General features: G+C 71.5%; 55 protein-coding genes (2 of these 55 running past the window's edge). 27 read left to right on the top strand and 28 right to left on the bottom strand.

Translation table 11 applies throughout. The annotated features are described in order from the left end of the window. A protein-coding gene (locus ACNYS0_RS37410) for a hypothetical protein (protein ID WP_422480387.1) crosses the window boundary here: on the bottom strand, positions 1-1,508 show its 5' portion. It extends 46 nt beyond the left edge of the window; only the first 1,508 of its 1,554 coding nucleotides appear in the window; it begins with the start codon at positions 1,506-1,508; its stop codon lies beyond the left edge, outside the window. Positions 1,509-1,793: 285 nt separating this feature from the next. Here ACNYS0_RS37410 and ACNYS0_RS37405 point away from each other — a divergent pair, with 285 nt between their 5' ends. Beyond that, positions 1,794-3,218: an MFS transporter gene (locus tag ACNYS0_RS37405; RefSeq protein WP_422480385.1), complete on the top strand. Its 1,425-nt coding sequence runs from the start codon at positions 1,794-1,796 to the stop codon at positions 3,216-3,218. Here ACNYS0_RS37405 and ACNYS0_RS37400 read toward each other — a convergent pair. Further along, positions 3,136-4,848, bottom strand: coding sequence for a PucR family transcriptional regulator (locus ACNYS0_RS37400; protein WP_422480383.1), 1,713 nt, complete (start codon positions 4,846-4,848; stop codon positions 3,136-3,138). The genes ACNYS0_RS37405 and ACNYS0_RS37400 overlap by 83 nt on opposite strands. A gap of 136 nt (positions 4,849-4,984) precedes the next feature. On the opposite strand from ACNYS0_RS37400, the gene ACNYS0_RS37395 reads away from it, so the two are divergent. The 4 genes from ACNYS0_RS37395 to ACNYS0_RS37380 all read left to right on the top strand — a co-directional run bounded on the left by ACNYS0_RS37395 (position 4,985) and on the right by ACNYS0_RS37380 (position 7,687). Then, entirely contained in the window at positions 4,985-6,439 is a 1,455-nt protein-coding gene (locus ACNYS0_RS37395; RefSeq protein ID WP_422480381.1) for an aldehyde dehydrogenase family protein, read from the top strand. Between the two features lie 35 nt (positions 6,440-6,474). Further along, complete coding sequence (locus tag ACNYS0_RS37390; RefSeq protein ID WP_422480379.1) at positions 6,475-6,924, top strand: GlcG/HbpS family heme-binding protein; 450 nt, start codon at positions 6,475-6,477, stop codon at positions 6,922-6,924. Positions 6,925-6,992: 68 nt separating this feature from the next. After that, positions 6,993-7,301 (top strand): ArsR/SmtB family transcription factor, encoded by a 309-nt coding sequence (locus ACNYS0_RS37385; RefSeq protein ID WP_422480376.1) that lies wholly within the window; start codon positions 6,993-6,995, stop codon positions 7,299-7,301. After that, positions 7,298-7,687, top strand: a complete 390-nt coding sequence (locus tag ACNYS0_RS37380; RefSeq protein ID WP_399233593.1) for a VOC family protein — start codon at positions 7,298-7,300, stop codon at positions 7,685-7,687. Before ACNYS0_RS37385 ends, ACNYS0_RS37380 begins: the two co-directional genes overlap by 4 nt. 6 nt (positions 7,688-7,693) lie before the next feature. Here the strand turns inward: ACNYS0_RS37380 and ACNYS0_RS37375 are convergent, their stop codons facing one another. Both ACNYS0_RS37375 and ACNYS0_RS37370 read right to left on the bottom strand, forming a co-directional pair. Continuing rightward, a complete protein-coding gene (locus tag ACNYS0_RS37375) occupies positions 7,694-8,158 on the bottom strand; it encodes a DUF3592 domain-containing protein (protein ID WP_422480374.1) in 465 nt (154 codons plus the stop codon). 49 nt (positions 8,159-8,207) lie between these two features. Continuing rightward, positions 8,208-9,725, bottom strand: coding sequence for a SulP family inorganic anion transporter (locus tag ACNYS0_RS37370; RefSeq protein WP_422480372.1), 1,518 nt, complete (start codon positions 9,723-9,725; stop codon positions 8,208-8,210). A gap of 177 nt (positions 9,726-9,902) precedes the next feature. Between ACNYS0_RS37370 and ACNYS0_RS37365 the strand changes: the two genes are divergently transcribed. Next, positions 9,903-10,307, top strand: a complete 405-nt coding sequence (locus tag ACNYS0_RS37365; RefSeq protein WP_422480370.1) for a MerR family transcriptional regulator — start codon at positions 9,903-9,905, stop codon at positions 10,305-10,307. A 65-nt stretch (positions 10,308-10,372) separates the two neighbouring features. Beyond that, the gene (locus ACNYS0_RS37360) at positions 10,373-10,876 is read left to right on the top strand and encodes a DinB family protein (RefSeq protein ID WP_422480368.1); all 504 of its coding nucleotides are present in this window, start codon (positions 10,373-10,375) and stop codon (positions 10,874-10,876) included. 182 nt (positions 10,877-11,058) lie between these two features. Here ACNYS0_RS37360 and ACNYS0_RS37355 read toward each other — a convergent pair whose 3' ends face one another. From ACNYS0_RS37355 to ACNYS0_RS37320, 8 genes are all read right to left on the bottom strand, one after another. Then, the gene (locus ACNYS0_RS37355) at positions 11,059-11,937 is read right to left on the bottom strand and encodes a GNAT family N-acetyltransferase (RefSeq protein WP_422480366.1); all 879 of its coding nucleotides are present in this window, start codon (positions 11,935-11,937) and stop codon (positions 11,059-11,061) included. 57 nt (positions 11,938-11,994) lie between these two features. Then, entirely contained in the window at positions 11,995-12,690 is a 696-nt protein-coding gene (locus ACNYS0_RS37350; protein ID WP_422480364.1) for a GntR family transcriptional regulator, read from the bottom strand. A gap of 98 nt (positions 12,691-12,788) precedes the next feature. Next, complete coding sequence (locus ACNYS0_RS37345; protein WP_422480362.1) at positions 12,789-13,835, bottom strand: LLM class flavin-dependent oxidoreductase; 1,047 nt, start codon at positions 13,833-13,835, stop codon at positions 12,789-12,791. Next, entirely contained in the window at positions 13,832-14,062 is a 231-nt protein-coding gene (locus tag ACNYS0_RS37340; RefSeq protein WP_422480360.1) for a tautomerase family protein, read from the bottom strand. Before ACNYS0_RS37340 ends, ACNYS0_RS37345 begins: the two co-directional genes overlap by 4 nt. Positions 14,063-14,067: 5 nt before the next feature. Then, a complete protein-coding gene (locus tag ACNYS0_RS37335) occupies positions 14,068-15,564 on the bottom strand; it encodes an aldehyde dehydrogenase (RefSeq protein WP_422480358.1) in 1,497 nt (498 codons plus the stop codon). Further along, positions 15,557-16,324, bottom strand: coding sequence for an alpha/beta fold hydrolase (locus tag ACNYS0_RS37330; protein ID WP_422480356.1), 768 nt, complete (start codon positions 16,322-16,324; stop codon positions 15,557-15,559). Before ACNYS0_RS37330 ends, ACNYS0_RS37335 begins: the two co-directional genes overlap by 8 nt. Positions 16,325-16,332: 8 nt before the next feature. Continuing rightward, positions 16,333-16,884: an amino acid synthesis family protein gene (locus tag ACNYS0_RS37325; protein ID WP_422480354.1), complete on the bottom strand. Its 552-nt coding sequence runs from the start codon at positions 16,882-16,884 to the stop codon at positions 16,333-16,335. Next, the gene (locus tag ACNYS0_RS37320; RefSeq protein WP_422480352.1) at positions 16,881-17,522 is read right to left on the bottom strand and encodes an amino acid synthesis family protein; all 642 of its coding nucleotides are present in this window, start codon (positions 17,520-17,522) and stop codon (positions 16,881-16,883) included. The genes ACNYS0_RS37325 and ACNYS0_RS37320 overlap by 4 nt, the downstream gene beginning before the upstream one ends. Positions 17,523-17,728: 206 nt before the next feature. Here ACNYS0_RS37320 and ACNYS0_RS37315 point away from each other — a divergent pair, with 206 nt between their 5' ends. From ACNYS0_RS37315 to ACNYS0_RS37305, 3 genes are all read left to right on the top strand, one after another. Continuing rightward, positions 17,729-18,658: a flavin reductase gene (locus ACNYS0_RS37315; RefSeq protein ID WP_422480350.1), complete on the top strand. Its 930-nt coding sequence runs from the start codon at positions 17,729-17,731 to the stop codon at positions 18,656-18,658. A gap of 40 nt (positions 18,659-18,698) precedes the next feature. Then, entirely contained in the window at positions 18,699-20,162 is a 1,464-nt protein-coding gene (locus tag ACNYS0_RS37310; RefSeq protein WP_422480348.1) for a purine-cytosine permease family protein, read from the top strand. A 99-nt stretch (positions 20,163-20,261) separates the two neighbouring features. After that, positions 20,262-20,636, top strand: coding sequence for a VOC family protein (locus ACNYS0_RS37305; protein WP_422480346.1), 375 nt, complete (start codon positions 20,262-20,264; stop codon positions 20,634-20,636). Positions 20,637-20,651: 15 nt separating this feature from the next. On the opposite strand, the gene ACNYS0_RS37300 is transcribed toward ACNYS0_RS37305, so the two are convergent. Next, entirely contained in the window at positions 20,652-21,320 is a 669-nt protein-coding gene (locus ACNYS0_RS37300; RefSeq protein ID WP_422482874.1) for a CatB-related O-acetyltransferase, read from the bottom strand. 110 nt (positions 21,321-21,430) lie between these two features. Here ACNYS0_RS37300 and iolC point away from each other — a divergent pair, with 110 nt between their 5' ends. Both iolC and ACNYS0_RS37290 read left to right on the top strand, forming a co-directional pair. Then, positions 21,431-22,384 carry a 5-dehydro-2-deoxygluconokinase gene (iolC, locus tag ACNYS0_RS37295; RefSeq protein ID WP_422480344.1) on the top strand — a complete coding sequence of 318 codons (954 nt, stop codon included), beginning with the start codon at positions 21,431-21,433 and terminating at the stop codon, positions 22,382-22,384. Beyond that, a complete protein-coding gene (locus ACNYS0_RS37290) occupies positions 22,374-23,411 on the top strand; it encodes a Gfo/Idh/MocA family protein (protein WP_422480342.1) in 1,038 nt (345 codons plus the stop codon). Before iolC ends, ACNYS0_RS37290 begins: the two co-directional genes overlap by 11 nt. Before the next feature lie 36 nt (positions 23,412-23,447). Here ACNYS0_RS37290 and ACNYS0_RS37285 read toward each other — a convergent pair whose 3' ends face one another. Then, a complete protein-coding gene (locus ACNYS0_RS37285) occupies positions 23,448-23,786 on the bottom strand; it encodes a DoxX family protein (RefSeq protein ID WP_422480340.1) in 339 nt (112 codons plus the stop codon). A 165-nt stretch (positions 23,787-23,951) separates the two neighbouring features. Between ACNYS0_RS37285 and ACNYS0_RS37280 the strand changes: the two genes are divergently transcribed. After that, positions 23,952-24,845 carry a LysR family transcriptional regulator gene (locus ACNYS0_RS37280; RefSeq protein WP_422480338.1) on the top strand — a complete coding sequence of 298 codons (894 nt, stop codon included), beginning with the start codon at positions 23,952-23,954 and terminating at the stop codon, positions 24,843-24,845. Positions 24,846-24,972: 127 nt separating this feature from the next. After that, on the top strand, positions 24,973-26,097 hold the full coding sequence (locus ACNYS0_RS37275) for a quaternary amine ABC transporter ATP-binding protein (RefSeq protein ID WP_422480336.1): 1,125 nt from the start codon (positions 24,973-24,975) through the stop codon (positions 26,095-26,097). A 21-nt stretch (positions 26,098-26,118) separates the two neighbouring features. Here the strand turns inward: ACNYS0_RS37275 and ACNYS0_RS37270 are convergent, their stop codons facing one another. The 5 genes from ACNYS0_RS37270 to ACNYS0_RS37250 all read right to left on the bottom strand — a co-directional run bounded on the left by ACNYS0_RS37270 (position 26,119) and on the right by ACNYS0_RS37250 (position 31,040). Beyond that, complete coding sequence (locus tag ACNYS0_RS37270; RefSeq protein ID WP_422480334.1) at positions 26,119-26,571, bottom strand: TY-Chap domain-containing protein; 453 nt, start codon at positions 26,569-26,571, stop codon at positions 26,119-26,121. A 70-nt stretch (positions 26,572-26,641) separates the two neighbouring features. Then, a complete protein-coding gene (locus tag ACNYS0_RS37265; RefSeq protein ID WP_422480332.1) occupies positions 26,642-27,967 on the bottom strand; it encodes an MFS transporter in 1,326 nt (441 codons plus the stop codon). 119 nt (positions 27,968-28,086) lie between these two features. Continuing rightward, entirely contained in the window at positions 28,087-28,920 is an 834-nt protein-coding gene (locus ACNYS0_RS37260) for a sugar phosphate isomerase/epimerase family protein (RefSeq protein ID WP_422480330.1), read from the bottom strand. An 18-nt stretch (positions 28,921-28,938) separates the two neighbouring features. Beyond that, a complete protein-coding gene (locus ACNYS0_RS37255) occupies positions 28,939-29,886 on the bottom strand; it encodes a sugar phosphate isomerase/epimerase family protein (protein WP_422480328.1) in 948 nt (315 codons plus the stop codon). A 2-nt stretch (positions 29,887-29,888) separates the two neighbouring features. Beyond that, entirely contained in the window at positions 29,889-31,040 is a 1,152-nt protein-coding gene (locus ACNYS0_RS37250; protein ID WP_422480326.1) for a Gfo/Idh/MocA family protein, read from the bottom strand. A gap of 164 nt (positions 31,041-31,204) precedes the next feature. Between ACNYS0_RS37250 and ACNYS0_RS37245 the strand changes: the two genes are divergently transcribed. Both ACNYS0_RS37245 and ACNYS0_RS37240 read left to right on the top strand, forming a co-directional pair. Then, entirely contained in the window at positions 31,205-32,491 is a 1,287-nt protein-coding gene (locus tag ACNYS0_RS37245) for an ROK family transcriptional regulator (RefSeq protein WP_422480324.1), read from the top strand. A gap of 114 nt (positions 32,492-32,605) precedes the next feature. Then, entirely contained in the window at positions 32,606-33,697 is a 1,092-nt protein-coding gene (locus tag ACNYS0_RS37240; protein WP_422480322.1) for a Gfo/Idh/MocA family protein, read from the top strand. A 13-nt stretch (positions 33,698-33,710) separates the two neighbouring features. Here ACNYS0_RS37240 and ACNYS0_RS37235 read toward each other — a convergent pair whose 3' ends face one another. The 4 genes from ACNYS0_RS37235 to ACNYS0_RS37220 all read right to left on the bottom strand — a co-directional run bounded on the left by ACNYS0_RS37235 (position 33,711) and on the right by ACNYS0_RS37220 (position 37,866). After that, a complete protein-coding gene (locus ACNYS0_RS37235; RefSeq protein WP_422480320.1) occupies positions 33,711-34,169 on the bottom strand; it encodes a MaoC family dehydratase in 459 nt (152 codons plus the stop codon). Between the two features lie 2 nt (positions 34,170-34,171). Further along, positions 34,172-35,548: an MFS transporter gene (locus ACNYS0_RS37230; protein WP_422480318.1), complete on the bottom strand. Its 1,377-nt coding sequence runs from the start codon at positions 35,546-35,548 to the stop codon at positions 34,172-34,174. A gap of 72 nt (positions 35,549-35,620) precedes the next feature. Next, positions 35,621-36,847 carry an acetyl-CoA C-acetyltransferase gene (locus tag ACNYS0_RS37225; protein WP_422480316.1) on the bottom strand — a complete coding sequence of 409 codons (1,227 nt, stop codon included), beginning with the start codon at positions 36,845-36,847 and terminating at the stop codon, positions 35,621-35,623. Positions 36,848-36,975: 128 nt separating this feature from the next. Next, a complete protein-coding gene (locus tag ACNYS0_RS37220) occupies positions 36,976-37,866 on the bottom strand; it encodes a LysR family transcriptional regulator (protein ID WP_422405512.1) in 891 nt (296 codons plus the stop codon). A 146-nt stretch (positions 37,867-38,012) separates the two neighbouring features. Between ACNYS0_RS37220 and ACNYS0_RS37215 the strand changes: the two genes are divergently transcribed. The 3 genes from ACNYS0_RS37215 to ACNYS0_RS37205 are packed head-to-tail and all read left to right on the top strand — an operon-like array spanning position 38,013 to position 41,298. Further along, complete coding sequence (locus tag ACNYS0_RS37215) at positions 38,013-38,930, top strand: CoA transferase subunit A (protein WP_422482873.1); 918 nt, start codon at positions 38,013-38,015, stop codon at positions 38,928-38,930. A gap of 29 nt (positions 38,931-38,959) precedes the next feature. Then, positions 38,960-39,745 carry a CoA-transferase subunit beta gene (locus ACNYS0_RS37210; protein WP_422482872.1) on the top strand — a complete coding sequence of 262 codons (786 nt, stop codon included), beginning with the start codon at positions 38,960-38,962 and terminating at the stop codon, positions 39,743-39,745. A gap of 41 nt (positions 39,746-39,786) precedes the next feature. Next, positions 39,787-41,298 carry a 3-hydroxyacyl-CoA dehydrogenase gene (locus ACNYS0_RS37205; protein ID WP_422480314.1) on the top strand — a complete coding sequence of 504 codons (1,512 nt, stop codon included), beginning with the start codon at positions 39,787-39,789 and terminating at the stop codon, positions 41,296-41,298. Between the two features lie 2 nt (positions 41,299-41,300). On the opposite strand, the gene manD is transcribed toward ACNYS0_RS37205, so the two are convergent. The 4 genes from manD to ACNYS0_RS37185 are packed head-to-tail and all read right to left on the bottom strand — an operon-like array spanning position 41,301 to position 46,521. Further along, on the bottom strand, positions 41,301-42,518 hold the full coding sequence (gene manD, locus ACNYS0_RS37200; RefSeq protein ID WP_422480312.1) for a D-mannonate dehydratase ManD: 1,218 nt from the start codon (positions 42,516-42,518) through the stop codon (positions 41,301-41,303). 40 nt (positions 42,519-42,558) lie between these two features. Further along, positions 42,559-44,067 carry a mannitol dehydrogenase family protein gene (locus ACNYS0_RS37195; RefSeq protein WP_422480310.1) on the bottom strand — a complete coding sequence of 503 codons (1,509 nt, stop codon included), beginning with the start codon at positions 44,065-44,067 and terminating at the stop codon, positions 42,559-42,561. Continuing rightward, the gene (locus ACNYS0_RS37190; protein WP_422480308.1) at positions 44,064-45,122 is read right to left on the bottom strand and encodes an alcohol dehydrogenase catalytic domain-containing protein; all 1,059 of its coding nucleotides are present in this window, start codon (positions 45,120-45,122) and stop codon (positions 44,064-44,066) included. Before ACNYS0_RS37190 ends, ACNYS0_RS37195 begins: the two co-directional genes overlap by 4 nt. Before the next feature lie 43 nt (positions 45,123-45,165). Beyond that, entirely contained in the window at positions 45,166-46,521 is a 1,356-nt protein-coding gene (locus ACNYS0_RS37185; RefSeq protein WP_422480306.1) for an MFS transporter, read from the bottom strand. A 121-nt stretch (positions 46,522-46,642) separates the two neighbouring features. Between ACNYS0_RS37185 and ACNYS0_RS37180 the strand changes: the two genes are divergently transcribed. Beyond that, complete coding sequence (locus tag ACNYS0_RS37180) at positions 46,643-47,416, top strand: GntR family transcriptional regulator (protein ID WP_422480304.1); 774 nt, start codon at positions 46,643-46,645, stop codon at positions 47,414-47,416. Between the two features lie 4 nt (positions 47,417-47,420). On the opposite strand, the gene ACNYS0_RS37175 is transcribed toward ACNYS0_RS37180, so the two are convergent. Beyond that, entirely contained in the window at positions 47,421-47,993 is a 573-nt protein-coding gene (locus ACNYS0_RS37175) for a TetR/AcrR family transcriptional regulator (RefSeq protein WP_422480302.1), read from the bottom strand. A 142-nt stretch (positions 47,994-48,135) separates the two neighbouring features. On the opposite strand from ACNYS0_RS37175, the gene ACNYS0_RS37170 reads away from it, so the two are divergent. From ACNYS0_RS37170 to ACNYS0_RS37140, 7 genes are all read left to right on the top strand, one after another. Continuing rightward, the gene (locus ACNYS0_RS37170) at positions 48,136-48,870 is read left to right on the top strand and encodes an SDR family oxidoreductase (RefSeq protein WP_422480300.1); all 735 of its coding nucleotides are present in this window, start codon (positions 48,136-48,138) and stop codon (positions 48,868-48,870) included. 29 nt (positions 48,871-48,899) lie between these two features. Continuing rightward, positions 48,900-49,427 (top strand): GNAT family N-acetyltransferase, encoded by a 528-nt coding sequence (locus tag ACNYS0_RS37165; protein ID WP_422480298.1) that lies wholly within the window; start codon positions 48,900-48,902, stop codon positions 49,425-49,427. A gap of 117 nt (positions 49,428-49,544) precedes the next feature. Further along, on the top strand, positions 49,545-50,828 hold the full coding sequence (locus ACNYS0_RS37160) for an ABC transporter substrate-binding protein (protein ID WP_422480296.1): 1,284 nt from the start codon (positions 49,545-49,547) through the stop codon (positions 50,826-50,828). A 34-nt stretch (positions 50,829-50,862) separates the two neighbouring features. Further along, positions 50,863-51,795, top strand: coding sequence for a carbohydrate ABC transporter permease (locus tag ACNYS0_RS37155; RefSeq protein WP_422480293.1), 933 nt, complete (start codon positions 50,863-50,865; stop codon positions 51,793-51,795). A 36-nt stretch (positions 51,796-51,831) separates the two neighbouring features. After that, entirely contained in the window at positions 51,832-52,674 is an 843-nt protein-coding gene (locus tag ACNYS0_RS37150; protein ID WP_422480291.1) for a carbohydrate ABC transporter permease, read from the top strand. Further along, complete coding sequence (locus ACNYS0_RS37145) at positions 52,671-53,690, top strand: LacI family DNA-binding transcriptional regulator (RefSeq protein ID WP_422480289.1); 1,020 nt, start codon at positions 52,671-52,673, stop codon at positions 53,688-53,690. Before ACNYS0_RS37150 ends, ACNYS0_RS37145 begins: the two co-directional genes overlap by 4 nt. A 120-nt stretch (positions 53,691-53,810) precedes the next feature. Further along, positions 53,811-55,538 carry the 5' portion of a cellulase family glycosylhydrolase gene (locus ACNYS0_RS37140; RefSeq protein WP_422480287.1) on the top strand. The gene runs 201 nt beyond the window's last position, so 1,728 of the gene's 1,929 nt are visible here — the first part of the coding sequence; it begins with the start codon at positions 53,811-53,813; the stop codon falls past the right edge of the window.

The following is a 55,538-nucleotide window of genomic DNA, read 5'->3' as shown; positions in this document are numbered from 1 at the left end:
ACCACGGGCAGGAAGCAGTGGCGTACGAGTTCCTGCACCGGCACCCGTGCCACGCCGGCGACGGCGAGCAGCGAGGACCAGGCGATGAGGGTGCCGCCGCCGGTCCACACCGAGCCCATCTGGCCGACGGCGGCAAGTGTCGCCGGGTCGGTGTGCGCGGCCGGGCCGAGCGCGCCCGCGAGCGAGCCGGTGAGCGGCAGGCCCGCGAAGCCGGAGCCCTCCAGGCCGGTGATCATGCCGATGACCAGGATGGCGAACGACAGCATGAAGCCGTTGTCGGGGATGTGCTGGTCGACGGAGGCCACCAGGTCGAAGAGGAGCGCCGGGGGCTTGGTGTCGTGCACGCCCGTGATCCGCGAGATGAACTCGGCGTTCCCCAGGAAGAAGAAGCCCGCGATGGGCACCACGACCCCCATCGCCTTGAACGCGAACACCAGGCCGTCCACGACGTGGGACGCGGCCGTGGTCAGTCCGTGGCTGCCGTCGATGCTGAAGACCGCCGCGAACAGCAGCAGCATCGCGACACCGCCGACGAGCCCGGCCGCCTCGTCGCCCTGCACCTCGCCCACCACGTTCGTGAACTTGCCGAGGAGCATGTAGCCGACGCTGGCGGCGAAGGTGGCCGGGACCAGCACGGCGAACAGCCGTGAGCGGCGCACCGGTTCGGGCTTCGGCGGCGCCGCGGCCGCCTCCGGCGCGGGTTCGAGGACCTGCGTGGCGGTGTCCGCGTCGGTGGCGGCGCGGGTCGCGGCCGCGGCGGCCGCCCCCTTGCCGATGCCGCGCGCCCCGGGCGAGCCGCCGAGCTGCACCTCACCGCCCTCGTCGAGCCCGTTCTTCTGGGCGAGCCAGCGCAGTTCGTGCTCGTCGCCGGCCACCCGGAAGGAGCGCCGCCCGCGCAGGTACAGGTAGACCAGCGCCACCGCGCCCGTGATCAGCGAGAGCACCATGGCCCGGTCCGCGACCGCGCCGGTGCCCACCCCGGCCGCCTTCGCGGACAGCCCCGGCGCGACCTGGATGACGTAGTCGCTGGAGAGCGCCATGCCCTGCCCCGCGACGGCCATCACCGCGCCCGCCGTCATCGCGGGCAGCCCGGCCCGGATCGCGGCGGGCAGCAGGATCGCGCCGATGAGGGGCACGGCGGGCGTCGGCCAGAAGAAGAGACTGATGAAGTACGTGGCGGCGGCGATGGTCAGGAACGCGGCCCGCCCGCCCCGCATGAGCCCGCGGAACGGGCGCACCATGCGCTGCTCGGCGCCCATCGCGCGCAGGCCGCCGAGCAGCGCGGTGATGATGGCGATGATGAGGAAGATGGAGAAGAGTTCACCGGCGGCCGTCAGGCTCGCGGTGAAGATCGAGGCGAGTCCCTTGACGAGGTCGCCGCTGTAGGCCCAGGCCGTCAGGAAGGTGGCGAGGACGGCCGGAACGACGATGTTCCGGCGCGCGATCATCACGCCGATGATGACGACTACCCCCGCGAGATACGTCCAGTGCGCAGCAGTGAGTTCCACGTCCGCACTCCCTACCCGGCGCCCGGCGCTGCGGGGCCGAAGTCCGTTGGTTGTCGGGTGGTTGACGGGCATGCTGACGACCCCGGCTGCCAGGCCACAGGGGGACGATGCACATTGTCGGCGACATTATTTGTGCAGTGTGCGGGTCCGTGACACCTCCCGTTTCCGAGGGATTTCGGGCCGGTGACCCGCCTGCCGCGCATGTGCGAAGTGCCCTGCCGCGCACCGGAATCGGGGGCACCTTGCACGTGGCCCGCGGCGGGCGGCCGGGGCCATACTCCGGGCATGATCGCCACCCGCCCTGGTCTGCTCCCCCTGCTCACCGCGACGTTGACCACGACGATGGCGAACACCGTGGTGAACGTCCCCATGACGGCGATCCTGGCCGATCTGCACGCGCCGCTCGGCCGGGGTGTGCTGGTCGCGACGGCGTTCCCGGTGACACTCGCGGCGCTGATGCCGCTGTCCGGGTGGCTGGGCGACCGGTTCGGGCACCGGCGGGTGCTGTGCGCGTCGATGGCCTCGATGGTCCTCGGCGCGGCGGGTGCGGCGCTCGCCCCGAACCTGCCGCTGCTCGTGGCGTTCCGCATGCTCCAGGGCCTTTCGGCGGCTCCGGTGCTGCCGGTGGTGATGGTCCTCGTCGTGCAGGTGCTCGGCGAGGAACGGCGCGGCAGGGCGCTGTCGTTGTGGGCGGCGGCGAACGGGGCGGGGCAGGCACTGGGTCCGACCACCGGCGGCCTGCTGTCCGAACTCCTCGGCTGGCGTGCGGTGTTCTGGCAGATCGTGCCGCTGTCCGTGCTCGTCGTGGTCGGCGGATGGCTGCTGCTCCCCCGCGACGACCGCTCACGGACGCGGCCGCGTCTGGACGGGGCCGGAGCGCTGACGCTGACGTGCGGGGCGGGGCTGCTGCTCGTCGCGGCCTCGGCGCTGCCCTCGCAGGGTGCGGGCGCGCCCGTGGTGTGGGGCGCGGCGGCTGCCGGAGTGCTCGCGCTCGGGGCGTTCCCGCTGGTCGAGCGCGGCCGGCCCGAGCCCTTCCTGCGCCCGCGCCACCTGGCCGAACTCCGCTATGTGCGTGCGTCGTTCGCGGCGGCGGCGCAGATGTTCGTCCTGGGCGCGGTGCTCCTGGCCACCCCCGCGTACCTCGTCGGGACGCAGAGCCTGTCGCAGTCCCGTACGGGGCTTGCCGTCCTGGCGCTGCCGTTGGCAATGGCCTCGCTGGCGCCGGTGGCCGGGCGGTGCACGGAGCGGTACGGGGGCCGGGGTGTCATGCGGTGGGGGCTCGTGGCACTGCTCGGCGGGGCGGTGGTGCTCGCGGTCGGGGCCGGGGTGGGCGTGGGGGTGTGGCCGGTGGTGGGCGCGCTCGTGCTGACCGGGGCGGGCATCGCGTTCGTGCAGACCCCGGCGGCCACGGGCGCCTCGCGTTCGCGGGCCGGGCGGACGGGCGCGGGCCTCGGCCTGTTCAGCCTGATCCGCTTCGGCGCGACGTCGCTGGGTGCGGCGTCCGTGGCGCTGCTCGGCACCCGACCAGGGGGCCTGGTGCGGGTGTTCATGGTGTGTGCGGGGCTCGCGGCGGCCGGGGTCGTGGTGGCCTCGCTCGGGCGGGACACCGGCACGCGCGCGACGAGGGCTACGCCGGCGGCGCCAGCTCCGCCTGCAACACCCGCAGCGAGTCGTTCAGCGTCTCGATCCGATGGGCGAGCCACACCGTGAACTGCGTCTCCGCGATCCGTACGTCCATGCCGAGGGCCCGTGAGGCACGTTCCAGCTTGTAGAGCATGGTGTTGCGGTGCAGCTGGAGGCGGCGGGCCGCCGCGTTGAGGTTTCCGGACTCGGCTATGTAGGCGAGCACCACCTCCTCCAGGTTCCCGGTCTGTCCGTCGGCGCGGCGCAGCGGTTCGAGCACCTCGTGGGCGAACTCCCGGCCCTGTGCCGAGTTCGCCGCCGCCTCGACCGCCGCGAACACCTGAAGCTCGTCGTAGCCGCACACCTCCGACACCCGCACCCGCCCCGACAGCTCCAGGGCGATCCGCGCCTCCCGGTAGCTCGCCGCGACACCGGCCGCCCCGAGCGCGACCCGCCCGTACGTCACCTGCACCCCGCTCGACATCCGCTCCGAGACGAGCCGCTGGAGCTGGCGCCCGAACCGCGCCTGCGCCCCCGTGCCCGCATCGGCGCCGCACTCGGCCACCACGACGAGCAGTTGCCCCATCAGCGCCGCCATCGTGAAGCCGGAGCCGCCCCGCAGCGAGGCCACCGCGCGCGGCAGCGACTGCGCCCCGACCGGACCCGCGTACGGCACCGAGGCGACGAACACCGCGTGCTCCGCCTCCGTGTCGAAGCGGTAGTGCCGTGACCTGGCCTCGAGTTCGTGCACGTCGGTGAAGCGACCGTGCACGAGGGTGTCGAGGAAGTCGTCGCGCGCGCGTTCCTCCGCCTCGACGACCGAGCGCAGGCGCAGGATCTCGGAGGCGACGAGGGGCGCGCCCTGTTCGACGATCACCCGGTGCTGGGCGAGGTCGTGCGCGGCGGCCTCCGTACCGGGTTCGACGACGGCCACCGTCCCGTACGGCTCGCCCGCGACCCGCACCTGGGCGGTCACCACGTGCACCCGCCCTTCGCCCCAGGTCACGTCGAGGTCGGTGGCGCTGGCATGGCCGTGTCCCGGGGCCACCGCCGCGAACGGGCCCTGCTCGGTGTGCACGGCGGCCGCGAGCTCCCGCCACTGCGCGTCCGTGGCGGTCCGTTCCCGCTCGGCACGGGACAGCAACCCTCCCGTCTCGTCCATGATGAGCACGGAGGCACCCGCCAGGGTGGCCATGGACCGGGCGAGCGCGGGCAGCCCCGAGCCGGAGGCGAACACCTCGCCCAGCGTGCGGTGCACGCGCACGCCGTACTCAAGGACATGGGCACTGTCCGCGATCGTCTTCGTCGCCACGAGCCGCCCGATGCGGTGGTACGTGGCCTCGGGCGCGAGCCGCACCAGCGGCAGGTCGGCGGCGTCCGCCGCCCGCATCAGCGGCCCGAAGTCCGGTTCGGCGCGCGGCTGCGGGCGGGCGAGCACGGCGGCGACGCCGCGCGCGGCGAGCCCGGCGAGCAGCCGCCGGCAGTCCGGCGCGCAGGTCAGCTCGGCCACCGGCGCGAACACCACGATCCCGGCCAGGTCCACACCCGCAGCGGGGCGCTCGGGGCCTGGCCCCGGCGGCAGTTCGGCGAGCGGCAGACACCAGGTCACCGTCTGCCGGAGTCCCGCCTTCCCGCCGAGGAGCCGCCCTCCGACGGCGGGCTCGGCGAGCAGCCTTTCGACCGTCAACTCCCGTTTGTGCGCTACGTCGTGTGCCATCTGCCTACATCCTCCTGCGGCGAAGGTGCGGAATGTACGAAGCCGCCCGGCACCTTCGCGACGAATGCTGGGGGCACGGGAACACATCAATGACGCGGTTGACGCGGTCGGGGCCGACGAGAACGTGGAGGTCATCTTGACTCAGAACCCACTTGCGCACCAGACCATCTCCCGGAGCCTGCCACCGGCGGTGGTGACATCCTTCGACCCGGCCGCACCGCACCGGCAGGTCACCGAGGTACCCGCCGCGAGCGCGGCCGAAGCGGCCGAGGCGGTGCGCACGGCCGCGGCCGCCTTCCCCCGCTGGGCCGACGCCACGGCCGGGCGGCGCGCGGAGGCGCTGCACGGCGCGGCGGCCGCGCTCGCCGAGGACGCCGCGGGGATCGCCGCCCTGATCTGCGCCGAAGAGGGCAAGACCCTCGGCGCGGCGCGCGGCGAAGTGGCCAAGACCGTCGAGCAGTTCAGGCTCGCGGCGCAGTTGGCCTTCATGGTCGAGGGCACCACGTACCCGGCCGAGTCCGCGGGCGTCTCCGCCTGGACACAGCGCGTTCCGCTCGGTGTCGTCGTCGCCGTCACACCGTGGAACTTCCCGCTGTCGCTCGCGGCCCGCAAGCTCGCCCCGGCGCTCGCGGCGGGCAACACGGTGGTCTTCAAGCCGTCGCCGGTGACACCTGGTGTCGGCGCCCGGCTCGCCGCGGCCTGCCATCGCGGCGGGGTGCCCGAGGAGGCGCTGCGGGTCGTACAGGGCGACGACCCGGAGGCGATGGCGGCGCTCGTCGGTGCGCCGGAGGTCCGCGCCGTCAGCTTCACGGGCTCGGACCGGACGGGCGCGCTGCTGCACCGCACCGTGCGCCCCGGTGTCCGTACGCAGTTCGAACTCGGCGGGCACAACGCGGCGTTGGTGTGCGCCGACGCCGATCTGGAACACGCGGCGACGGAGGTCGCGGCCGGTGCCTTCGGTCTCACGGGGCAGGTGTGCACGGCGACGGACCGGGTCCTGGTGGACCGTTCCGTGGCGGCCGAGTTCACCGAACTGCTGGCGGAGCGCACGGACAAGCTGACCGTCGGGCCCGGCGACGACCCGGCCGCGGCGATGGGTCCGGCGGCCACGGCGGCGCAGCGGGACCGGGTCGCCGGGCTCCTGGACTCGGCGCTCGCGGCGGGCGCGCGGGCGGTCGCGCAGGGCGGCCTGGCCCCCGGCGCGGACCCGTCAGGGCACTGGCTGCTGCCGGCACTCCTCGTCGACGTCCCCGCCGACCACCCGGTGAACACCGCGGAGATCTTCGGCCCGCTGCTCTCGGTCGTCCCGGTGGCAGGACCCGACGAGGCGCTGACCGCCCTCAACGGCGACGCCCACCGCCTCGTCACCGCCGTGCACACCCGCGACCTGGGCACGACGGGCCGCTTCGTGCGCGCCGCGCGGCACGGCATCGTCAAGGTCAACCAGCGCACCACCGGCAACGGCGTCGCGCCCCCGTTCGGCGGCTGGGGCGCCTCCAGCTCCGGCGCGTTCCCGGAGGGCGGGCGCGGCGCGCTCGACTTCGTGACGGACACCAAGACGGTCTACTGCGACGCGCTCGCGGGCCGCTGACACCCACGTACCCGTACGCCCCTGGGAGGGACCTCATGCACACCATCCACCGCCTCACCCTCGAAGACGCCGTGATCATGCTGGAGGCCGCGGAGGCCGAGGCCGCACGGGTCGGCGTGAAGCAGACGATCTGCATCGCCGACGACGGCGCCCACCCCATCGCCCTGCACCGCATGACCGGCGCCCGCCTGACCGGTGTGGAGATCGCCATCGCCAAGGCGTTCACCGCGGCGGGCCACCAGCGCGCCACCCACCTCTTCAACGAGACACCGAAGGGCCCCGCCCTCCCCGGCAACGAGGCCTTCGGCATCCAGCACATGCACCCCGGCCGCTTCGCCGCGTTCGTCGGCGGCTTCCCCATCGTGTACGAGGGCCAGATCATCGGCGCCGTCGGCGTCAGCGGGGGCAACGGGGACCAGGACAAGGCGGTCGGCGCGGCGGCGCTCGCCGCCTTCGAGGAGAAGGTGGCGGGGCGCACCCAGTAACCCGTACGACCAACCCGTACGGCGCCTTCCGGTTGATAGGCAAGCGGACACTTGCCTATGCTGGGGTCGTGGCCGATGACCTTTTCAAAGCTTTGGCCGACCCCACCCGCCGCACGATCCTCGACGAGCTGACGCAGAAGTCGGGGCAGACACTGTTCGAGATCTGCTCCCGGCTGACCATGAAGCATCAGCTGAACCTGTCCCGGCAGGCCATCTCCCAGCACCTCGCCGTGCTGGAGGCGGCCGGACTCGTCGAGGCCAGGCGGGAGGGCCGCTACAAGTTCCATGACCTGAACACCGCCCCGCTGCGTGAGATAGCGGAGCGGTGGCTCACGCCAGCAGCCCCCGCACAGGACCCGGAAGAGAGCACCCCATGAAGATCCACATGACCAGCGTCTTCGTCGACGACCAGGCCAAGGCGGCGCACTTCTACACCGAGATCCTCGGCTTCAAGAAGAAGCACGACGTGGACCTGGGCGAGGCCCGCTGGCTCACCGTCGTGTCCTCCGAGGAGCCCGACGCCGCCGAGCTGCTCCTGGAGCCCTCGGGCCACCCGGCGGTCAAGCCCTACCGGGACGCGCTGATCGCCGACGGCATCCCGCTCGCCCAGTTCGCCGTCGACGACGTGCAGGCCGAGTACGAGCGGCTGACCGCGCTCGGCGTGCACTTCACCCAGGAGCCGATCGAGATGGGTCCGATCACGACCGCCGTCCTCGACGACACCTGCGGCAACCTCATCCAGATCGCGACCGAGCCCAAGTAACCCGCGCTAGGCGCGTCGGCGGGACACCATCGCGATGATCGCCGCCACCGTGGCGGCGATCAGCCCGATCCCGCCGAAGATCAGCGGCAGCAGCCACAGCGACAGGAACCCGTTGATCCGCGCGTCCTCGGGGTCGTCGGCCCGGTACAGCACCTCGACGTGCTCCCCCTCCTCGTACGAGGGCGGGTTGGAGCCCGTCGAGCTGCGGAAAGTGTGCGGGGTGCCGTCCGCGGCGGCGAACTCGACGACGGGATAGGCGGCGGGCCTGTCCCGGGACTTGCGGGACGGGCCGATGTCCTCGTCGCGCCACTGGAGGGACACCACCGTGCCCGTCGCACTGTCCGCCTCCCGCAGCAGCGAGACCGACGACCAGGCGAGGATCAGCCCGACCACCAGGAAGATCCCGCCGAACACCGACACCCCGATGACGACCCACCGGAGTGCCGCCCGCCCCCGTACCTGAACCCGCACGTCGCGCCCCTCACTCGCCCAAAGAGAAGCGACGCTATCGCAGAAGGCGTCAGCCGCTGCCGGTGAGTTCGCCGCTCAGCTTTCCGTGCAGGGCCGCGCTGTCCGGGTTGAAGCCGACGATCTCGACGCTCTTGCCGCGTTCCGCGTACTTCGTCTCGATGGCGTCGAGCGCGGCGACCGAGGACGCGTCCCAGACGTGGGTCGCGGAGAGGTCGATGACGACCTTGTCGGGGTCGCCGGTGTAGTCGAACCGGGTCACCAGGTCGTTGGACGAGGCGAAGAACAGCTCACCGGTGACGGAGTAGACGACCTGTCCGCCGTCGGGGTCGGTGACCGAGGTGACGTTCGCGACGTGGGCGACGCGGCGGGCGAAGACGACCATCGCGGTGATCGAGCCGACGACGACGCCGATCGCGAGGTTGCTGGTGGCGACCACGACCACGACGGTCAGCACCATCACGACGATCTCGCCGGCCGGCATCCGCTTCAGCGTCCTCGGCGCGATGGAGTGCCAGTCGAACGTCGCGAAGCACACCATCACCATGACGGCGACCAGGGCACCCATCGGGATCTCGGAGACGACGGGCCCGAACACCACGCACAACACCATCAGGAACACGCCCGCGAGGAACGTGGAGAGGCGGGTCCTGGCCCCCGACACCTTCACGTTGATCATCGTCTGGCCGATCATGGCGCAGCCGCCCATGCCGCCGAAGAAGCCGGTGACGATGTTGGCGATGCCCTGGCCGATCGACTCGCGGGTCTTGGACGAGCGGGTGTCGGTGATCTCGTCGACCAGCTTGGCCGTCATCAGGGATTCCATCAGCCCGACGAGCGCCATGGCGAGCGCGTACGGGGCGATGATCTTCAGGGTCTCGAAGGTGAACGGCACGTCCGGCAGCCCCGGCACCGGCAGCGAGGACGGCAGCTCGCCCTTGTCCCCCACGGTCGGCACGGCGATTCCGGCGGCGACGGTGATGACGGTCAGGATGACGATGGAGACGAGCGGGGCCGGGACGGCCTTGGTGACCTTCGGGAGGAACACCATCAGCGCGAGCCCGGCGACGATCAGCGGATAGACGGCCCACGGCACGTCCGTCATCTCGGGCAGCTGCGCCATGAAGATCATGATCGCGAGGGCGTTGACGAAGCCGACCATCACGCTGCGCGGCACGAACCGCATCAGCTTCGCCACCCCGAGCGCGCCGAGGACGATCTGGAACACACCGGCCAGGATCACCGCGGCGACCAGATAGCCGAACCCGTGCTCCCGGTTGAGCGGCGCGATCACCAGCGCGACGGCGCCCGTGGCGGCCGAGATCATGGCGCGCCGCCCGCCGACGACGGAGATGGTCACGGCCATGGTGAACGCGGCGAAGAGACCGATCTGCGGATCGACGCCCGCGATGACCGAGAACGAGATCGCCTCGGGGATCAGCGCGAGCCCCACCACGAGCCCGCCCAGGATCTCGGTGCGCCACACCTTCGGGTCGGACCACCAGTCGGGGCGCAGTCGCCGCAGCCGGGCGGCCGGGGACGGGACGGAAGGGGCTGAGGAGGGGGACAAGGGAAAGTAGCCTGTCGTGGTCGGGCACACCGGCGTCGCGCGGCCTGTGCGTACGGAAGGACGGGCGGCGCACGGCCGACCCTGACGACCAGCAACTCTACCCTGACGTTAGGGTAGAGATGGGTGTCGCCGACTGTGGCCTCGGTGACACCACGCAGACACGGAGAGAGGCGCCGCGTGAGCAGCGAGCACATGCAGATCGGCGAGGTCGCCACGCGGACCGAGCTGTCGTTGCGCACCATCCGGCACTACGAGGAGACGGGCCTCGTCATCCCGTCCGCCCGCTCCCAGGGCGGCTTCCGGCTCTACACCGAGAACGACGTGGCCCGCCTGATGGTGATCCGCCGCATGAAGCCGCTCGGCTTCACCCTCGACCAGATGCGGGACCTCCTGGACGCCACGGACCGCCTCGACGCCACTCCGCCGCCCGAGGGCGAGGAGCGCGAGCAACTCCTGGACCGCGTACGCCACTTCGAGCAGGCGGCGGCCGACCGCGTCGCGGACCTGCGCAAACAGCTGGGCCGCGCCGAGGAGTTCGCGGGCACGCTGCGGGCGCGCCTCGACGGGTCCGGGGCCCCGTAACCGGTCCCCCGCACCGGCCGCGAAATCCGGTGTCGCGCCCTGTCGGCACGTGCCAGGATCACGCCATGACCCGCACCGACATGCCGCCGTCCTGGGACGAGCGCACGATGCTGACGACCTTCCTCGACTACGCGCGCGCCACGGCCGTCGCCAAGTGCGCGGGCCTCGCGCCCGAGCACGGGGGCGCGGCGCCGCTGCCCGGCTCGCCCCTCATGACGCTGGGCGGCCTGATCAACCATCTCCGGTGGGTCGAGTACCACTGGATCCAGGTGATCTTCCTCGGCGAGGAGGACGCGGGCCCGTGGACGGACGAGGACCCGGACCGCGAGATGCGGCTCGGCGCGCAGACACCCGTCCCCCAACTCGTCGCCGAGTACGAGGAGCAGAGCGCGCGATACCGCGAACTCGTCGCCGGGACCGACCTGCTGGCCACGGCGAAGCGCCCGGTCAGGGACGGCACACATGTCACCCTCGGCTGGATCCTCATGCACCTGATCGAGGAGACCTCGCGCCACAACGGACACATCGACGTCCTGCGGGAGATGGCCGACGGCACGGTGGGTGACTAGGGCCCTTCTGACGGATCTTGCTGGGGCCGTGGGCCCTTGCACGCACATCTGCGGCGTTGTCGTCGGTTGCCAACGCTCCGCGTTGACGCCCTCCTCCGCCTTGCAGCTGCACGCACCAGAACCCACTCGCGGAGCCGAATGGCCACGGCCTCCCGCATCCAGCCTGATCCGTCAGAAGGACCCTAGGCCCCGTCCACCGGCTTCCGGCAGCGGTCCGTGACCTCGGGCATGGGCCGGAAGCCTGCCGCCCTGTAGGTGGCCACGGCCGCGGTGTTGGCGCTCGGTGTGCCCACGCGGGCGCTCGACGCGCCGAGTTCGCGGAGCGCGGCCGCCGCCGCGACGCAGATCGCCGCCCCGTGACCACGGCCGCGGTGGTCACGGTGCACACCCATCGGTTCGAGCAGCCCGGGCCGCCCCGGCCCCGCCGACCAGACCGTCACCGCCGCCACGGCCGCGCCCTCGTCGTCGTACGCGAGCAGACATCGCGGTCGCGCGTGCGGCGACCCGGCGGCCATCGCGTGCCATTGCTCCGCGGCGAACGTCGACCCGTCGAACGCCGCCCGGTGCACGGCCGCGTACGCCTCCGCCCGGTCCTCCCCCGCCACCTCGATGCGTACGGCCGGGGGCGCGACCGGCTCGGCGAGATCGCGGGTCAGCGGCGTCCACGCCTCACCGGTGCCCCAGCCGGCCCCGTCCAGGAGGTCGTCCAGCAGGACACCGCTGGGAGCCTCGATGTCGACCGCCCCTTCGGGCAGCACACCGCGCCCCGGGTCGCTCACATCGTCCAGCAATCGCTGTGCCAGTTCCTTGTCCTGGTGGGATCCGGGCTCAAGCGTCAGGCGCAGCAGGGTCGGACCGTCGAGCAGCCCGACGGCGAGCACCCGCCCGTCGCGCCGCCACGTCCGCACCGAAGCGGCGGCCCGCTCCGCGCCCCTGCGCCGGTACCAGCCCAGGTCGCCGGGGTGCAGCTGCATCGGCGCCGCGTCGTGCTGCCAGGCGCGCAACGCGTCGACGGCCTCGTCCAGTTCGTCGACGTCGGGTGTGCTCAACTCGATGGCCATGGCGACGATGAGACACCACAAGAGCCCGTCGCCGCATCCGAATTCCGGCGGCGCCGCTCAGTCCTTGAACCGCTCGTCGTCCATCCCCGCCATCAGCGCCTGATGGCTGCGCCGCACGTGTTCGCGCATGACGCGCTCCGCGCCGTCGCCGTCCTTGGCCCGGATGAGGTCGAGGACGCGGTGGTGCTCGTGGTCGGACTCGGTGAGGCGGCCCGGCTGGGAGAGGGAGGTGCGGACGAGGCGGGCGTAGGCGAGCTGGTTCATCAGGGTGCGGTAGTGGGCCTCCAGCTTGGAGTTGTCGGCCCCGACCATGATCAGCTCGTGGAAGTCGTGCACCAGCTTCTCGTACTGCTCCGAGTCGCCGGCGCGCACCGCCTCGTCGGCGGCGCTCATGTTGGCGGCGAGGCGCTCCACCTCGGGGACGTTGCCGCGGAAGGCGAGGAGGCGGGCCGCCGCGCCTTCGAGGAGCTCCTTCATCTGGAAGAGCTCCGTGATCTCGCGGCGCGAGGGCACGGCGACGAACGTGCCGACCCGCGGGCGCACCTCCACCAGGCCCTCGATCTGGAGCTGCTTGAGGGCCTCGCGGATCGGGGTGCGGCTGACGCCGAAGGTCTGCGACAGCGTCATCTCGGAGAGGCTGGAGCGCGGTGGCAGCTCCCCACTGATGATCATCCGGCGCAGCTCTTCGGCGACCTTCGCCTGCATGCTGGTCTGCGTCAGCGGCCTGCGTGCGAGGCTATTGGGCTCTTGCATGGCACGAGAACCTAGTCTTCGGGGACGCGTGGCGTCAATTGACGGGGAAACCCGGAATTGCCATGCAAGAAGGCGGGCAACGCCGTGGGCCGCGCGGCCTACTGGAAGGCCGGGACGACCTCCTTGATGAACAGCTTCAGCGACTCGCGCTTCTCCTCGTGCGAGAGCGTGTTGTCGATCCAGAAGCTGTATTCGTCGACGCCCAGCTCCTCGTAGCCGCGCAGCCGCTCGATCACCTCGGCGGGCGTGCCGATCATCGCGGTCCTGCGCAGGGCCTCGGGAGCGAACTCGGGGCGCTCGGCGAACTTGTCCTCGGGGCTCGGCTCCAGGAAGCCGCCCACCGGGGTCTCCTTGTTGCCGAACCAGGCGTCGAAGGTCCGGTAGAACTTGTTGATGCCCTCGGCCGCGGGGCGCCAGCCCTCCGGGTCCTCCGGGGCGTGCACATGGGTGTGGCGCAGCACCATGATGTCGGGGCGGCGCTCCACCTCGGGGTGGTTGGCCACGGCGGTGTCGAACTTCTCCTTGAGCGCGGCCACCTCCTCGTCGCCCTTCATCAGCGGGGTCACCATGACGTTGCAGCCCTGCGCGACGGCGAAGTCGTGCGAGGCGGGGTCGCGGGCGGCGATCCACATCGGCGGGGTGGGCCGCTGCACCGGCTTGGGCACGCTGGTCGACGTCGGGAACTGCCAGATCTCGCCGTCGTGCGCGTAGTCGCCCTGCCACAACGCCCTTACGGCGGGGACGAGTTCGCGCAGGTGCTTGCCGCCGTCACTGGCCTTCAGGCCGTCCGCGAGGCGGTCGAACTCGATCTGGTACGCGCCGCGGGCGAGGCCCACCTCGGCGCGGCCGTTGCTGATCACGTCGAGCAGCGCGGTCTCCCCCGCGGCCCGGACCGGGTGCCAGAACGGGGCGATGATGGTGCCCGCGCCGAGCCGGATGGTGTCGGTCTTCGCCGCCAGGTGCGCGAGGATCGGCATCGGGCTGGGCGAGATCGTGTACTCCATGGCGTGGTGCTCGCCGACCCACACCGTGCTGAACCCGCCGGCCTCGGCCATCTGCGTCAGCTCGGTGAGGTTCTCGAAGAGTTCGCGGTGGGTGGTGCTCTCGTCCCAGCGCTCCATGTGCACGAACAGCGAAAACCTCATGACGGCTCCTTCTCTGCGGTGGGAGTGGGCGTGTGGTCCGCGCGCATCTCGGCGATCGTGGTGTCGCCGGTGGACCAGTGCGTGGCCGGGACCTCGTGGACGACGATCCGGATGTACTCGGGGCGGGTGTCGACCGAGCGCAGCACGGCCTCGTGGACCTCGTGCTGCAACGTCCTGATCTGCTCGGGGGTGCGGCCCTCGGCGAGCGTGACGGTGATCTGGGGCACGCCGATCAGCTCCGCATCGTGAACGGGTCGGCCACGGGCTCCTCGCTCGTGTTGATCCATACGCTCTTGAGGCGGGTGTACTCCTTGATGGTCTCGGTGCCGTGCTCGACGCCGACGCCGCTGGCCTTGAAGCCCTGGCGCGGGGACATCGGTGACATGGCCCGGTAGGTGTTGACCCACACCGTGCCCGCGTCGAGGCGGCCCGCCACCCGGTGGGCGCGGGACAGGTTGGTGGTCCAGATCCCGGCCGCCAGACCGTACTGGGTGTCATTGGCGAGGCCGACGACCTCGTCCTCGGTGTCGAACGGCATGATCGCCACGACCGGTCCGAAGATCTCCTCGCGGACCACGCGCATGCTGTTGTCGACATCGACCAGGACGGTCGGCTCGTAGAAGCAGCCGCCCGTGCCGCCGTCGGTGGCGGCGCCGCCGGTCAGCACGCGGGCGCCCTCCTCCCGGCCGAGGTCGACGTAGGCGGCGACCTTGTCGCGCTGGGCCTCGAAGGCGAGCGGGCCGAGTTCGGTGGCCTCGTCGAGGGGGTCGCCGATGCGGATGGACTTGGCGCGCTCGCAGACCCGGTCGAGCAACTCGTCGTAGACCGAGCGGTGGGCGAAGACGCGGCTGCCGGCGATGCAGGTCTGTCCGGCCGCGGCGAAGACACCGGCGATGACACCCATGGCGGCGTTCGGCACGTCGGCGTCCTCGAAGACGATCTGCGGGGACTTGCCGCCGAGTTCGAGGGTGGAGCCGATGAAGCGGCCCGCGGCCGCCGCGGCGATCCTCGATCCGGTCGCCGTGGAGCCGGTGAAGGAGATCTTCGCGAGGTCCTCGTGGTCGACGAGGGGCGCACCGGCCTCGGCGCCGTACCCGGTGACGACGTTGACGACGCCGGGCGGGAAGCCGGCCTCCAGGGCGAGCTCCGCCAGGCGCAGGCCACTGGCCGAGGTGTACTCGGAGGGCTTGACGACGACCGTGTTCCCCGCGCACAGGGCGGGGGCCAGCTTGCTGGTGGTCAGGGTCAGCGGCGAGTTCCACGGGGTGATCGCGCCGACGACACCGAGGGGCTCGCGCGCCGTGTAGTTGAGGACGGCGCGGTCGGAGGTGGGGATGGTCTCGCCGTGGATCTTGTCGGCGAGGCCCGCGTAGTAGTGGAAGTACTCGGGCAGCGCGGCGAGTTGTCCGCGCATCTCGCGCAGCAGCTTGCCGTTGTCCCGCGACTCCATGAGGGCGAGTTCCTCGGCGTTCTCGGCGATGAGCTCGCCGAGGCGGCGCAGGAGGTGTCCTCTCCTGGTCTGGCTGAGGTCGCGCCAGGCCGGGTCCTGGAAGGCGGCGCGCGCGGCGGCGACGGCCTTGTCGATGTCGGCGGCGGTGCCGCGGGCGGCGCGGTAGAGGGTGCGGCCGGTGGCCGGGTCGGTGCTGTCGAAGTACTCGCCCGCGGCGGGCTCGACCCACCTGCCGCCGATGAAGTGCTTCCAGGTCGTGAGCGTGGTGGGCTCAGACATGTGCGGTGTCTCCAGGTGCGCTCTCGTCGTTGAGCTGTGCGCTCTGCGTGATGAATGTGGTGAGGGCCTCGGCGAACGCCTCCGGGCGCTCGACGGGCAGCATGTGCCGCGCCCCGGGCACGATCACCGCCCGGCAGTCGGGCAGCGCGGCGGCGAGCCGGTGTGTCATCTGCGGGGTGGAGCCGGGGTCGTTCTCCCCGGTCACCGCCAGGGAGGGCACGGTGATGTCACCGAGGTGCGGGCCGAGCTCGGCGTCGGCGTTCGCGAACACCCGGTAGCAGCCGAGGAAGGAGCCGACGTCGTTGGCGCGCAGTGCGGCCCGCGTCCGGTCGATGGTCCCGTCCGGCACGGTGGTGCCCGCGTACCAGCGCTCGATGGACGCCTCGGTGCTCGCCGCGAAGTCGTTCTCGGCGGCCCGCAGCCGGGCCCGGACGGCCGCCCGCTCGTCGGGGGTGCGACGGCAGACCGAGCTCACCGAGGTGAGCGTGCGCGTCAACTCCGGCCGGTGCAGCGCCACTTGCTGGGCCACCAGCGCGCCGAGCGAGAAGCCCACCACATGCGAGCCTGCGGGGATGTGCCCGGCGACCCCGTCGGCGAGTTCCGCGAGGGTCACGTCGCCGCGCACGGGCGGGCGGGCGCCGTGTCCGGGCAGGTCGATCGCGACGACGGTGAAGCGGTCGGCCAGCAGCGCGGTGACGGGCTCCCACATGGTGCGGTCGAGGCCGACACCGTGCAGGAGTACGAGGGACGGCTTGTCCATGGCGGTGCCTACTGCTCGGTGGAGAGCGGGGCGAGGCGGGCCTGCGGGCGGCCCTGGGACGCGGCGGCGAGGCCAATGACGATCTCGTCGGCGCGCGGGCCGTCCGGGACCCGGACCTCGATGCTCTGGTGGTGCGAGCGGACGGTGGCGTCGGTGATGTGCTTGAGCGGGATGTCGAAGACACCACCGGCGACCGCGCGCTTCTCCACGGCGGGCAGCAGCGTGGTGGCGTTCGCCGCCTTGCGGAAGTGGTCGCCGAACTTCAGCGTGTGGATCAGTGCGCTGCCGTGCTCCACCTCGCCGTCGAGGCCCACGACGGCGGCCTTCCCGTACGCCTCGACGGGGGCGCCGAGCGCTTCCACGACGCGCGGGGCGAGCAGCTCGCCGAGCTGGGGTGCCACCTCGTCGATGCCGGGCAGCAGGTCGTCGACGAAGCCCTGCCGTGCCCACGGGTTCTCGATCACGGCGAGCACCACGGCGGTGCGGGCCACCGAGTCGACGGGGCGGCCGCCCTCGGCGTGGATGTCTTCGACGTAGGTCACGATCTTGCGGAGGTTCATCGGGCGGTCTCCAAGTCGGCGAGGCGGACCACGGGGTCCTGGCGGCGGTCTCCGATACGGGCGTTGGGGCGGGGCCCCGATGCGGCGGCGGCCACGACGACGATCTCGTCGGGGCGCGGTGCGTCCGGCACCCGGATCTGGACGGTCTGGTAGTGGGAGCGGGTGGCGGCGGCGGTCTTGTGCCACACCGGGACGGTCAGCGGCTCGCCGGCCGCGAGCCGGTCGTCGCTGAACACGATGATCGAGGTGCCCTCGGTCAGCTCCCGCAGCACATTGCCGAAGTACGGGGTGTGAATCAATGCCCCGCCGTGCTCGATCTCCCCGTCGAGCCCGACGACGGCCGCCTTGCCGAAGGCCTCGACATGTTCCACGCCGCCGAGTGTCTCGATCAGCCGGTCGGTGAGGAGGCGGCCGATGCCGGGCGCGATCTCCTCCACCTCGGGCTGGAGGTCGGCGACGAATCCGCGCCCGGCCCAGGGGTTCTCGATCACGGCGGCCGCGGCGACTCGGCGTACGGGGGTGGCGACCGGCCGTCCGAGCTCCAGGAGGACCTCGTCCACCACGGTCACGACCTTGCGCAGTCTGCCTCGTGTGGGCGTGGCCCACAGCGGTTGGCCTGCTGATGGTTGCTGTGCCATGGCAGTGAGGCTAAGAGCGGCCCGGCGAGCCGTCAAGGGTTGCCGGGAAAAGGGCAGCCCTGACCTAGGGGTTCCTGGCAATACGGCCTAGGCGGCAGCGAATTCCGTCCGAACCATTGACATGGTGGATGCCCGATTCCTACGGTCCACTGCCATACAACAGATCTGCCATGCAAGAGCAGGCCGATCCGATCGATGGAGCCGTCATGTCACTCACCCTGGAACACGTCACCGACCGCCCCGCCCGCCTCCGCGCCGCCTGGGACGCGGCCTGGAACCGGGGTGAAGTCGACGCCCTGGACGCCGTGTTGAGCCCCGGCTACGTGCGCCGCCGCGGGCCGGCAGGCACCGCTCAGGACCGCGCCGGGTTCAAGGAGAGCATCAGCGCGGTGCGCGCGGCGTTCCCCGATCTGCGGACCGAGATCGAGGACCTGGTCGTCGACGGGGACCGGCTCGCCGTCCGCTGGCGCAGCACGGGCCGGCACACCGACACGTTCATGGGTGTGCCGCCCACCGGCAGGCCCGTCGAGGTGTCGGGCGCCACGTTCGCCCGCTTCGACGGTGACACCGTCACCGAGGAGGCTGTGACCTTCGACTCCCGGCAGCTCCTCGAGGCGCTCGGCATCATCACGACGGCACACGAGGCGGCCGTCGACGCCGACCTGGTCAAGGGGGTGCACCGCAAGTTCATCACCGGTGTCACCGTGGTGACCACCGACGACGACGGGACCCCCAAGGGCCTCGCGGTCAACGCGTTCTCCAGCATCTCGCTCGACCCGCCGATGGTCCTGGTGTGCGTCCAGCGCAGCTCCTCGACACACCCCGCGCTGCACCGTGCCACGCACATCGGCATCAACATCCTCGCGGCCGACCAGCTCGACGTGGCGAAGGTGTTCGCGAGCAAGGGCACCGACAAGTTCGCCGCCCTCGACTGGGCGCCCGGCGAGCACGGTGCCCCGCTCCTCGCGGGCTCCGCCGCCCAGCTGGAGGTCGAGATCGGCGAGCGCCTGGAGGCCGGAAGTCACACCGTCTTCACCGGACGTGTAGTGTCGGCGGGTCATTCCGAGCTCGCCCCGCTCGTCTACAGCGGCGGCGGCTTCTTCGACATCTCGCAGACGGCGCCCCTTCCGTGGTGACTCGCGTCCGCCCCCGCATCCTCGTTCCCCGGAGCACGCCATGACCCATGATTCCCAGGGCCCGCCCGTTTACGGCAGCGCCGTCACGAAGGTCGAGCCGTTCGGCGTCGACCACATCCCCGACAGCGAGCGGCACGGTAAACCGAGTTCACAGTTCTTCGTGTGGTTCGCCGCGGGACTGAACTTCCCGGTCATCCTGCTCGGCTTCAGCGCCGCGTACTTCGGGCTCAGCTTCACCACCGCCGCCGCGGCGATCGTCGTCGGCGCCGGTGTCGGCGCCATGCTGATGGCCGTCATGTCCCGCATGGGCGTCCGCCTCGGTGTGCCGCAGCAGATCCAGGCGAGGGGGCCGCTGGGCTTCTTCGGCAACTTCGTGCCGGTCGCCTACATCAACGTGTTCTCCGGCGTGGGCTGGGCGGCCGTCACGGTCATCCTCGGCGGCAAGGCCTTCGCCGAGCTGAGCCACCTGCCGTACTGGCTGTGCGCCCTGCTGCTCACCGTGGTCGAGCTCGTCGTGGCCATCTTCGGCTACAACATGATCAATTTCCTTCAGCGCGCGCTGACGTACGTCCTCACCCCGCTGTTCGTGCTGATCACGGTCGTGGCGGTGGTCCGCGGCGGCAGCCTCTTCGAGGCGAATCCGCACGCGGACGGGTATGTCGGTGCGGCGGGCGGCTCGATCACGCTGGGCGGCTGGTTCCTGGCGTTCCTCGTGGCGTGGATGCCCTTCGCCTCCGACTACTCGCGCTACCTGCCCGACACCGCGAAGGTCGTCCGGCACACCACCTGGTACACCGCCCTCGGCAACTTCCTCACCATCGCCTGGCTCGGCATCCTCGGCGTCGTGGTCGGCGCCTCCGCCTCCAGCTCGGACACCATCACCGCGCTGCACGAGCTGATGGGCCCGTTCGCCGTCCCCGCGCTCGTCGCCGTCGGCCTGTCCGCGCTGGCCCAGAACTTCCTCAACGTCTACGGCGGCGCGATCTCCGTCCAGACCCTCAAGATCCCCGTCACCCGCACCCAGGCGGTGGCCGCGATCTGCGTCCTCGCCTACGGCATCAGCCTGTGGGGCGCCTCCGGCACGGAGGACAAGTTCAAGGTCTTCCTCAACCTGACCGCGTACTTCATCGCGCCGTTCGCCGCCGTGCTCCTGATCGACTTCTACCTGGGCGGCCGCGGCGACCCCCGCAGGATCGCCGAGCTGTACGACCGCTCCCGGATCGTCGACTGGGGCCTGGTGGCCTGGGCGGCCGGTGTCGTGGCGTCCGTGCCCTTCTGGGTGTCCAACATCTACACGGGCGCCTTCGCCGCGGCCCACCCGGGCGCCGGCGACCTCAGCATGATCGTCGCGGCCGGTGTCGCGGTCGTCGTCTACCTGTTCACGTACCGCCTGAAGCCGCTGTGGCGACGGGCGGGCGGCGAGGACCCGGACATCGCCACGCACACCACTCCCGGCGCCGGGCAACTGTCGGAGCCCGCACCGGACTTGATCGGTCGCGGCTGACGGGGCGCCACCGCGGCGGGTGTGTCCGCCGCGGTGGCGGGTACGTCACTTCCCGTGCAGGATGTCGCAGAAGCGGCGGACGAGCGAGGAGTGCCGTAAGTGATCAAGAAATTGCAGGCGGTCGCGCTGGACTGTGCCGACCCCGTACAGCTCGCCGAGTTCTACGCGGAGCTGCTCGGCGGCCGGGTGGTCCTGGACCCCGAGGACCCCGACTGGGTCGACGTGGTGGGGTTCGAGGGGACGCGCCTGGCCTTCCAGCGAGTGGACGGGTACCGACCGCCGCAGTGGCCGGGCCAGGAGCGCCCGCAGCAGGTCCACCTCGACTTCGACGTGGACGACCTCGAAGCGGACGAGAAGCGGGTGCTCGCCCTCGGCGCGACGCTCCTGGAGCGGACGGACCAGATCCACCCGGACACCAACTGGCGGGTCTACGCGGACCCGGCAGGACACCCCTTCTGCCTCTGCCTGCACTGAGCCCGGCGGGCCGCCTCAGTCCCTCGGCGCGGCCCGCTCCAGGTCGTCGACGCTGCCCGACATGATGGCCCGTACGTGCGCGGTGATGTGCTCCAACGGCCAGTCCCACCACGCCACTTGAAGCAGCCGCTCGATATCGGCGTCGCTGTACCGGCGACGGATGACACGGGCCGGATTGCCTCCGACGATGCCGTAGTCGGGCACATCGTCGACGACCACGGCCCCCGAAGCGATCACCGCGCCGTGCCCAATGCGGACACCGGGCATCACCATCGCGCCGTAGCCGAACCACACATCGTTGCCGACCACGGTGTCGCCCCGCCCCGGCAACCCAGTGATGAGGTCGAAGTGCTCGCTCCAGGAACCGCCCATGATCGGGAACGGGAACGTGGAGGGGCCGTCCATCCGGTGGTTGGCGCCGTTCATGACGAAACGGACCCCCTCCCCCAGCGCACAGAACTTCCCGATGACCAGCTTCTCCGGCCCGTAGTGGTACAGCACATTGCGGGTCTCGAAGGCGGTCGGGTCGTCCGGGTCGTCGTAGTACGAGAACTCGCCCACCTCGATGAGCGGCGACGTGACCAGGGGCTTGAGGAGCACGACCCGCGGCTGTTCGGGCATCGGGTGCAGCGCGGTCGGGTCGGCGGGAACGTTCGCGGTCACCGGTCGGCCTTTCTGGGGCATGCGGCGCCGGCCCGAGCGGCCGACCACCCATTGACAGGACATTTGAACAAGGACGATCGTACTCGGGCCAGAGCGCGCCATGAGCCCGGAGCGAAGGGACGCCAACCGAGATGCCGTTCGATGTTTTGACCATGGGCCGCGTCGGAGTGGACGTGTATCCGCTCCAGACGGGCGTAGGGCTTGCGGAGGTGTCGACGTTCGGGAAGTACCTCGGCGGCAGCCCGACGAACGTCGCCGTCGCGGCGGCCCGCTACGGGCGGCGTACGTCGGTGATCACGAAGACCGGCGACGACCCCTTCGGCACGTTCGTGCGCACCGCTCTGGAGGGCTACGGCGTCGACGCCTCGTTCGTCGGCACGTCGGACGTCGCACCCACGCCGGTGACCTTCTGCGAGATCTTCCCGCCGGACGACTTCCCGCTGTACTTCTACCGCCTGCCCAAGGCACCGGACCTGGACATCCGCCCCGACGACCTCGATCTGGACGCGGTGGCGGCGGCCCGGATCTTCTGGGTGACCGGGACCGGACTGTGCGAGGAGCCCTCGCGGTCGGCGACGCTGGCGGCGCTCCAGCACCGGGCCGCGCGGGGAACGACGGTCTTCGACCTGGACTGGCGGCCCATGTTCTGGGAGGACACCGCTCAGGCGCGCGTGTACTACCGCGAGGCGCTCGCCCACACCACGGTAGCCGTCGGCAATCTCGACGAGTGCGAGATCGCGACCGGCGAGCGGGAGCCGCACGCGGCGGCAACCGCCCTGCTGGCGGCGGGAGTTGAACTGGCCGTCGTGAAACAGGGTCCCAAAGGTGTGCTCGCGGTCGGCCGCGACGGCGCGGTCGCCGAGCTGCCGCCGGTGCCGGTGGACGTGGTCAACGGGCTCGGCGCGGGTGACGCGTTCGGCGGGGCGCTGTGCCATGGGCTCCTCTCGGGCTGGGACGTGGCGCGGACGGTGGCGTTCGCCAACGCGGCGGGCGCCCTTGTGGCGGGCCGGCTGGCCTGCTCGGACGCCATGCCCACCGCCGAAGAGGTCGACGACAAGCTCCGCGAGGTGAACGGTGACGTCTGAGGAGAAGACCGTGCGCATAGGTGTCATCGGCACCGGCTGGATCGGACAGGAGCACATCCGGCGGCTCACCGATGTGATCGTCGGGGCCCGGGTCACCGGGGTGAGCGACATCGACGCGGAGCGCGCGGCGGAGGCGGCGCGCTACCCGGGCGCGCGGGTGCATCCGGACGGCGCCTCGCTGATCGCCGCCGAGGACGTCGACGCGGTGCTCGTCACCTCGTCGGGGCCGACCCACGCCGAGCACGTCCTGAACGCCGTCGCGGCGGGCAAGCCCGTGTTCTGCGAGAAGCCGCTCGCCACCACTCCCGAGGACTGTCTGAAGATCGTCGAGGCGGAGCGGGCGCACGGCAGCCGATTGGTCCAGGTGGGCTTCATGCGCCGCTTCGACCAGGGCTACCGCCAGCTGAAGGAGGTCATCGACGCGGGCCGGATCGGCACCCCGCTGATGGTGCACTGCGCGCACCGCAACGCGTCGTCCGTGGAGTCGTACACCTCCGACATGGCCGCGCACGACACGGCGGTGCACGAGATCGACGTGCTGCGCTGGCTCCTCGACGACGAGATCGTCTCCGCCCAGGTGATCGTGCCGCGCTCGACGACGCACAAGCACGCGCACCTCACCGATCCCCAGTTCATGCTCTTCGAGACCGCGCGGGGCGTCCGTATCGACCTGGAGGTCTTCGTCAACTGCCGCTACGGCTACGACATCCAGTGCGAGGCGGTCGGCGAGGAGGGACTCGCGCGGCTGCCCGACCCGGCGGCGGTGGGCGTGCGCACGGCGGGCGCGCACAGCACGGCGATCCTGCCGGACTGGACGGGCCGGTTCGCCGACGCGTTCGACACCGAGTTCCGCGAGTGGGTCGCGAACCTGGCCGCGGGCCGCGCCCCCACGGGCCCCTCCGCCTGGGACGGCTACGCCGCGACGGTCATCACCGACGCCGCCGTCGAGTCCCGCGTCTCGGGCCGGGTCGTCCCCATGGGCATCCCGAAGCGCCCGGACTTCTACGCGGCCGACGGCCGGCCGTGAGGATCGCCCGCGGCGGCACGGCATGGCGGCGCTCACCTACCAACCCACCGCCAGCGTCGCGACGACCGGCGCGAGATACAGCACTGGGAACGCGACCGTCTTGTAGGAACGCACACGCAGCACCGTGATCACCGCCCCGAGGAAGTACAAGGCCAGTCCGATCGCAGCCGCGATCCCGATGGCCGGCACGGCGAGCCCCACCAACAGGCCGGCCGCGCCGAGGAGTTTGGCCGCGGCGAGCCGGGTCCACCAGGCGTCGGGAACCCCGTAGGAGACAAGTGGTTCCACGACGAACGGGGCGCGGCGCAACAGCGAGACACCGGAGAAGCCGACCCAGAGGGCCGTCAGGACCGTGACGACGGTGGTGGTAGACATGCGGGCGTCCTCCTTCAGGACATGAGGCGTGCGGCGGCGGGGGGGGGAGAGAGAGAAGAAGGGAGGCCGTCCCGAGCCAAGGGTCCTCGCTGACGCTGGAGGCATCAACGGCCGTCTCGGTAACGAGCGATAATCCTCGGGTTAACGATCAGGAAGGGCGCAGGAGTGGAGCTGCGGGAGATCGAGATCATCCTGACGCTCGCGGACGAGCTGCACTTCGGGCGCACCGCCGAGCGGCTGCATGTCTCGGCGGCCAGAGTCAGCCAGGCGATCAGCACACAGGAGCGGCGCATCGGCGCTGCCCTGTTCGAGCGGACCAGCAGGTCGGTGCGGCTCACGCCGATCGGGCGGCGCCTGACCGAGGGCCTGCGCCAGGGGCAGGAGGCCATCAATGCCGCGATCGCGGAGGCCACCGCCGCGGCCCGCGGTGTCTCCGGCACGCTCACGCTCGGGGTGATGGGCGCGCTCGGCCATGAACTGCGCTCCCACATCGGTCACTTCGGCAAGCTGTACCCGGAGTGCGACGTCCGGCTCCAGGAGATCCACTTCAGCGATCCGTACGGGCCGCTGCGCAGCGGCGAGGTCGACATGCTGGTGCTGTGGCTGCCGGTCGTCGAGCCCGATGTGACCGTGGGCCCCGTGGTGCTGACGGAGGGCCGGGTGCTCGCGGTGTGGGCGGGGCACGAGCTGTCCGGGCACCCGGACGTCTCCATGGAGGATCTGGCGGGCCGCACCGTCTTCGACCTCGGCCCCGAGGTGCCGCGGGACTGGAGCGAGGCCATGCTCCCCACCCGTACGCCCAGTGGGAGCGCGGTCCCGCGCGGCCCCCGCGTACGCACCTTCCACGAGATTCTCACCCAGGTCGCCGCCCGCGCCGCGATCAGCCCGCTCAACGCGCACGTCCTGCGCTATTACCGCCACCCCGGCGTCGAGTTCGTGCCCGTCCGGGACGCGCCCGCGACCGAGTGGGCGCTGGTGTGGCGCACCACCGGCGAGACCGCGCAGCACCGGGCGTTCGCCGAGGCGGCGCGGGCGTTCGGGGCGCGCGGCACGGGGTAGGGACGGCGACCGGCACCTGGCCGGGAGGAGGCCGGCCGTTTACGCCGCGCGCGTCGGGGCAGGTGCCTCGGCCAACGGACGATGCTTGGTACGGCAGTTTTCCCGGGTCGAAGAGATCGAGGTCCATGTGTCGGTGAGGCTTGAGGCCGAGAACCTGTACAAGGTGTTCGGCAGACGACAGGCAGAAGCGGTCGAGCGGCTGCGCACCGGGGCCGACCGCGAGGAACTGCGGGCGGAAGGGACCGTCGCGGGCGTGATCGACGCCTCGTTCTCGGTGGAGTCCGGCAAGATCTTCGTCGTCATGGGCCTGTCCGGCTCGGGGAAGTCGACGCTGCTGCGGATGCTCAACGGCCTGTCCGAGCCGACCTCGGGACACGTGAAGTTCGACGGCCAGGACCTGACCGCCCTGACCGCCAAGGACCTGCGGGCGGTTCGTTCCCACAAGATCAGCATGGTGTTCCAGCACTTCGCGCTGTTCCCGCACCGCAGCGTGCTGGAGAACGCGGCCTACGGCCTCGCCGTGCAGGGTGTGCCGCGCCCGGAGCGCGAGGAGCGGGCGGCGGAGGCCCTCGAACTGACCGGCCTCAAGGGCTGGGAGAAGTCCTTCCCCGACGAGCTGTCCGGCGGCATGCAGCAGCGCGTCGGCCTGGCCCGCGCGCTGGCCACGGACGCCGACCTGCTGCTGATGGACGAGTCGTTCAGTGCCCTCGACCCGCTGATCCGGCGGGACATGCAGGACCAGCTGCTCGTGCTGCAGAGGCAGCTCAAGAAGACCGTCGTCTTCATCACGCACGACCTGAACGAGGCCATGCGCCTGGGCGACCGAATCGCCGTCATGCGCGACGGCCGCATCGTGCAGAACGGCACTCCGGAGGACATCCTGGTCCGCCCGGCCGACGACTACGTCGCCAACTTCATCCAGGACGTGGACCGTTCGCGGGTCCTGACCGCCGGTGCGGTCATGGAGTCCCCCGACGCGCTGCGCGCGAGTTCGGGCCGCCCGGACCTCACCGACACCGAACTCCTCGCGAAGGCCCCCGCCCGTGTCGGCCCCGACACCCCGCTCGCCGACCTGTTCGCGCCGTGCGCACAGCGGACCACCGAGGCCGTCGCCGTCGTCGAGGACGAGGTGCTGACCGGTGTGGTGAGCCAGCAGCGGCTGCTGGCCGTACTCGGCGAGGCCGTCAACGGCGACCGCGGCGGCGCCGAGGGCGGGAGCGCCGGGGACACGGTGGCGGCCCGCACCCCGTAGCCCTTCGCCAGGTCCGGCCGCTCACGCCGGCGGATCCTTGCGCCAGGTCCACCGCGCGTCGGGCGGCTCCTCGCCCAGCACGCGGAGCGCGTCGGTGGAGATCCGGGCGAGGAGGTCGACCTCGTCGAGGCCGAACCACATCTCGTGATTCTCCGAGCGCCCGCTGCGCCGCTGGTGGGTGTCCGGGTCGGACCAGCCGAGCGCCAGGAGCCGCTGCTTCTGTGCCTCGGTCGTCCTCCGGTACGCCGACGAAACGCATTCGGCGCCGAACCCGTCGTCCCACCTGATGAACTGCACGTAACGCCCCGTCTCCTGCCGGGACTTGGGGCGCCGCTGCCACCAGCGCCGCCCCGGGGCGTCGGACACCGGCTCCGGGTCCGGATCGGGCTCGGAGACCACCAGGGTGTCCTTCTCGCGCATACCGGCCACTTCCGCCCGCAGCCGCTCACGGAACTCGCTCCACGCCTCGTCCATCGGGCCAAGGTACCGGCACCGACCGCGAGGACACCCACTGCCGTGTCCCGCCACGCCCCCGGCCGTCCCGTCAGCGGACCTTCTTGATGGGAATCACCACCAGCGCGCCCACCACGCAGATCGCCGCGGCCACGTGCAGCATCGTCGCGTAGCCGTCGCCGCCGACCGTGGTGACGAGGAAGCCGGCGAGGCCCGGGGCCAGGGCCTGGGGGCCCGCGTTGGCGACGTTGAAGACACCGAGGTCCTTCGCCGCGTTGTCCGGGTCGGGCAGGACGTCCATGACCAGGGCGATGTCGACGCCGATGTACATGCCGTAGCCGAGCCCGAGCACCAGCTCCGCCCAGTAGAAGGCACCCACGGTGTCCACGTGCACCAGCATGTACGTACCGATGCCGAAGAGCAGGGTCGCCGCCCCCACGAACACCTTGCGGCGGCCCGTCTTGTCCGAGAGCCATCCCGCGGTCTGCGAGGCCACCATCAGGGCGACCGTGTAGACGAGGATGCCGGTGGCCATCGCACCGGTGGCCTCGCCCGCGGACAGGTCGAGCTGGTGCTCCAGATACAGGAGCCGGAACGTGGTGAACATGTACGACGCCAGGATCACCAAGAACCGGGAGGCGAACGCCCAGCCGAAGTCGGGGTGTTGGCGCGGGTTCACCCAGAACGTCTTGAGCGCGGTGCGCCAGCCGCCGTCGGTCCGCGGGCGCTCGCGCAGCGGGACGTCCGGGAGCAGCACGGCGTACAGGACCATGGCGGCGAGGCCCACGAGGCCCGGCACCATGAACAGCAACAGCATGTCCCGGCCGAGGAGTTGACCGGCGTACGCGGCGCCCAGCACGCCGGCGTTCTGCATCAGGCCGATGAGTCCTGAGACCTTGCCGCGCTGGCGGCTGGGCACCTGGTCGGCGACCGAGGCCAGGTAGGCGGCGAGTGCGGCGTTGGCGCACACCTGGGCGCAGAACCAGGCGACCGCGACGGTGGCCACGTTGGGGGCCAGGGCGATCACCAGCAGGCAGCAGGTGAGTCCGGCGGCGCCCGCCACCAGCCAGGGGCGGCGGCGCCCGAAGCGACCCGTGGTCAGATCGCTGATCCGGCCGAAGACCGGGTTGGCGAGGAAGGCGCCGACCGCGCCGACGGAGGAGACGGTCGCCAGGGCGGTGATGGCGTCGCCGTCGACGGTGAGCGTCTGGAGCTTGAGGGTGAGGCTGACGTAGACGGGCGTGAGGAGCGCGAGGTAGAGGCCGGCCTGGGCGATCGCCAGGAAGACGAGAAGCCGGGGCGAGGCCTTGCGTGTGGGCGGCGGTATGGCCGGCGCGGTGTCCGGTGCGGCGACGTGCGTGCTGTCGCCCGGGGGTGCGGATCGCGCGGTCTCGGGGCCGTGCGGGGTGGATCCCATGGTTCGCCTCCTTGCGAGCCTGGGCCGATGGGGGGCGTCGGGGCCGGGACACCGTGGGCAGGCGTGTGTGGGGGCGGTGTCCCGTCCGACGGAAGCGCACTGGGCGCTCGTGGGAGCCGTCAGGCCGTCGTGCGGCCGTGCTCCAGCAGCGCGTCCCTGTTGCGCTTCAGGAGGTCGAAGCGGTCCAGCTCCGTGGTGTCGATCTCGGCGATGTGCCAGGCCAGGGACGGGCCCCCCGCCTCGATGGCGCCGGGGACGTCGACGTCGCCCGTGCCGATGGGGGTCTGCGGCTCCTGGCGCACCGCCTTGCCGTCCTTGAGGTGTGCGGCCACCACGCGGCCGTCGAGCGCGCGCAGCACCGCCGCCGGGTCCTGGCCCGCGACGGTCGCCCAGTACACGTCGAGTTCGGCGAGGACCTGCGCGCCGGTCAGCTCCCAGAACACGTCGTAGCCGCTGCGGCCGTCGGGCAGCGTCGTCCACTCCAGTTCGTGGTTGTGGTAGCCGAGGCGGATGCCGTGCCCGGCCAGTTCGGTGGCGGCCTCGTCGACACGGGCGGCGAACCGGGTCAGGGTGTCCAGGTCGCCGAACACGTCGCGGCCGAAGTGGTCCCCGCCGTCGAAGCCCTCGACGAGACCGGGGATCGGGATGAAGACGGTGTCGGTGCCGAGGACGCGGCACTCCTCGGCGAGGGTGGCGAGGCCGTCGGCGGCGATCGACGCGTGCAGGGAGCAGACGGACAGGCCCGCCGCGTCCAGGTCGGCGCGGAGCGCACGGGCCTTGGCCAGGCGCTCTTCCGCGGGGGTGCGCCAGTCGCCGAGGCCGAAGGGCTCGACGTGCCGGTAGCCGAGGTCGGCGAGGCGGGCGAGGGTGCCGGGGCGGTCCCTGTCCAGGTCCTCCCGGAGGCTGAACAGCTGGACGGCGAGGGTGGCGGTGGGCTGAGGGGTGGTGGCCATGGTGTGTCGGTCCTCCGGTCAGTCGACGATCAGCGGGCGGAGCGTGCTGTGGGCGATGTCGAGGCCCTGGACGATCTTTTCCGGGGTGCCGCCCCAGACGGGGTCCTCGTGCTCGACGGAGAGGGTGCCGGTGAAGCCGTGCTCGTAGAGCCGGTCGAGCACCGTGCCCCAGTCGACCTGCCCGCGCCCGGGGACGCGGTAGCGCCACCAGCCCATGTCCCAGGCGTTCTTGGACCGGTCGCGTGCGGGCCCGAAGTGGCCGTAGCGCTGCCGGTCGTGCGGGCGCAGCTCGACGTCCTTGGCCTGGGCGTGCACGATCCGGTCCGCGTACGGCGCGATGGTCTCCACCGGGTCGATGCCGATCCAGGTGAGGTGCGAGGGGTCCCAGTTGAGGTACAGGCCCAGGTCGAACATCCACTCCCACAGCTCCGGGGAGTAGGCGAGGTTGCCGGGGTAGCCGTCGGGGTGCCAGCCCTCCATCACGCAGTTCTCGATGATGAGCTGCACGCCGCGCTCGCCCGCGTAGTCCACCAGCTCCGGGAAGATGCGCTCGGCCTCGGCGAGGTTCTCCGCGACCGGCTTCGTCCAGTCGCGGCCGATGAACGTGCCCACGTACGGGATGCCGAGGCGCTGCGCGGTGTCGATGGCGTGCCTGAGGTGGGTGCCGTAGGCGGCGCGCTGGGCGGGGTCGGGGTGGAGGTGGTTCTCGTAGTAGGCGAGCGCGGAGATCTCCAGGCCGTGCCGGTCGAGGAGGGCGCGGGTGCGTTCCTCGTCCTCGCCGGTGAAGGTGGCGACGGGCAGGTGGGCGGCCTCGAAGTCGCGGCCGCCCGTGCCGGGCCAGACGGCGACTTCGAGGGCCTGGTAGCCGCGGCCCGCCGCGTATGCGGCGATCTTGTCGAGGTCCCAGGAGGGGAGGCAGGCGGTGAGCATGCCGAGCTTGATCCGACTCGACGTGAGTTCACTCATGGTCAGTTCACCTTTGTCCAGGTGCCGTTGGCGGACGATGTGAGGAAGGCGTCGACGAGGCGTGCGGAGCGCAGCCCGTCGGCGAAGAGCGGGAGCCCTTCGGGTGCCTCGCCGGTGGTGACGGCCGCGTACACGTCGGTGACGAACGCGGCGAAGCAGTCGACGTAGCCCTGCGGGTGGCCGGGCGGCACGACGTTGAGGCGCCGCTGCTCGGGAGAGGTGCGGCCCGCGCCGCGGTGCAGGATCCGGGAGGAGTCCTCGCCGCCGAGCCAGAGGGTGTCGGGGTTCTCCTGGTCGAAGACGGCGCTCCCGGCGGAGCCGTCGAGTTCGAACCAGAGGCGGTTCTTGCGGCCGGCGGAGACCTGGGACACCACGGTCGAGGCGAGCGTCCCGTTCTCGGTGCGCAGGAGCAGCGCGGCGGCGTCCTCGGTGGTGACGGTGGCCCGCGCCCCCGAACCGGCTGCCCCGGAGAAGGACTTGGCGCCCGTGCCGGGACGTTCGGGGACGGTGACCGTGCGGTGCGCGGTCAGTTCCGTGAAGCGTTCGCCGGTGACCCATTCGACGAGGTCGCACCAGTGCGAGCCGATGTCGGCGAAGGCCCGGGAGTCTCCCCCGGCCCCCGGGTCCACGCGCCAGCCGGACGCGTCGGGGTCGAGCATCCAGTCCTGCAAGTAACTGCCGTGCAGGAGCTGCCAGTTGCCGAACTCCCCTGCTCGGGCCCGGTCGCGCAGTTCCCGTACGAGGGGGTGGTAGCGGTACACGAACGGGACGGCGGCGACCGTCCCGGCCCGGTCGGCGGCACGCACCAGGCGTTCGGCGTCGGCCGCCGAGGTCGCCAGGGGCTTCTCGCACACCACGTGCTTGCCCGCCGCGAGGGCGCGTTCCGCGTACGCGGCGTGGGTGCGGTTGGGGGTGCAGATGTGTACGACGTCGACGTCCCCGTCGGCGAGGAGGTCGTCGAAGTCGCCGTAGGCGGCGACGGGTCGGCCGGGCGCCGTCCAGTCGGCGGCGACCTGCACGGACCGCTCCGGGGTGGAGGCGAGCACACCGGTCAGGGTGCCTCCCGATGTGCGGATCGAGCGCCGGTGCACCTCGGCGATCATGCCCGCGCCGACGATCGCGGAGCGAGGTGTGGGTGGTGCGGGCGGGGCCATCGAGGCCGCCCTCCTTTCGACGTCGACACATGACGCCGTGCACACCGTCGGCGGAGGTAACTCGTCCCGGTCATGAACGTAGGACATCCAATTTGGCCCTGACAAGCGAAAGTTACTGCATCTTGAGAGTCATAAATCGCGGGGAGCGCGTACGGTGTGCAGCCATGTCCACCTCGACACTCCCCCGCGCCCGCCTCTCCGTGCCCACCCTGCGGTTCCGGGACGGCGGCGGGCTGCTGTACTCCACCCTGGCCCGCCTCATCGCGTCCGGCACCGCCGTGCACCGCGCCGACCTGGTGGAACGCGCGGGTCTGGCCCGCTCGACGGTCACCCGGCACCTGGACGCGCTGATCGAGGCCGGGGTGGTCGCCGAGGGCGGAGGCGCCGCCCGCGCGGGACGAGGGCGCCCGCCCCAGCTCCTGACGCTCAACCCGCGCGCGGGGCTCGTGGCCGCGGCGGACATCGGGGCCCGCGACGCCCGCCTCGCCGTCGCCGACCTCTCGCAGAACCCGCTGGCCACAGGACACATAGCCGTCGATCTGGCGCAGGGCCCCGGGGCGGTGCTCGGCGAGGTGGAGGCGGCCCTGCGCGAGCTGCTCGCCGCCGCGGCCGACGGAAGCGTCCCGCTGTGCGCGGTGGCGGTCGGCCTTCCGGGCCCCGTCGATCACGCCGCCGGGGCGCCGGTCCGGCCGCCGATCATGCCGGGCTGGGACGGGTATCCCGTGGGCGACGCGCTCGCGGAGCGCTTCGGCTGCGCGGTCCTCGTCGACAACGACGTGAACCTGATGGCCCTGGGCGAGGCCCGCAGCCTGCCCGAGGACCAGCTCCCGCTGCTGTTCGTGAAGGTGTCGACCGGCATCGGCGGCGGCCTGGTCTCGGCCGACGGCGAACTGCACCGCGGGGCGGACGGCGCGGCGGGCGACATCGGACACCTGCCGGTCACCTCCGGTGGCGCCTCGAAGGTGGTGTGCCGCTGCGGGAAGAGCGGCTGCGTGGAGGCGGTCGCCTCGGCGGCGGTGATGGCCCGCCACCTCAACGCGACCCGCGCGGCTTCGGGTTCGCAACTGAGCGGCACCGGCGACCTGGCCCGCCTCGTGGCGCACGGCGACCCCGAGGCACTGCGCGTCGTGCGTGCGGGCGCCGAGCGGATCGGCGAGGTGGTGGCCCTCCTGCTGCACGTCTACAACCCGGCCCGTGTGGTCCTCGGCGGAGCCCTCGCAGGAGCGGGCGACGAACTGCTCGCCGGGGTGCGCGCGGTCGTCTACCGCCAGGCGCTCCCCCTGGCCACCCGCAGGCTCGTCCTCGAACCCAGCACCCTCGCCGACCGGGCAGGGCGGGTCGGCGGCACGGTCCTCGCCGTGGAACATGTGCTGTCACCGGACGGCGTGGTGGACCTCATGGAGCGCAGGCTCGGGCGGAGCACGAAGAGCACTGCCGACGCCACGAGTTGACGCGCGCACCCTTGACATCCCCCACCCCCGGTGTTTGATTGTCGCGAGATCGTGCACTTCGCGGCGGAGGACTCGTCCCCCGAACCCACCCCGCGCGAAGGGACGTCACACCCCATGAGCCGCAGCGTCAACGTCGGCATACTCGGCACCGGTTCGATCTTCCGGGCCTACGCCGCCGGCATCGCCACCCTCCCCGAGCTGACCGTCACCCGCGTCGCCGACGTGGACCTGGAGCGGGCCCGCACGGCCGCCGCCGAGTTCGGCATCCCGGCCGCGGGCACCACCGAGGAACTGCTGGCCGACGACGACGTGGAGATCGTCGTCAACATCACCCCGCCCGCCGTGCACGCGCCCCTCAACGAGGCCGCACTGCGCGCCGGAAAGCACGTCTACACCGAGAAGCCGCTGGCCGCGACCACCGAACTCGCGCGCGCCAACCTCGTCACCGCGACCGAGACGGGCCGCACGCTGGGCGGTGCCCCCGACACGTTCCTCGGCACGGCCGGGCAGACGGCGCGCGCCGCGATCGACGACGGCCTGATCGGGACGCCGTTCGCCGCGACCAGCTTCGTCCGCTCCAGCCGGGTGCAGTCGTGGCACCCGAGCCCCGGCTTCTTCTTCCGGGCCGGCGGCGGGCCCGTCCTCGACTGGGGGCCGTACCATGTGGCCGCCCTGGTCAACCTGTTGGGCCCGGTGCGCGATGTCATGGGTGCCAACGCCATGGCCGAGAGGGAGCTGGCGGTGACGGCTCCCGAGCGGACCGTCGAGTCGGTGCCGGTGGAGGTGCCCACGCACGCCACCTCCATCCTCCGCTTCGACTCGGGGGTGCTGGCGACGGTGATGTACTCCTTCGACGTGTGGGACACCGAGCTGCCGCACCTGGAGATCTACGGCACCGGCGGCACGCTCTCCCTGCCGGACCCCAACACCTTCGACCGTCCGGTGCGCATCAAGCGCCGGGGGGACACCGAGTGGAGCGAACTCCCGGCGGTGACCGCGGCGAAGGCGCCCGCGACCGGCCCGTTCCGCGGGCTCGGTGTCCTCGATCTGGCCCGGCACCTGGACGGCGGCCCGCACCGTGCGTCCGGCGAGTTCGCCTTCCACGTCCTGGACGTCCTGGAGCGGATGTCCCTCGCGTCCCCGGAGTCCGGGGCGCTCACGGTGCTGTCGTCCGTGAAGCGGCCGGCCCCGCTGGACCGGCCCTGAGGCACCGACCGGCCTACGGGTAGAAGTGCGTGAGCGACTCCGCCACGCACGCCGGCTTCTCGGAGCCCTCCAGCTCGAAGGTGAACGCCCGCGTCATCTGCACCCCGCCCCGTGCCACCTCCGTCACATCGGCGACGGAGGCGTGCAGCCGCACGCGGCTGCCGACGGGCACGGGGGCCGGGTAACGGACCCGGTTGACACCGTAGTTGAGGGCCCGGCCGACGCCCTCGACCCGGAGCAGTTCGCCGAACATCGGGATGCCCCAGCTGAGCACCATGTAGCCGTGGGCGATGGTGCGTCCGTACGGGCCGGAGGCGGCGCGCTCGACGTCGGTGTGGATCCACTGGTGGTCCCCGGAGACGTACGCGTACGCGTCGATGAGCTCCTGGGTGATCTCCTTCCAGTCGGAGTGCCCCAGATCGCGCCCGGCGAGGCGGAGTACCTCCGGGATGCCATGGACGGTCAGAGGCATGGTCAGGCTCCGTTCGTGGTTGCGGTCGCGAGGCTCTGCCCCGGACCCCGCCGGCTCTCGTCCTCAAGCGGGGCTTCACATGCCAGTTCGTCGTGGTTGGGGCGCTTGAGCAGGAGGAGCATGCAGCCCAGCGTCAGCGCGACCTGGAACAGGGCGTAGGCGATGACCGCGGTGATGGACCCGGTCTTGTTGAGCAGGAACTGGCCGATGATCGGGGTCGTGCCGCCGAGCAGTGTGCCGCACAGCTGGTAGCACAGGGAGATGCCGGTGTAGCGCAGGTGGGCGGGGAAGCGGCTGGCGAGCATGCCGGCGAGGGCCGCGTAGTACAGGCAGTGCGGGATGGTGGCGACGGCGACGCCGAGCATCGCGAGGCCGTAGTTGTTGGTGCCGATGAGGAGGAACATCACCGGCAGCAGCACCAGTTCGGGCACCAGCATGACGGTGACCGCGCGCGACCAGCTCTTCATCCTGGTGGCGAGCACGGCGCCGAAGGGCTGGACGACGACCTGCGTGATGTTGGCGACGAGGATGATCGTCAGGAACGAGCTGCGGTCGAAGTCGAGTGACGTGGTGGCCCAGGACAGGGCGAACGTCGACTTGAAGTACGTCGCGGACAGGCCGATGGTGCAGGCGCCGATGCCGAGGGCGATCAGGCCGGGGTGGCTGCGCAGCACCTCGCTGATCGGCAGCTTGGCGACTTCCTTCTTCTCGATGAGCTTGGCCATGGCCGGGGACTCGGCGACCTTGAGGCGGACCAGGAGGCCGACCAGGACGAGGACGGCGGAGGCGAGGAACGGCACGCGCCAGCCCCAGGACACGAAGGCGTCGTCGGGCAGCTGGCTGATGGCGAGGAAGCTCAGCGTGGCCAGGGTGTTGCCGACGGGCGAGCCCTGCTGGGCGAACGCCCCGTACAGCACCGACTTGCCCTTGGGCGCGCTCTCGGAGGCGATGAGGACGGAGCCGCCCCATTCGCCGCCGAGGCCGATGCCCTGGATCATGCGGATGCAGACGAGCAGGATCGGTGCGGCGACGCCGATGGAGGCGTAGCTCGGCAGCAGGCCGATCGCGGTGGTGGAGATGCCCATCATCAGGAGCGTGATGACAAGGGTCTTCTTGCGGCCGAGGCGGTCGCCGAAGTGGCCGAAGACGATGCCGCCGATGGGCCGGGCGAGGAAGCCGACCCAGAAGGTGGCGAAGGCGACCAACGTGCCGATGGCGCCTTCCAGTTCGGGGAAGAACACCTTGTCGAACGCGAGCGCCGCCGCGGTGCCGTAGATGTAGAAGTCGAACCACTCGATGGTGGAGCCGACGAAGGCACCGAATCCTGCTCTGTTGGCGGTTCTGGTCTCCGCACGTGAGGTGGCGGTGGACGCACTCATGGGTCGCTCCGTGAACGTCGTTGATCAAGCGGATGGGGACGGGGGGAACTGCGGGCGGAACGTGGGGAGTTGTTACGCGGCGACGCGCTCGAAGACCGCGGCGAGGCCCTGGCCGCCGCCGATGCACATGGTCTCCAGGCCGTAGCGCGCCTGGCTGCGGTGCATCTCGCGGGCGAGTGTGGCGAGGATGCGGGCGCCGGTGGCGCCGACGGGGTGACCGAGGGAGACACCGGAGCCGTTGACGTTGACGCGCTCCTCGTGGTCCTTCTCGCCGAGGCCCAACTCACGGGTGCAGGCGAGGACTTGGGCGGCGAATGCCTCGTTGAGCTCGATCAGGTCGAGGTCGGCGAGGGTGAGTCCGGCGCGCTCCAGGGCGGCGCGGGTGGCCGGGACGGGGCCGATGCCCATCGTCGCCGCGGGAACGCCCGCGCGGGCGAAGGAGACGAGACGGACCAGCGGGGTGAGGCCGAGGCGTTCGGCGGTGGCGGCGCTGGTGACGAGGCAGGCGGCGGCCGCGTCGTTCTGTCCGCTGGCGTTGCCCGCGGTGACGGTGGCCTCGGGGTCGGACTTCGCCATGATGGGCCGCAGCTTGGCGAGTTGCTCGGCGGTGGTGTCGGGGCGCGGGTGCTCGTCGGCGCTGACGACGGTGTCACCCTTGCGGCCGCGTACGGTGACGGGCACGGTCTCCGCGTCGAAGCGGCCCTCCTGGGCCGCGCGGGCGGCGCGCTGTTGCGAGCGCAGGGCGAGGGCGTCCTGGTCGGCGCGGCTGATGCCGTACTCGCGGCGCAGGTTCTCGGCGGTCTCGATCATGCCGCCGGGCACCGGGTGGTGGATGCCGCCCGCGGTGACCCGGCCGCGCGCCAGCGAGTCGTGGAGCTGGAGGCCCGGGCCCTTGATGCCCCAGCGGCCCTCGTGCGTGTAGTACGGGGCGGCGCTCATCACGTCGACGCCGCCGGCGATGACGACCTCGCTGAACCCGGCCCTGATCTGCATGGCGGCGTCGAGGACGGCCTGAAGTCCGGATCCGCAGCGCCGGTCGATCTGGGCGCCGGTGACGGTGTCGGGAAGGCCGGCGTCCAGGGCGGCGACGCGGCCGATGGCCGGGGCGTCGGAGGAGGGGTAGGCCTGTCCGAGGATCACCTCGTCGATCCGGTCCGGGTCGATGCCGGTGCGTGCGACGAGTTCGGACACGACGCGCGCGGCGAGCGCGGCGGGGGTCTGCCCGGCGAAGGCGCCGCCGAAGCGCCCGATGGGGGTGCGCAGTGGTTCGCAGATGACGACATCGGCCTGTTCGGGCACGGCGGAACACCTTTCGGGCGGCTCAGGGAGGTGAGCCGACCATCGCACCCCACCGCTGAGTCGGTCCAATACCAAGTTTTCGATCCATCAAGACGGACGGCGTCTCAATCACCCCGCATGCGGCGGCCTTACGGGGTCGGCAGTGCCTCCTCGCAGACGGCGAGCACCGCACGCAGGGCGGCGGAGGGGTTGTCGGCCCGCCAGGCGAGGGCCGCCTGGCGCCGGATGGGCGGTCCCGCGAGGGGCCGGTAGACGAGTCCGGTCTGCTGGATGTGCCGCACCGAGGACACCGTGAGCGTGACACCGACGCCCGCCGCGACGAGCGCCAGGATCGTGTACGAGTCGGGCGCCTCCTGCACCACGCGCGGATTGAACCCGGCGGCCTCGCACGTCTCGACCATGGCGTCGCGGACCGTGGACCCGGCGTTCGCGGGGAAGGAGACGAAGGGTTCATCGGCGAGGATGCCGATGGGGATCTCGTCGAGCGCGGCGAGGTGGTGGTCGGAGGGCAGCGCACACAGCAGCTCCTCCTCGTCGATGACCCGGTGGGCGACGCCCGGCTGGGTCACCGGAAGCCGCACGAAACCGAGGTCAAGCGAGCCGTCCGCGACCCGGTCGAGCGCGACGTTGGCGTACGTCTGGCCCTTCATGACCAGCTCGATGTCCGGGTGCGCGGCCCGCACCGCGCGGGTGAGCCGGGGCAGCGTCTCGTGACTGGAGGCACCGGCGAACCCGATGGTGACCCGGCCGAACTCCCCGCGCCCGGCCGCCTTCGCCGCCCGCACCGCCGTGTCGAGGTCGTCGAGCACGGTCCGTACGGGTTCGAGGAAGGACTCCCCCGCGCTCGTGAGGCGCACGGAGCGGGTGTTGCGCTCGAAGAGCTGGACGCCGAGCTCCTTCTCCAGCTGCCGGATCTGCTGGCTCAGCGGCGGCTGCGCCATTTGCAGCCGCTTGGCGGCCCGGCCGAAGTGCAGTTCCTCGGCGACGGCGGTGAACGCGGTGAGATGACGCAGCTCCACGAGCCCGCCCCCTTCATCCATCGGGAGATTCATTAATCAGGAGTCTTGATCCGACCTTAATTTGGTATTGGACGGCAATCAATAGGCGCTGACACGGTAGGGCGACCACTACGCACTCACGGAGGAGCACCGTGTCACCCAAGGTCATGTCGATGAAGGAGGCCATCGCCACCTTCGTGCACGACGGCGCCACCGTCAGCATCGAGGGCTTCACCCACCTCGTCCCCACCGCCGCCGGACACGAGATCATCCGGCAGGGCCGCAGGGACCTCACGGTCGTCCGGATGACGGCGGACATCGTCGTGGACCAGATGCTCGCCGCGGGCTGCGTCTCGCGCCTCGTCTCCTCCTTCGTCGGCAACTCCTCCGCCGGTTCGCTCGGCGAGCTGCGCCGCAGGATCGAACGCGCCGACCCGGCGCCGCTCGCCTTCGAGGAGTACAGCCACTACGGGATGATCTGCCGCTACCTGGCCGGCTCCCAGCGACTCCCGTTCTTCCCGCTGCGCTCCTACGGCGGCAGCGACCTGCCCGGCATCAACAGCGCGCTGCGGAAGGTGACCTCGCCCTACCCGGGGCCGGACGGCGAACCCGAGCAGATCTACGTCGTACCGCCTGTGAACCCGGACGTCACGATCATCCACGCGCAGCGCGCCGACCGCCGGGGCAACACCCAGATCTGGGGCCTCACCGGCATCCAGGCCGAGGCGGTGTACGCGGCCGACAAGGCGATCGTCGTGGTCGAGGAGCTCGTCGAGGACGACGTGGTCCGCTCGGACCCCAACCGCACGCTCGTCCCGGCCCACGCCGTGGACGCCGTCGTGGTGTGCCCGCGCGGCGCCCACCCGTCGTTCGCGCAGGGCTATTACGACCGCGACAACGCCTTCTACCGCGCCTGGTCGGGCATCAGCAAGGACCCGCAGCGCCTCCAGGACTGGCTGGCGGAGTGGGTGTACGGAACGGCCGACCACGCCGAGTACGTCGCCAAACAGGGCGAGGAGTTCTGGGCGGGCCTCGCGGTCGGCGAGCTGCTCAGCGAACCGGTGAACTACGGACGGCGACTGTGAGCGCGACACACGACAAGGACCTGACCACCATGACTGCTGCCACGCCCGGGACCGCCGAGACGGTCACCTCCTCGGAGCTGCTCTCCGTCGTCGCCTCACGTGAACTGGCCGCCCGCCGCACGGTGTTCGCGGGCATCGGCCTGCCCACCCTCGCCACCGAACTGGCCCACCTGACGGTCGCCCCGCAGATCGAGGTCGTCTACGAGTCCGGGGTGTGCGGGGCGCACCCCTCGCACCTGCCGGAGACCATCGCGGACGCCGTGCTCATCTCGGGTGCGGAGGCGGTGCTGTCGATGCCGGCCCTGTTCGGCAGCGTGTTGCAGGGCGGACACATCGACGTCGGCTTCCTCGGCGCCGCGCAGATCGACCGCTGGGGCAACCTCAACACCTCGGTCATCGGCGACTGGGAGAGCCCGCAGGTGCGGCTGCCCGGGTCCGGCGGCGGCATCGAGGTGATGGCCAATTCCCGTGAGGTGTTCGTCGTGATGCGCCGCCACAACCCGCGCTCCTTCACCGAGACCCTCGACTTCTGCACCACGCCGGGACCGGACCGCGCGCTCGCCGAGGGAATCCGGCCGCTGGGTGTCGGTGTCACGCGGGTCATCACCGAGCTGGGCATCCTGGCCCGCGAGGGCATCGGAGAGGAGCTGCGGCTCACCGCCGTGCACCCCGGTGTCACCGTCGAGCAGGTCAAGGAGGCCACGGGCTGGGACCTCCAAGTGGCCGACCACGTCGGGACGGTGGAGCCGCCGAGCGCGGCGGAGCTGCGGCTCCTTCGTGAGGACGTCGACCCGGGCCGCGTCTACCTCCGCTGACACATCCCCGTACACCCCTACTGCGAAAGGTCCCACCTGTCATGCGTATCAGGATCGTCGGCGCCGGAGCCATGGGCCGCGGCATCGCCCAATGGGCGGCGAGCGCCGGACACACCGTCGAGCTGGGCGATGTCCGGGCGGAGGCGGTGCGGGAGGCCGTCGATTTCGTGCGGTCGATGCTGGACCGCGCGGTCGCCAAGGGCCGCATGAGTGCCGACGACGGCGCGGCGTCGGTGGCACGCCTTGTCCCGCTGGACGACCCCTGGGCGCCGGGCCCCGACGTGGACCTTGTGATCGAGGCCGTACGGGAGGACCTGGACACCAAGGCGGAGGTCTTCGGGAAGCTGGAGCGGGCGCTCCCGGCCACCACCGTCTTCGCCACCAACACCTCGTCCCTCTCGGTGACCCGGATCGCGGCGACGCTCGACGACCCGACGCGCCTGGCGGGCCTGCACTTCTTCAACCCCGTGCCGCTGATGCGGATCGTGGAGGTGGTGCCGGGCGCCGCGACCCGCCCCGAGATCGCCCCCGCGCTCACGGCACTGGTCGAGGGCTGCGGGCACCGCGCCGTCACGGTGGCCGACACCCCCGGCTTCCTCGTGAACCACGCGGGGCGCGGTCTGGTGACCGAGGCACTCGCGCTCCTGGAGGAGTCGGTGGCTCAGCCCCAGGACATCGACCGCGTCGCGCGCGACGTACTGGGCCTGCGGATGGGCCCGTTCGAGCTGATGGACCTCACCGGACTCGATGTCACGGCGGCCGTCATCGACTCGATCTGGCAGGGGTTCCGCAACGAACCCCGCCTGCGCCCGTCCTACCTCACCCCGAACCGGGTGACGGCGGGCCTGCTCGGCCGCAAGACCGGGCGGGGCTGGTACGCGTACGGCCCCGACGCCCCCGACACCACCACGGAGGCGCCGGTGACGGGGAACGCGGACCGGCCGGTGTTCGTGGCGGGCGGCGACGCGGCGCTGCGCGAGGCCCTGACCGCGTCCGGCGCCACCGTGGAGACCGGCGAGACGCCGTCGGCCGACGCCCTCGTCCTGGTCCCGGTCTGGGGCACCACCGTGGCCGAAGCCGTCGCCGCCCACGGACTCCCCGCCGCCCGCACGTTCGGCGTGGACCCGCTGTCCGTGGCGAGCGGCCGACGTGTGCTGTCGGTGACCCCGGCGGCCGACCCGGCCGCCGCGCGTGACGCACGCGCCGTACTGGCCCGCGGCGAGCACACGGTGACACTCGTCCGTGACACCGCCGGGTCGGTGGCCCAGCGCCTGCTCGCCTCCGTGGTGTCGGTCGCCGCGTCCATCGCCGAGCGCTCCCTCGCCGCCCCCGCGGACATCGACCTGGCGGTGACGCTCGGCCTCGGCTACCCCGTCGGCCCGCTGGCCTGGGGCGACCGCGTGGGCGCCGCCCGCATGCTGGACCTGCAACGGTCCCTGCACGCGAGCACCGGCGACCCCCGCCACCGCCCGACCCGCTGGCTCACCGAACGCGCCCTGCTGGGGCTGCCGTTGACCGAGGCGGGCACGGCGCCCCAGGAGTGCCTCGGCTGACCTCACCAGTCGTGCACGCCCCCGTCCTTCAGCCGGTTGACCGGCAGGTACCTGCGCTCGTACGGGAACCGCTCGGCGGCCTTCTCGTCGAACTCGACGCCGATGCCGGGGCGGTCGCCGGGGTGCATGAGTCCGTCCTCGAAGGTCCAGGACGTGTGGAACACCTCCTCGTAGCCGGGGAGGTGGGCCATGTACTCCTGCATGCCGAAGTTCGGGATCGTCAGGTCGAGGTGGAGCGCGGCGGCGAACGAGGCCGGGGAGAGATCACCCGCTCCGTGCGAGCCGGAGCGCACCCCGTACAGCTCCGCGAGGGAGAAGATCCGGCGCAGGTGGGTGATGCCGCCCGCGTGGGAGACGGAGGCGCGGATGTAGTCGATCAGCCGGTTGGTGATGAGGTGCTGGCAGTCCCAGATCGAGTTGAAGATCTCGCCGACCGCGAGCGGGGTCGTGGTGTGCTGCCGGATGAGCCGGAAGGCCTCCTGGTCCTCGGCCGGGGTCGGGTCCTCGATCCAGAACAGGCGGTACGGCTCCAGGGACCTGCCGAGCCGGCCCGCCTCGATCGGGCTGAGCCGGTGGTGGACGTCGTGCAGCAGGTGGAAGCCGTAGCCGAACTCCTCGCGGACGGCGGCCATGTACTCGGGCACGAAGTCCAGGTAGGCGCCGGTGTCCCAGACCTCCTCGGTCGGCAGGTTGCCGTCGGCGGGCTCGTAGGTGTCGCCGTCGCCCTTGCGCATGCCGTAGACGCGCTCCAGGCCGGGCACCGCCGCCTGGGCGCGGACCGCACGGAAGCCCTTGTCGCGGAATCGCCGTACGTCGTCGAGCAGTTCGGGGATCGTGTTGCCGCTGGCGTGGCCGTAGACGGTGACACCGTCGCGGGCGGCGCCGCCGAGCAGCTGGTAGACGGGGAGGTTCGCGACCTTGCCCTTGATGTCCCACAGGGCGACGTCGACGGCGGCGACGGCCGTCATGGTGACCGGGCCGCGCCGCCAGTAGGCGCCCTTGTACAGGTACTGCCACAGGTGCTCGATGCGGGCCGGGTCCTGGCCGATGAGCGTGGGGCAGACGTGGTCGCGGAGGTAGGAGGCGACGGACAGCTCGCGGCCGTTGAGGGTGGCGTCGCCGATGCCGGTGACTCCGTCGGACGTGGTGATCTTCAGGGTGACGTAGTTGCGGCCGGGGCAGGTGACGAAGACCTCGGCGGACGTGATGGTGGCGGGCATGTGGTGCCGTTCTCTCGTGGGGGCGTCGTCGGATGGTGTGTCAGCCGCGGGCGGCGGACCGCAGCGCGGCCTCGGCCCCGTGCGCGTCCAGAGTCCGCGCGAACTCGGCGACCGCGTCGGCGAACTCCGGGTGCTGCGCCGCCTCTTGGGGCAGCAGACCGCCTTCGGCGAGCAGCAGGCGGGCCTTGGCGTCGGGGCCGCTCGCGCGGGAGGCCAGTTCGGTGAAGCGGGCGCGGGCGCCGTCGTGGACGGTGCCGAGACTCCGCTCGTCGTACGCGTCGTCGGCCGTGATCACTCGCGCGTACGCGGCGAAGCCGAGCGCGAGGACATGTGGCACGTGCCCTGCGGCCAGCGCCTCGGCGATCGTTCCGGCCCAGCGGACGGGGATCTTCAGGGAGCCGTCGGAGCCGACCTGGGCGGTGCGGTGACCGAGTGCCGGATTGGCGAAACGGTCGAGGAGTTCACCGATGTAGGTGTCCCCTGACATGCCGTCGGGTTCGGGAACGGTCGGCAGGATCTCCTCGCGCATCGCGAACTCGACGGCTCCACCGAGGAGTTCGTCGTCCACGGCCTGGTCGATGGAGCGGTGGCCGCGCAGCAGTCCGAGGTAGGCGAGCAGCGAATGGGCGCCGTTGAGCAGGCGCAGCTTCATCAGCTCGTACGGCGCCACGTCCTTGGCGAACACCGCGCCCGCCTGCTCCCAGGCGGGCCGCCCGGCGCGGAAGTCGTCCTGCATCACCCACAGTCTGTACGGCTCGGCGGGCACCGGCACCGTGTCGCGGACGCCGAACGCGCGGGCGACCAGGTCCCTGTGTTCGTCGGTGGTGGCGGGGGCGATCCGGTCGACCATGCTGTTCGGCGTCGAGACGGAGACGTCGACGTACGCCTGGAGGTCCTCGCGCTCACCGGCCGGCAGCTCGGCGGTGAAATCCGCCAGCAGGGAACGGAGTCGGTACCCGTTCTCCATGAGGTTGTCACAGCTGAGAACGGTCGCGGGCGGGGCGCCCGCCCGCAGTCGTTGTTGCAGCCCGCGCGCGATGAGGCCGAGCGCGGTGCGCGGTGTACCGCCCGCGAGGTCGGCCCTGATGAGCGGGTCGTCGAGGTCCAGGCGGCCGTCGGCCGCGAAGGTGTAGCCCTTCTCCGTGACCGTGAGGGAGACGATGCGGGTGGTGGCGGCGGCGATGGCGGCGACCACGTCCGCGCCCTGCCCGTCGGCGACCAGGCCCGGATGGTGGACGCCGGGCACGCTCGCGGCGACGGCGCCGTCGCGCTGCAGGGTGAGCACGGCGTAGAGGCCGTCCTGGGCGGCCATGCCCTCGATCAACGGCCGGGGCCGGGTGCCGGGCGTGGTGGAGACACCGGTGATCCCCCATGGGCCATCGGTGTGCCGCAGCGCATCGGCGGTGTACACGGCCTGGTGGGCGCGGTGGAAGTTGCCGAGCCCCAGGTGCACGATGCCGGACTCGGGTGTCGGCGGCGGCAGTCGGAGCCCCGCGACCGGCAGCGCGGCCCGCGTCATGCGCGGCAGCGCGCGGTGCTGCGCGCTCACACGACCACCTCGCCGGGCGTGACGAGCACCTTCATCTGCGTACGGTCGGTGAGCGCGGTGTGCAGCGCCTCGTCCGCCCGCTCCAGCGGGAACTCGGCGGTGACCAGCCCGTCGAGGCGTACCCGTCCTGACCCGGCGAGCCGCACCGCGGCCGCGAAGTCCCCTGCGGCGTAACGGAAGGAGGTGAGCAGGGCCATCTCCTGGCGTTGCATCCAGGCCAGCGGCAGTTCGGTCTCCGGGCGGTTGGGGTTGCCGACGACGACGGCGGTGCCGCCGGGGCGCAGCGCGCGGATCCCGGAGACGAGGGCGGGGCCGACGCCGGAGCAGTCGAGGACGGTGTCGTAGCCCTCGGGGTCGGCGAGCGCGTGCGCCCGGTCGGGGTCGGGTGTCAGTGCGGTCGCATCGATGGTCTTGGCGCCGAGCCGGGCCGCGAACTCCCGGCGCGCGGGGGCGACGTCGGACACGGTCACGAGCGCTCCACAGGCGGCGGCGACCTGGGCGACGAGCACACCGATGGGTCCTGCGCCGGTGACCAGGACGCGCTCGCCGGGTGCGGCGGCGGCGCGGCGCACGGCGTGCACGGCGACCGCGAGGGGTTCGACGAGCGCGCCCAGCTTCACGTCCATGCCCGCGGGCAGCGGGTGCACGAAGTCCCGTGGTACGGCGAGGTGTTCGGTGAGCGCGCCGTCGGTTGGCGGCGAGCCGAAACAGGTGCCCTTCGGGCACAGGTTGTAGCGCCCGGCCCGGCACAGGGCGCAGCGCCCGCAGGGGTGTGCCGGCTCGACGGCGACGGGCGTGCCGTGGGGCAGGTCACCGGCGTCCGCGCCGTGGCCGACGACGTACCCGGCGGGTTCGTGGCCGAGGACGGTCGGCTGCCGCAGCACGTTGGGCCCGTTCTCGCCGTGCTCGTAGTAGTGCAGATCGGAACCGCACAGGCCGACGGCACGGACGGCGACGAGCACCTCGCCGTCACCCGGCTCGGGCACCGGACGGTCTTGTGTGCGCAGGTCCTTGGGCCCGTGCAGCACGGCGGCGCGGTGCGTGGTGGTGGCCACGGGGGCGCTCCTCTCTCTCGTACGGAAGGTGTTGCCGAAGGTGTCAGGCGCGGACCGGCAGCGGCTCGACGCGCTTGATGACGAACGCGTAGGTCAGGGCGCCGACGATCGACAGGGCGCCGGAGACGAGCAGCGGCACCAGATACGAGCCGCCGGAGGCCGCCAGCAGGAAGCCGGTGACGATCGGGCCGAGGACACCGGCGACGTTCGAGGCGAAGTTCTGGATACCGGCGAGGGAGGCGACGTGCCCCGCGCTGGGCGCGACATCGGCCGGGAGCGAGGCCACGGACGCGGTGGAGAAGGTCAGCGAGGCGTAGCTCAGGGAGAGCAGCGCGAGCGCGCCGGACGCGGTCGGCACGACGACGGCGAGCGCGATGACCGACGAGCACAGGGTGCCGGAGATCAGGCAGGTCTTGCGGACCTTGGTGATGGACCAGCCCTTGCGCAGCAGCCGGTCGGCCGTGTAGCCGCCGAGCAGCGAGCCCACGATGGCGACGAGGCCGGGGACGGTGCCGAAGAAGCCGAGCGAGAGGAGGTCGAACCCGCGCTCGTCGACGAGGTAGCTGGGGAACCACGTGATGAAGAAGTAAATGACGTAGTTGAGGCAGAAGAAGCCGAGCATCATGCCCCAGACCGTCCGGTACCGGAACAGGTCGCGCCAGCGCACCTTGGGCGCCTCGCCCTGATCGGCGGGTGTCTCCTCGACGCGGGCGCCGCCGGCCTCGATGTACTCGCGCTCCTCGTCGCTGAGCCTCGGGTGGTCGGCGGGCTCGTGGTAGAGCCGCCACCAGCCGATGATCCACAGGAAGCCGAGCAGTCCGCAGACGACGAAGGCGACCCGCCAGTGGAAGGCGGAGACCAGCGCCGTGACGAGCGGCAGGGCGATGGCGGTGCCGACCCGGGCGCCGTTGTCCCAGACACTGTTGGCGAGGGTGCGTTCATGCCTCGGGAACCAGCGTGAGACGGCCTTGGCGGCGGCCGGATACCCGCCGGCCTCGCCCGCGCCGAGCAGCATCCGCGCCCCGACGAGCGAGCCGACGCCGCGCACCAGGCCCATGCCGATGGTCGCCAGGGACCACCAGATCGCGCCGAGCGCGAAGACCCGCTTCACGCCGTACTTGTCGAGGAGCGCACCGGCGGGCAACTGGCAGATCGCGTACGTCAGGAAGAACGCGCTGAGGACGAAGCCCTGGGTCTCGGGGCCGATGTGCAGGTCCTTGGACATGGCGGGCAGCGCGACGCTGAGCGTGGAGCGGTCGAGGTAGTTGACCGCGAGACCGCCGAAACAGAGCACGACGATGCCCCAGCGGACGTTCTTGCCGCGGCCTCGGGGACGGGGTGGCGGGGTCGTGCCGGACGGCGTCGTCACCTGGGGGCCGGTGACGGGGTGGCTGGTCATCGTTGACCTCCGGTCGGGAGCGGGCCTGTCACTTTCTACCCGCGCCATCACTTACATACAAGGCTTGTATGTAAGAACTTGTATGGAAGAATTTCCGCAGCTGAGGTGAGAAGGTGACGGCATGCGGGACGAGCAGCGACGAAACACGAAGACGGCACGGCGCACGGCGGAGGCCGCGACCCCCCGGGAGTCCAACCGGGTACGGGTGCACGCGACGATCCGCGCCCGCATCACGTCTCTCGAGCTGCTGCCGGGCGCCCCGCTGTCGGAGAACGAGCTCGCCGCGGAGCTCGACGTCAGCCGCACGCCGGTGCGCGAGGCGCTGATCCTGCTCGGCGAGGAGTCGCTGGTCGACATCTTCCCGAAGCTCGGCACGTTCGTCTCACGGATCAGCGTCGACGCCGTCCTGGAGGCTCAGTTCATGCGCGAAGCGCTCGAACTGGCCGCGCTGCGCGAGGCGGTGAAGCGGGCCGACGGCGAGGACGTCGCGGCGCTGCGCGCGATCCTCGACGCGCAGCGCGCCGCGTTCGATGCGGCGGACGACGATCTGTTCTTCGAGGAGGACGAGGCGTTCCACCGCCGCCTGATGGAGGCCAGCGGCCACCGCACCCTGTGGCGCACGGTCACCACGGCCAAGGCCCACCTCGACCGCGCCCGCCGCCTCAGCCTGCCGCTGCCCCGCCGCATCGAGCACCTCATCGACGAGCACCGGGCCGTGGTCGACGCCCTGGAGCGACGCGACGCGGCCCGCGCCGAGGAGGCGCTGCGCAGTCACCTCCAGGGCGTGTTCGACGACATCGGCACGATCCAGGCGGAGCGCCCCGAACTCTTCGTCCAGTCGGCGGAGTTGCCCCCGCCCAGCAGGCCCCGCGCCCACCCCGGACTGCGCACCTGAACGCTCAGGCCGTGTGCCTCAACCCGTCCAGAGTAAGGTCGAGAAGCCGTTCGGCCTGGGCGCGCTGTGCGGGCTTCGCCGAGGTGAGGGCGATGCCGGCGAGGGCGGCGAAGATGTCGCTCGTGGGGATGTCGGAGCGGATCGCCCCGGCGCGCTTGCCGGCCTCCATCAGCTCGGCGATGGACGCCTCGATCATGTCGCGGCTGTGCCCGTACGGATTGCCGCCCTCGGCGGCCATGGCGCGCAGCGCGTCGGCCATGCCGTGCTTGGCGCTCGCGTAGTCCATGAAGCGGCGGGTCCACGCACGCAGCGCCTCGAACGGTGAGTGCGCCGCGAGCAGCCCGGGCACGGCCTCGCAGAGCTGGGCCACCTCGTTGCGGTAGGCCGCTTCGATCAGGGCCTCGCGGGTCGGGAAGTTGCGGTACAGGGTCGCGCTGCCGACGCCCGCGACCTTGGCGATGTGCTCCAGACTCGCGTCGAGGCCGTCCTCGGTGAACACCCGCACCGCCGCGGCCAGGATCTTCTCCCTGTTGCGTCGCGCGTCCGCCCTGAGCGGCCGCTGAGCGCCTCGGTCCATCACCGGTCCCCTTCGTACCCGCTTGCCAAGTGGAGGGTACCCCACTTACGGTCGCACCATCAGCCTAAGTGGGGTGTCCCCCACTTTCACCCCGAGGGCACGGCCCCGGCCTGCCCGCCCCCACCCCTGGGAAGGACCAGCCATGTCGGGAATCGAAGGCAAGGTCGTGGCGATCACGGGCGCCGGCAGCGGCATCGGCGAGGCCACCGCCCTGCTGCTCGCGGAACGCGGCGCCAAGGTCGTCCTCGGCGCGCGCCGCACCGGGCGCCTGGAGGATCTCGCGGACCGCATCGAGAAGTCGGGCGGCCACGTCACCTGGATCCGGACCGATGTGACGGTGCGACAGGACCTGTCCTCACTGGTCGAGTTGGCCCGCGAACGCTTCGGCCGGCTCGACGCACTCGTCAGCAACGCCGGGATCGGACCGATCTCCCCGCTGGACGACCTGCGCGTCGAGGACTGGGAGAACATGATCGACGTCAACTTCAAGGGCGTGCTCTACGGGATCGCGGCCGCGCTGCCGGTCTTCCGGCAGCAGGGCTCGGGCCACTTCGTCAACGTCGTCTCCACCGCCGGGCTGCGCATCGTCCCGACGCAGGCGGTCTACGCCGCCACCAAGAACGCGGTGCGCACCGTCTCCGAGGGCCTGCGCCAGGAGGCCGGTGACAGCCTGCGGGTGACGGTCGTCTCGCCGGGCATCACCCGCACGGAGTTCGCGGACCACATGGCGCCGGAGGTGAAGGACCGGATCGCCTTGTCCATGGGCGACATCGGCATCCCGCCGGAGTCGATCGCGCGCGCCATCGCCTTCGCCGTCGAGCAGCCGGCCAATGTCGACGTCGGCGACATCGTCGTACGCCCCACGGCACAGGGATAGTTGAGCTCGGCTCCTGCTACCGTGCGCCGATGGAAGCGCTTGAGCTCGTCGCCTGGCCGCCGGAGCCGATCCGGACCGAGCGGCTCGTGCTCCGCGGGGCCGAGGCCCGGGACCGGGCGGCGTTCGTCGAGTTGCTCGCCTCGCCGGAGGTGCACACCTACCTCGGAGGCCCCCGGCAGCGCGACGCTCTCGCACGCGAGTTGCCCGCGGTGCCCGAGCGGTGGCCCGGCAGCTTCGTCGTCGAACTCGACGGGGCGATGATCGGGCAGATCCTGTTCCGGAGAAACCCGGCACACCAACGCCCGGCCGCCGCGGGCAAGGCCGACCTCGGCTATCTGTTCCTGCCGCGGGCCTGGGGATCCGGGTACGCATCCGAAGCGTGCGCGGCAGCACTCGACTGGCTCGCCCACGCCCTTCCCCGCGAACCGGTGGCTCTCACCACCCAGACCGCCAACACTGGCTCGATGCGGCTCGCGGCCAAGCTGGGCTTCACCGAGGTCGAGCGGTTCGAAGCCTGGGGTGCCGAACAGTGGCTCGGCGTTCGGGCCCCCCGCTGACCCACACCCCGTAACACCTCATCCGCTCCAAAGGGTTGACCGCCTTCCGCTTCCCGCTTACGTTGCTCGCACCCCGAAGGTATATCGATATACCAACGCGACAGGAGGCCTCCCGCCTTGCGCTCCCCGATGAATCGACGCGGCTTCATGGCTCTGGGTGCGGGTCTTGCGGCGGTGCCTGCGCTCAGTGCGTGCGGCACGTTCTCCGCGTATGGCTCGGACCCCGACACCCTGGTCATCCACAGCCAGATGGGCGGGAACGCGCCCGGTTCCCCCACGTTCCGCGCGGTCGTGAACCAGTTCCGCAAGGAAAACCCGGACATCACCGTGAAGAACCTGATCAACGGCGATGACCTGGGACAGGTCTACGAGACCTCGCGGCTCGCGCGCGCCGAGGCCGATGTCGTGATGGTCAATCTCTACGACAAGACGCTGTCGTGGACCGAGGTCGGCGCCACCGTTCCGGTCGGCGGCTATCTCGACGACTGGGGGCTGCGCGAGCGGATCATCCCGAAGGCCGTCACCGAGTGGACCGACACCGAGGGCCGGCTGCGCGCCTTTCCCTACATCGGGACGAACTGGCCGATCGCCTTCAACCACGCACTCCTTGAGCGCGCCGGGGTCGACGCCCCGCCGGCCACGTCCGACGAACTCGTCGCCGCCGCCAAGAAGTTGCGCGGCAAGGGCATCACACCGTTCACCGTGGGCGGCAACGACTGGACGGGGCAGAAGCTGCTCGCCCAGATCATCCAGACGTTCCTGACCCCGGCCGAGGCCCGGCACCTGTACCGCGAGGGTGACTTCAGCGGCTCGCGCGGCGCCCAGGAGGGCATCGCGTACTTCGTGGATCTGCGCGATGCCGGGGTGTTCGCCGACAAGGCGCAGGGCCTGATGTCCGATTCGATGACGACGCAGTTCAACACCGGTCACGCGGCCATGCAGTCGGCGATGTCGTCCGCGCTCGCCAGCGTCCCCGACAACGTTGTCAAGACCACGTCGGTCGGTGGTTTCCCGCTCCCCGGCGGGGCGGTCCAGAAGAAGCCGACCATCCTGCGCACGTACACCGTCTCCGGTTTCTGGATCAGCCCGAACGGCGTGCAGAAGATCAAGACGGTGGAGCGGTTCATCCGGTTCATGTACCGGCCGGAGATCGTGGACCGGTTCGTCACCGAGGGCGGGCGCGACATGTCCGTGGTCACCAAGGCACTCAGCACGGACTTCCCGCTGGTGGCGAAGGCGCAGCGACTCGGGGACTCCGTCGGCCAGGCGGTGCTGCCGGACCAGTACATCCCGGCCGCCGCCGCGCAGCCGCTGATCCAGGCGACGTCGACGGCCTTCACCCCCGGTACCTCCGCGCGTGCGATCCGCACGGCGCTCGAGTCCGCGTACCGCTCCGCCTGAGCCCGCCGAACGTCGAGAACGGAAGCCGCCAACGATGACCCTCACGACGCCCCGGCCCGCCGTCGGCGCGGGCCGCACCCCCTCCCCCGAAACCACCCGCACGAGCCGCAAACGCCAGGGCAGCACGATCCTGGCCGTGCCCGCGCTCGTCTGGTACCTGCTGTTCATGGTCGGCCCGATGGTCGCGATCTTCGTGATCGCGGCGCTGCACTGGCCGGGCATGCTCCAGCCGGTGTCCTTCGCGGGCCTCGACAACTTCCGTACGGTCTTCGCCGATCCGGCCTTCTGGGCGGCCGTGCGCAACACGGCGGTCCAGCTGGCGATCGCGCTGCCGGTGATGATCGTGTGCGCGTACATGATCGGCTACTACGTGGCGCAGCAGCCGCCGGGCCATCGCGTCATCCGGTATCTGCTGTTCGTGCCGGGCCTGATCTCGACGCCGGCGAAGGCCATGGTCTTCTACGCGGCCCTCTCCCCCGACGGGCTGCTCAACGGCGCCCTGTCCGGGCTCGGCCTCGACTCGCTCACCGACGCGTGGCTGGCCAGCCCCGCCACTGCCCTGTACTGCCTGATCGCGATGGACATCTGGGCGGGCATCGGCTTCACCGCCGTGCTGTTCGCGGCGCGCCTGTCCAGCGTCCCCGAGGAACTCGGCGAGGCGGCGCAGCTGGACGGGGCGGGGCACTGGCGGACGATGTGGGGCATCCACTTCCCGGTCGTGCGGGACTACGTGGGTGTGGTGACGATGCTTCAGCTGCTGTGGACGCTGTTCGGCTCCGCGCAGTACGTGCTGCTGCTCACCCAGGGCGGCCCCGGCACCTCGTCGACGACGCTGTCCTTCCTCGTCTACCAGAAGGCATTCATCGAGGCGGACCTCGGATACAGCCAGGCCGTGGGCGTGATCCTGTTCCTGGCCGGGCTCGTGGGCCTGCTGACCGTCCGCCGCGTCTTCCGCGCCAGTCACTGAGACCTGTGCCCTGAGCCGATCGGAGCTGTTTTTCCCATGAGCAAGAGTCATGCGAGGTTCGGGCGGTCGTGGTGGCCCGCGCACATCCTGGTGTGGGGGTACGCGGTGCTGCTCGCGGTGCCGCTGTACTACTTCGTCGTCTCCGCGTTCAAGTCCAACGACGCGATCTTCGGCAGCCCGCTGGCGCCCCCGACCTCGTTCGGCCTGGACAACTTCGCGACGGCCTTCAGGACCGCGGGGCTCGGCACGGCGGTGTTCAACTCGGCCCTGGTAACCGTCCTTTCACTGGTCCTGACGCTGGGGCTCGCGGTCCCTGCGGCGTTCGCGCTCGCCCGCTCCGAGGGCCGGGCCGCGTCGGTGATCGAGAAGGTGTTCTCGCTCGGGTTCCTGATCCCGACATTCGCCGCCCTGTTCCCCACGTTCCTGCTCGCGGCGGCGACCGGCCTCTTCCACACCCGTACGTTCATGGTGCTGCTGCTCCCGGCGACCGCGCTGCCGCTGTCGGTGGTGATCCTGGTGCAGTTCATGCGGACCATCCCCAAGGAGATGGAGGAGGCGGCGCGGATGGACGGCGCCTCGACCTTCGCGGTGCTGCGCCACATCTACACGCCGATGTGTCTGCCGGGCATCGCCACGGTGCTGCTCCTGAACTTCCTGAGCTTCTGGAACGAGTACCTGTACTCCCTCGTCCTCATCGGCCCCGATCCGGACCTGCGCACGGTTCAAGTCGCGCTGCCCACCCTGAAGTCGGTGACCGGCACGGACTACGGTGTGCTGACGGCGGGCACCGTGCTCACCCTCGTACCGGTGTGGATCGTGTACACGGTGCTCCAGAAGCGCATGCAGACGGCGCTCGTCAGCGGGGCGGTGAAGATGTGAGCGTGCCGAACAGGACCAGGCGTCCCACCATCAAGGACGTGGCGGCCGAGGCCGGGGTGTCACCGGCCGCGGTGTCGAAGGTGTTCAACGGCACGGGCCGGATCTCCGAGCAGACCCGCCGCCGTATCCAGGACGCGGCCGCGGGCCTCGGCTGGTCGCCGAACGCGGCGGCGAGTGCCCTGCGCCGCTCCCGCAGTCACACCATCGCCCTCGTGGTGCGCCGCCCCAGCGATGTGCTGGGCACGGACCCGCACTTCAGCGAATTGATCAACGGTCTGGAGAGCGAGCTCGCGCCGCGCGGCTACGGTCTGCTCCTGCACCTCGTCGCGGACGTCGACGAGGAGGGCCGGCTGTACGAGCGGCTCGCCGCCGAGGGGCGGGTGGACGGCGCGGTGCTCACGGAGAGCCGTATCGACGACCCGCGTCCGGACCGACTGCGGCGTCTGGGAATGCCGTTCGTGCTGCTCGGCGGTCCCGACGGGGTGATGCTCAGCCACCAGGAGACGGGTGTCACGGAGGCCGTGGAGCATCTGCTCGCGCTCGGCCACCGGCGGATCGGGTATGTGTCCGGGCCGCCGGAGCTGGTCCACTCCGGGTTCCGGCAGGGCGTGCTCACCGATGCGCTCGCCCGGGCAGGACTCTCCCCCGCCGCCGTGATCCCCACGGACTTCGGCGCCGAGGCGGCCATCGCCGCCACGGAGCGGCTCCTCGCCCTCTCCCCCCGCCCCACCGCGATCGTCTACGCCAACGACTCGATGGCGGTGTGCGGCATCGGCGCCGCCCAGCGCGCGGGCCTTTCGGTCCCGGGCGAGCTGTCCGTCATCGGCTACGACGACCTGCCGCTCGGCCGCTGGCTGCACCCCCGGCTCACCACCGTCGACCAGCGGGTGACCGTGGTGGGCGCTGCGGCGGCGCGGGTGCTGCTCGCGGAGATCGGCGAGGAGCGCGTGCCCGCGCCCGAGCTGGCGGAGAGCCCCCGGCTCGTCGTGCGGGAGTCGACGGGACCGGCCGCGTAGGCCGCGCCGCCGTTGACCGGTTCACCGGCAACGGCGTTACGGACTCGGGGCTCTGCCCCGGACCCCGCGCCTCAATCGCCGGCGGGGCTTGACAACCACCACTGTCTGGAGCACCACACCATGCGTCGCCACAGCGCCCAGCTGTCCCACCACCCCGCCGTTCTGCCCTGGCTCGGTGCCAACTACTGGTCCCGTACCGGCGGACCGCTCATGTGGCGGAACTACGACCCGGCCGTCGTGCGCGAGGAGTTGCGGGTCCTCCGCGACCACGGCCTGAACATGACGCGGTCCTTCTTCTACTGGCCGGACTTCCACCCGGAGCCGCACCGCGTCGACGACGAACTCTGCGACCGTTTCCGGGACTTCCTCGACGCGCACGAGGAACTCGGCATGGGGTCCGTGCCCACCTTCATCGTCGGCCACATGTCCGGCGAGAACTGGGACCCGGCCTGGCGCGGCAACCGCGACCTGTACGAGGACGTGTGGATGGTCGGCCGGCAGGCATGGTTCGCGAGTGAGATGACGCGCCGTTTCAAGGACCACCCGGCGGTGACCGGCTGGCTGATCACCAACGAGATGCCGGGGTACGGCCGGATCTACCAGGTCGACCCGCCGTCCTCGGACGTGGTGACGGCGTGGGCGCAGTTCATGTGTCAGGCGGTGGTGGCGGCCGGGGCCACGCAGCCGGTGTCTCTGGGCGACGGCGCGTGGGGCATCGAGGTGACCGGCAAGGACAACGGCTTCTCGCTGCGGGACACCGACCCGTACGTGGACTTCGTCGGCCCGCACGTCTACCGCTCGGACACGGACCGGCCGCGCCAGCACTACCGGGCCGCCTTCGAGTGCGAGCTTGCGGCGGTCACCGGGAAGCCGGTGATCCTGGAGGAGTTCGGCCTGTCCACGGACACCGTCTCCGCGCGCAACGCGGGCGTGTACTACCGCCAGACGCTGCACAATTCACTGCTCGGCGGCGCGACGGGCTGGATGGCGTGGAACAACACGGACTACGACGACCTGTGGGAGCAGTCGCCGTACGACCACCACCCCTTCGAGATGCACTTCGGGATCACGGACAGCGCGGGCCGACCGAAGGAGCCGCTGCGTGAACTCGCCGCGTTCGCCGACGTGTTGAAGACGGTCGACTTCCCACGCTGCCGCCGCACGGACGCGGGCGCGGCGCTCGTGGTCCCGGCGTTCCTGGAGAATGGCTATCCGTACAGCCGCCCCGCCGACCGGCCGCTGATCTTCAGCTCGCTGCACCAGGGATACGTCGCCGCGCGCGGCGCGGACCTCCCGGTCGGCTTCGTCCGCGAGGTGGACGGGCTGCCGGAGGACGGTGACGTACAGCTGTATCTGCTGCCGTCCACGCGGCAGTTGACGACGCGGACGCGGCGCGGCCTTGAGGAGCGGGCGCGCGCGGGGGCGACGGTGTATCTGTCGTTCTGCTCGGGCGAGCACCCCGGTACGCGCGGGCCGTGGTTCCACGACCTGGACGGCCTGTTCGGGGTCGAGATGCAGCTGTCGTACGGGGTGGCGGAGCCGATCGAGGACGACGAGCTGGCCATGACGTTCACCGAGGACTTCGGTGGTGTCCGGGCCGGTGAGACGCTGCGCTTCCCCGTCGCGGGCAACGAGGACAGCCGTGCGTGGCTGCCGGTCGTCCCGGACGGCGCGCGGGTCGTCGCGACGGACGCGCACGGCCGCCCGGCGCTGCTCGTCCACGAGCTCGGCGCGGGTCGCGCGGTCCTCGCCACGTACCCGTTGGAGCACATGGCCGCGCGGACGGCACAGGTGAATCCGGAGCAGACGCACCGGCTGTACGCGGCGCTCGCCGAGGTCGCGGGCGCG

This window comes from Streptomyces anthophorae, assembly GCF_049310305.1.
Lineage (GTDB): Bacteria > Actinomycetota > Actinomycetes > Streptomycetales > Streptomycetaceae > Streptomyces.
This window is presented reverse-complemented; position numbering and strand designations above follow the sequence as displayed.

Coding starts and splice junctions, on each gene's coding strand:
- ACNYS0_RS37245 (WP_422480324.1), top strand. CDS start 31,205: ATGTCCACCTCGACACTCCCCCGCGCCCGCCTCTCCGTGCCCACCCTG.
- ACNYS0_RS37185 (WP_422480306.1), bottom strand. CDS start 46,521: ATGACCAGCCACCCCGTCACCGGCCCCCAGGTGACGACGCCGTCCGGC.
- ACNYS0_RS37310 (WP_422480348.1), top strand. CDS start 18,699: ATGACCCATGATTCCCAGGGCCCGCCCGTTTACGGCAGCGCCGTCACG.
- ACNYS0_RS37165 (WP_422480298.1), top strand. CDS start 48,900: ATGGAAGCGCTTGAGCTCGTCGCCTGGCCGCCGGAGCCGATCCGGACC.
- ACNYS0_RS37325 (WP_422480354.1), bottom strand. CDS start 16,884: ATGAACCTCCGCAAGATCGTGACCTACGTCGAAGACATCCACGCCGAG.
- ACNYS0_RS37215 (WP_422482873.1), top strand. CDS start 38,013: ATGTCGATGAAGGAGGCCATCGCCACCTTCGTGCACGACGGCGCCACC.
- ACNYS0_RS37345 (WP_422480362.1), bottom strand. CDS start 13,835: ATGAGGTTTTCGCTGTTCGTGCACATGGAGCGCTGGGACGAGAGCACC.
- ACNYS0_RS37250 (WP_422480326.1), bottom strand. CDS start 31,040: ATGGCCCCGCCCGCACCACCCACACCTCGCTCCGCGATCGTCGGCGCG.
- ACNYS0_RS37235 (WP_422480320.1), bottom strand. CDS start 34,169: ATGCCTCTGACCGTCCATGGCATCCCGGAGGTACTCCGCCTCGCCGGG.
- ACNYS0_RS37180 (WP_422480304.1), top strand. CDS start 46,643: ATGCGGGACGAGCAGCGACGAAACACGAAGACGGCACGGCGCACGGCG.
- ACNYS0_RS37380 (WP_399233593.1), top strand. CDS start 7,298: ATGAAGATCCACATGACCAGCGTCTTCGTCGACGACCAGGCCAAGGCG.
- ACNYS0_RS37155 (WP_422480293.1), top strand. CDS start 50,863: ATGACCCTCACGACGCCCCGGCCCGCCGTCGGCGCGGGCCGCACCCCC.
- ACNYS0_RS37150 (WP_422480291.1), top strand. CDS start 51,832: ATGAGCAAGAGTCATGCGAGGTTCGGGCGGTCGTGGTGGCCCGCGCAC.
- ACNYS0_RS37335 (WP_422480358.1), bottom strand. CDS start 15,564: ATGTCTGAGCCCACCACGCTCACGACCTGGAAGCACTTCATCGGCGGC.
- ACNYS0_RS37260 (WP_422480330.1), bottom strand. CDS start 28,920: ATGGCCACCACCCCTCAGCCCACCGCCACCCTCGCCGTCCAGCTGTTC.
- ACNYS0_RS37230 (WP_422480318.1), bottom strand. CDS start 35,548: ATGAGTGCGTCCACCGCCACCTCACGTGCGGAGACCAGAACCGCCAAC.
- manD (WP_422480312.1), bottom strand. CDS start 42,518: ATGCCCGCCACCATCACGTCCGCCGAGGTCTTCGTCACCTGCCCCGGC.
- ACNYS0_RS37360 (WP_422480368.1), top strand. CDS start 10,373: ATGACCCGCACCGACATGCCGCCGTCCTGGGACGAGCGCACGATGCTG.
- ACNYS0_RS37255 (WP_422480328.1), bottom strand. CDS start 29,886: ATGAGTGAACTCACGTCGAGTCGGATCAAGCTCGGCATGCTCACCGCC.
- ACNYS0_RS37330 (WP_422480356.1), bottom strand. CDS start 16,324: ATGGACAAGCCGTCCCTCGTACTCCTGCACGGTGTCGGCCTCGACCGC.
- ACNYS0_RS37240 (WP_422480322.1), top strand. CDS start 32,606: ATGAGCCGCAGCGTCAACGTCGGCATACTCGGCACCGGTTCGATCTTC.
- ACNYS0_RS37405 (WP_422480385.1), top strand. CDS start 1,794: ATGATCGCCACCCGCCCTGGTCTGCTCCCCCTGCTCACCGCGACGTTG.
- ACNYS0_RS37390 (WP_422480379.1), top strand. CDS start 6,475: ATGCACACCATCCACCGCCTCACCCTCGAAGACGCCGTGATCATGCTG.
- ACNYS0_RS37285 (WP_422480340.1), bottom strand. CDS start 23,786: ATGTCTACCACCACCGTCGTCACGGTCCTGACGGCCCTCTGGGTCGGC.
- ACNYS0_RS37300 (WP_422482874.1), bottom strand. CDS start 21,320: ATGCCCCAGAAAGGCCGACCGGTGACCGCGAACGTTCCCGCCGACCCG.
- ACNYS0_RS37350 (WP_422480364.1), bottom strand. CDS start 12,690: ATGCAAGAGCCCAATAGCCTCGCACGCAGGCCGCTGACGCAGACCAGC.
- ACNYS0_RS37320 (WP_422480352.1), bottom strand. CDS start 17,522: ATGGCACAGCAACCATCAGCAGGCCAACCGCTGTGGGCCACGCCCACA.
- ACNYS0_RS37355 (WP_422480366.1), bottom strand. CDS start 11,937: ATGGCCATCGAGTTGAGCACACCCGACGTCGACGAACTGGACGAGGCC.
- ACNYS0_RS37400 (WP_422480383.1), bottom strand. CDS start 4,848: ATGGCACACGACGTAGCGCACAAACGGGAGTTGACGGTCGAAAGGCTG.
- ACNYS0_RS37270 (WP_422480334.1), bottom strand. CDS start 26,571: ATGGACGAGGCGTGGAGCGAGTTCCGTGAGCGGCTGCGGGCGGAAGTG.
- ACNYS0_RS37175 (WP_422480302.1), bottom strand. CDS start 47,993: ATGGACCGAGGCGCTCAGCGGCCGCTCAGGGCGGACGCGCGACGCAAC.
- iolC (WP_422480344.1), top strand. CDS start 21,431: ATGCCGTTCGATGTTTTGACCATGGGCCGCGTCGGAGTGGACGTGTAT.
- ACNYS0_RS37210 (WP_422482872.1), top strand. CDS start 38,960: ATGACTGCTGCCACGCCCGGGACCGCCGAGACGGTCACCTCCTCGGAG.
- ACNYS0_RS37265 (WP_422480332.1), bottom strand. CDS start 27,967: ATGGGATCCACCCCGCACGGCCCCGAGACCGCGCGATCCGCACCCCCG.
- ACNYS0_RS37170 (WP_422480300.1), top strand. CDS start 48,136: ATGTCGGGAATCGAAGGCAAGGTCGTGGCGATCACGGGCGCCGGCAGC.
- ACNYS0_RS37205 (WP_422480314.1), top strand. CDS start 39,787: ATGCGTATCAGGATCGTCGGCGCCGGAGCCATGGGCCGCGGCATCGCC.
- ACNYS0_RS37315 (WP_422480350.1), top strand. CDS start 17,729: ATGTCACTCACCCTGGAACACGTCACCGACCGCCCCGCCCGCCTCCGC.